Genomic DNA, 54,721 nt, shown 5'->3' on the forward strand with positions numbered 1-54,721 from the left:
TAACCGGTACTAATGGCCCGTGAGGCTTGACCATATAACACCCAAGGGGTCTGTGATGACCCACGACGCCGGGTACGCCTTGAAACTTCTCGGCTCAGCATGAATCACCCCTTTTCGCCTGACGACCATAGCGAGCGTGAACCACCTGATCCCATGCCGAACTCAGCAGTGAAACCGCTCTGCGCCGATGGTAGTGTGGGGCCTCCCCATGCGAGAGTAGGTCATCGTCAGGCACTTATACCGAGAAAACCCCGGGCATTCAGTTGCTCGGGGTTTTTTCATGTCGGGGCCTCCCCATGGAGAGTCCCTGAGCCCGGCGCCCGGAGCGCCGGCCGCCGGAGCCCGGCGCGACCACCCTCAGGCACTTATTGAAAAAAGCCCCGAGCTCATGATGAGCTCGAGGCTTTTTGCGTTTGGGCACCGAAGGAAAGAGAGGCTTCGGCGGGCAGGCGGGCATGAAAAAGCCCGGCCATATGGCCGGGCTCGGATGTCGCCAGGATGTGCCTAGAGAGCGGCAATCTTGTCGCGCTGCTCCGCCAGCAGACGACGAGAGGTCTGAAGGTCGGTCAGCTTGCCACGCTCCTTCTCCACTACAGCAGCAGGTGCCTTGGCCACGAAGCCCTCGTTGGAGAGTTTCTTCTCGATGCCGCCGATCAGCTTGTCCTGCTTGTCGATCTCCTTGTCGAGGCGGGCGAGTTCCGTCTCCTTGTCGATCAGGTCGGCCATGGGCACCAGGACTTCCATCTCGCCGACCAGCTGGGTGGCCGCGAGTGGCGCCTGCTGAGGGTCATCCAGCCAGCTGAGACTCTCCAGCTTGGCGAGCTTGGCCAGGAACAGACGGTTGGCCTCCAGGCGGTCGCGATCAGCAGTGCCGCCCTTGGTCAGCAGGACGTCGAGGGGCTTGCCCGGTGCGATATTCATCTCGGCACGGATGTTGCGCACCGCCACGATGACACCCTTGAGCCACTCGATATCGCGGGTGGCGCCTTCATCGAGCAGGGCCTCGTCGGCAGTCGGCCAGGGCTGAGCCATGATGGAGTCGTCGCCCTGGAAGGTGCCGGCGAGAGGCGCTACACGCTGCCAGATCTCCTCGGAGATATACGGCATCATCGGGTGGGCCAGGCGCAGGAGGGTTTCCAGTACGCGGACCAGGGTCCGGCGGGTGCCGCGCTTGGCATCGAGGCTGGCGTTGTCATCCCAGAGTACCGGTTTGGAGAGCTCCAGGTACCAGTCGCAGTACTCGTTCCAGACGAAGTCATAGAACGCCTGGGAGGCATGGTCGAAGCGGAACTCCTCCATGGCCCTGGTAACCTGGGTCACGGTCTGTTGCAGGCGTGAGAGGATCCAACGGTCGGCCAGGGAGAGGGTCACCGGCTCATCGCCAAGACCGGTATCCTCGCCTTCGGCATTCATCAGCACATAGCGAGAGGCGTTCCACAGCTTGTTGCAGAAGTTGCGGTAGCCATCCAGGCGACCCATGTCGAACTTGATGTCACGTCCGGTGGTGGCCTGGGAGAGGAAGGTGAAGCGCAGCGCATCGGTGCCGTGAGGCTCGACGCCTTCCGGGAACTCGCTTCGCGTGGCCTTGGCGATCGCCTTGGCTCTCTGCGGCTGCATCATGTTGCCGGTGCGCTTCTCCACCAGCGTATCCAGCTCGATGCCGTCGATCAGATCAATGGGGTCGAGTACATTGCCCTTGGATTTCGACATCTTCTGGCCCTGGCCGTCACGCACCAGGCCGTGCACGTAGACCTGCTTGAAGGGCACCTCGCCGGTGAACTTCAGGGTCAGCATGATCATCCGCGCGACCCAGAAGAAGATGATGTCGAAGCCGGTGACCAGCACGCTGGAGGGGTGGAAGGTCTTGAGCTCTTCGGTCTGCTCTGGCCAGCCCAGGGTACCGAAGGTCCACAGCCCAGAGCTGAACCAGGTGTCCAGCACGTCCTCGTCCTGAGTCAGCTCGAGGTCCGCAGACAGGCCGTGCCGCTCGCGGGCCTCGGCCTCGCTGCGAGCGACATAGACGTTGCCCTCGGCGTCGTACCAGGCAGGGATACGGTGGCCCCACCACAGTTGGCGAGAGATGCACCAGTCCTGGAGGTCGCGCATCCAGGCGAAGTACATGTTCTCGTAGTTCTTCGGCACGAACTGGATATCGCCCTTCTCCACGGCCTCTATGGCGGGCTTGGCCAGACTCTCCACGGCCACGAACCACTGGTCGGTCAGCAGCGGTTCGATGATATCCCCGGAGCGATCTCCGAAGGGCAGGGTGTTGTTGACCGTCTCGATCTGCTCGAGCAGGCCGGCGGACTCCATGTCGGCGACGATCCGCTGGCGTGCCTCGAAGCGATCCAGACCGGCATAGGTCTCGGGCAGGCTCGGGTCGATATCTGCCAGTGGACGGCCCTGAATGTCGAAGGCCTCGGCCTGCCCCAGGATGGCGGCGTCCTGGGTGAAGACGTTGATCAGCGGAAGGTTCTGGCGGCGGCCTACCTCGTAATCATTGAAGTCGTGGGCCGGGGTGATCTTCACGCAACCTGAACCCTTCTCCATGTCGGCGTGTTCATCAGCGACGATGGGGATGCGGCGACCCACCAGCGGCAGCGTGATGAACTTGCCCACCAGGGAGGCATAGCGGGGGTCCTCGGGGTTGACTGCAACCCCGGTGTCGCCGAGCAGGGTCTCCGGACGGGTGGTGGCAACGACCAGGTAATCCCTGCCGTCGTCGGTGGTGACGCCATCGGCCAGGGGGTAGCGGAAGTGCCAGAAGCTACCCTGCTGGTCGCGGTTTTCCACCTCGAGGTCGGAGATTGCGGTATGCAGGGTCGGGTCCCAGTTGACCAGCCGCTTGCCCCGGTAGATCAGGTCCTCTTCGTAGAGGCGGACGAAGACCTCCTGGACCGCCTTGTAGAAGCCGCTGTCCATGGTGAAGCGCTCACGGCTCCAGTCGACGCTGGCTCCCATGCGGCGTAGCTGGCGGGTGATATGGCCGCCAGACTCATGCTTCCACTCCCACACCTTGTCGATGAAGGCCTCGCGGCCAAGGTCGTGGCGACTCTTGCCTTCTTCCGCCGCCACCTTGCGCTCGACCAGCATCTGGGTGGCAATGCCGGCGTGGTCGGTGCCCACCTGCCACAGGGTGTTGCGACCCTGCATCCGCCGCCAGCGGGTCAGGGTGTCCATGATGGTGTCCTGGAAGGCGTGGCCCATGTGCAGGCTGCCGGTGACGTTGGGCGGCGGAATCATGATGGAGTAGGGCGCGCCCTCGCCCGAGGGGGCGAAGCGGCCGTCGGCCTCCCAGCGCTGATACCAGCGGGATTCGATCTGCTCGGGTTGGTAGGTCTTGTCCATGGGCGTTTCGGGTCCAGAATAAGCACCGCCGACCTGATGGCCGGACGGCAGGAATGGCGACGAAAATGGGGCCAATTATAGCCCGGCGGGGTAGTCGGCGTCAGCCTGACTGACTGCGCAGCTGATGTGCCTTGACCGGGTAGCCGCGTTGCTTGTAGGTCTGCCAGCACTTTCGTTTGGCGGTCAGCACCGTCTGGTGCTGGTTGATGATCTCGGCGACACGCTCGAAGCGCGAGAACCACTCGGGGATGCCGGGCGAGAGGTTGAGCAGCGCCTGAGCGGGGCGCTCGGGGGGTGGCGGTTCGGCCCAGCCGATGGTGACCGCCACCTGCTCGGCGAGGGCGTCATCGGCCAAGGCATGGGGCACATAGGCGTCGGCTCGGAAGGTCCAGAGCGCCTCGTCGAGCTCCCGGGCCATGGTTTCATCCTCGGCGTGCAGGTGCAGCCGGTAGCCCTTGCGCTGAATGGTCTCGGCCAGCCTGCAGGCGAAGTCGAGACGCGCCTCCAGGGTGGTGTCGGGGAGGACGTAGAAATCGATCTGGGTCATCTGAGTCTGCCCGGGGCTTCTCCTCGGGGCAGGCCTTTGCGGAGGCGCTGTGAATACTTCCCTGTACGCTACCGACGCCATCCCTGGCGCAGGACCTCCGCGTCGGCCTGCCCTTCGGCGCCCCTCGCCTCGGTGGTAAGAGCCGCGATAGCAGCGGAGCCGCTGAGCGGGTCCGTCGCGGCGACTTGGCTGTTACACCAGCCTGGTCAGCCAGCCGTGTGTATCCTCGGCACGACCATACTGCAGGTCGAGCAGCTTGGCGCGCAGGCGCTTGGCAATGGGGTTGCCGTTGTCGCCCGCCAGGCGGATGCGCTCCTGTTCGCTGACCAGCTCTCCTACTGGGGTGATCACCGCCGCGGTACCGCAGGCGAAGACCTCGGTGATCTCGCCGTTGGCCGCGCCTTCGCGCCACTCGTCGATGCTGATCGGGCGCTCCTCGGGCGTCAGCCCCTCGTCGCGCGCCAGGGTCAGCACCGAGTCGCGAGTCACTCCTTCGAGAATGGTGTCGGTCAGGCGCGGTGTCGCGATACGTCCGTCCTTGTAGACGAAAAACAGGTTCATGCCTCCCAGTTCCTCGATCCACTTGTTTTCGACGGCATCGAGGAAGGCGACCTGACCGCAGCCGTTGGCGCTGGCCTCCTTCTGGGCCGCCAGGGAGGAGGCGTAGTTGCCGCCGCACTTGGCGAACCCGGTCCCCCCCGGAGCGGCACGCTTGTAGTGCTCGGTGAGCCAGATCGAGACCGGCTCGATGCCACCCTTGAAGTAGGCGGCCGCCGGCGAGGCGATCACGTAGTAGTCGACCTCATGGGACGGGCGTACGCCGAGGAAGCTTTCGCTGGCGATCATGAAGGGGCGCAGGTAGAGGCTGCACTCGTCCGCCTCGTTCTTCGGCGTGGGCACCCAGGGATGATCCTGGGCCAGCAGTGCCTTGATCGAACCGATGAAATCCTCGTCGGAAAGCTCCGGCAGGGCCAAGCGGCGGGCGCTGCGGCGGAAGCGCTCGGCATTCTTCTCGGGGCGGAAGGTCCAGATGGAGCCATCGGCATGCCGGTAGGCCTTGATGCCTTCGAAGATTTCCTGAGCGTAGTGCAGCACGGCAGCGGCAGGGTCCAGGGTCAGGGGGCCATAGGGAAGCACTCTGTGGCCGTGCCACCCATCGTTCAAGGTCCAGCGCACATGGGCCATGTGATCGGTGAAGTACTGGCCGAAACCGGGGTTGGCGAGGATATCCTCGCGAATGGCATCGGTGGTGGGGGCAGCGTGGGGAAGCAGGTCGAAGGTGTCAGTCGGCACGGCAAGGGGTCTCCGCTACATCCGGGGCCGTGGGCCCCGGGTCGGTAAAGAAGGCTCGGGCCGGCAGTGGCCCGGGTCGTGAGGTCATCGTCTACCCCATGAAAAAGGGGGCGCGAAGAAAACGCAAGTCCTGAAAGGGCTCCCCGCGGCCTGAGCGCGGGACAACGGTGGCAGGGCGACGAGAAGAAACTATGCCAGGGGCACCGGCAGCGCACAGGGGAGGGGCTCAGCGCCCCCTCGGCGGGCCGGCCCTGCCGATGGTCAGCCCCGAGCGCTGCCAGTGGACGGATAGCGCCGGGGCCACTCTGCTCAATCCGCCCTGGTGTCTACGATGGTCTCGACCTCGGCATCGGCCTCGCGGTCCAGCAGGTACTGGGTCAGCAGGCCCACGGGGCGGCCGCTGGCTCCCTTCTGCTTACCGGATGCCCAGGCGGTGCCGGCAATGTCCAGGTGGGCCCAGGGAAAGCGGTCAGCGAAGCGCGACAGGAAACAGGCGGCGGTGATGGTGCCCGCCGGGCGGCCGCCGATATTGGCCAGGTCGGCGAAGTTGGAGTCGAGCTGCTCCTGGTACTCGTCCCACAGAGGCAGATGCCAGGCGCGGTCCCAGGCGGCCTCGCCGGCATCCAGCAGGTCCAGGGCCAGGTCGTCGTCGTTGGACAGCAGGCCCGTGGCGTGATGGCCAAGGGCGATAATGCAGGCGCCAGTCAGGGTCGCGATATCCACCACACTGGCGGGTTCGAAGCGCTCCGCATAGGTGAGGGCGTCGCACAGTACCAGGCGGCCTTCGGCGTCGGTGTTGAGTACCTCCACCGAGAGGCCCTTGAGGGTCTTGATGATATCACCAGGCTTGGTGGCCCGGCCGTCGGGCATGTTCTCGGCAGCGGCCACGACCGCCACCAGGTTGACCCTGGGACGGATGCCGAGGGTCGCCTTCAGCGTGCCGAACACGCTGGCCGCGCCGCACATGTCGAACTTCATCTCGTCCATGCCCTCGCCGGGCTTCAGCGAGATGCCGCCGGTGTCGAAGGTGATGCCCTTGCCGACCAGGACATGGGGGGCTTCGTCGGGGTCATCCGCTCCCTGGTAGCGCATGACAATCAGGCGTGAGGGCTGTTCGCTGCCACGACCCACGGAGAGCAGGCTATGGGCGCCCAGCGCCTCGAGGGCCTCCTCATCGAGAATCTCTACCTGCAGGGCGCCATCGGCGTCCTGGCCCAGCGCCTCGGCCTGCTCGGCCAGGTAACTCGGGGTGCAGACATTGCCGGGCAGGTTGCCCAGGGTACGGGCGTAGTTGATGCCCTGGCCCAGGGCATCGCCGATGCGGGCGCCTTCGGCAGCGGCCCTGGCATCGCTCTCCTCGTTGACCAGCAGCTCGACCCGCGTAAGTCGTGATGCGGGGGGCTTTTCGGACTTGAACTCCTCGAAACGATAGAGCGCGCGATGGGCGGCCTCGGCAACCATGCGTGCCTTCCAGTCGACACCGCGTTCCGTCAACGGGACCTCGGTGAAGGCCATGGTCACTTCGTCCAGCGACAGGCTCGCCAGGAAGGTGAAGGTGGCATCCAGTGCCTTGCGGAAGGCCGCTTCCCGACACGTCTCGCGCTTCCCCAGGCCCACCAGCAGCAGGCGGTCGGTGGAGAGACCCGGCGCGAAGGGAACCAGCTGCACGTTGCCCAGCCTGGCGTCGAAATCACCACGCTCGAGCAGCTGAGTGATCAAGCGCTCGCTGGCGTCGTTGAGGCGGGCGGCGGTGGGCAGCAGAGCCTCGTCCTTGAATACCGGGATGACGATACAGGCGCTTTCGACCTTGGCGGGGCTACCCGTCCTGACAGGGAATTCCATGGCGTCTCCACAAGACAAGCGTTGGGGGTTACAGGCAATTGGGGTTACAAGCGTAGGGGGATTCTGGATAATGCCGACACGTTGCCGTGTCGCCCAGTGTACCCAAGGCATGGCCCCATTGCATGGCAGACGCCGCATGATCATCTTTCGTTATCTGACCCGCGAGATCCTGCTGACCATGGCCGCCGTTGCCGGCGTGCTGCTGCTGGTCATCATGGGTAGCCGCTTCATTCGCTACTTCAGCAACGCCGCCGAGGGCGAGATCCCCGCCAGCATTCTTGGCACCCTGATGTTGCTGCATCTACCGGGGTTTCTGGAGCTAATTCTGCCCCTGGCATTCTTTCTGGGGATCCTGCTCGCCTATGGTCAGCTCTACCTCAACAGCGAGATCACCGTGCTGGTGGCCTGCGGCACCAGCCCCAACCGGCTGCTGCAGGTGAGCCTGGTGCCGGCGACCCTGGTGGCTGTGCTGGTGGGGCTGTGCAGTCTGTGGTTGACGCCGGCGGGTGCGCTGGAGACCGAGACGCTGCTCGAGGATCAGCGCAGCCGCGTTGACTTCTCCACCCTCGGTCCCGGGCGCTTCCAGGAGTTCGGTAGTGGGCGTACTGCCTACATCGAAGGGGTCAGCGAAGATGGCAGCGAGATGCGCGGCGTCTTTATCAGCGAGCGTCAGCGGCGCAGCGATGGCACTCCCGAGAGCGCGGTGACTCGCGCCGAGGGGGGGCATCAGGTGCTGGATGATGAGACCGGGAGTCGCTTCCTGGTGCTGAGCGATGGTGAGCGCTACAGCGTCGAGCCTGGCCGGCATCAGGCCGAGCGGCTCGAGTTCGACACCTATGCGGTGCGCCTGTCACGAACCGAGACGCTGCGCGAGCTTGACTCCCCGGAGCTTGCCACCACCCGGGAGCTGCTTGGTGATGCCTCGCCCGAAGCCAGCGCCCAGCTGCAGTGGCGGCTGAGCATGCCGCTGATGGTGTTTATCTTAACCCTGCTGGCGATGCCGCTCTCGCGAGTCAATCCGCGCCAGGGGCGTTTCGCCAAGCTGCTGCCGGCGATCTTCCTGCATGTGGCCTACCTGAGCCTGCTGCTGGCGGCACTGGATGCCATCGGGCGTGGCAATCTGCCGGCCGTGATAGGCATGTGGCCGATCCACGGTGCCTTCCTGGCGCTGGGCGGGTGGATGACGATACGCGCCCAGCGCAAGGGGATGAGTGGATGATTGCCGATCGCTTCGACCGCTACCTGGCACGCAACGTGCTGGGTGCCATTATCGTCGTCCAGGTGGTGCTGCTGGGGCTCGACCTGGTGATCACCTATATCAACGATCTGGGCGATGTGGAGGGGGACTATGGTGCCTTGCAGGTGCTGCTCTACCTGTTGATGCGCCTGCCCTGGCGGCTCTACCAGTATGCGCCGGTGGCGGTGCTGATCGGTGCGCTGATCGGCCTGGGGGGCATGGCCTCGAGCAATGAACTCACCGTGATGCGCGCCGCCGGCCGCTCCCTGGCGCGGATCCTCTGGGGCGCAATGAAGCCGATCATTCTGGTGGTGATTGTGGTGCTGTTTATCGCCGAATATGTCTCCCCGCGAACCGAGCAGTTTGCCAGCGCCTGGCGGGTCGAGAAGATCCAGGGGGCCGGTGCCCTGGTGACCGAACGCGGTGGCTGGCAGCGGGAGGGCGATAGCTTCTACCGCTTCGGCGCCATTCGTGCCGATGATACCGTGCTCGACCTCACCCGTTACCGCTTCGAGGGACAGCGCCTGGTCGAGGCGATGAGCGCCGCGCGGGCGGTCTGGCAGGAGGAGCGCTGGGTACTGGAAGACGTGGCGGTAACACGATTTACCGAGCAGGCGACCGAAGCCCTGCGCCTCGAGACCCGGGAGTGGGATACCCAGCTGACGCCGGAGCAGCTTTCGCGGCTGTTGCGCGACGTCCAGAGCCAGTCGCCGAGTGAGCTATGGGCCTATGCCAGCTACCTGCGCGACCAGGGACAACAGGCCACCCAGCCGCTGCTCTACTTCTGGCAGAAGATGCTCCTGCCGCTGACCATGGGGTCGCTGGTGCTGGTGGCCGCCTCCTTCGTGTTCGGTCCGTTGCGCAGCGTGGCCGCCGGTACGCGGGTGTTCTATGGCGTGGTCACCGGCCTGGCGTTCAAGTATCTGCAGGACCTGCTGGCGCCGGCCTCCACGGTGTTCGGTTTCTCGCCGGCCTGGGCGGTGCTGGCACCGACCCTTATCTGCGTCGTGGTAGGGGTTCTCCTGCTGCGCCGCAACGGCTAAGACAAGGAGAGCGTCATGCCACACCGCTTGCCCAATCTCGATGACGTCTGGCCCGCCGGGCTCGGCCGCCGGCTGGGTGCCATGCTCTACGACGCCTTCCTGGTGGCCGCCATCTGGCTGCTGGTGGCCGGACTGCACCTGCTGGTGGTGCGCCACCTGATCGGCCTGCCCGCCGAACAGGTCGGGGAGGGGGCCGCGCAGGTCGCTTCCCTGCGCTTTGGCATGTTGGCGTCGGCGTTCGCCTTCTTCGCCTTCTTCTGGTGTCGTGGTGGCATGACCCTGGGGATGCAGGCCTGGCGGCTGCGGGTGCAGACCCTGGATGGCTGCACCATCACCCTGCGCCAGGCCATGGTGCGCTATCTGGTAGCCTGGCTCTCCGTGGCCACACTGGGGCTGGGCTACCTGTGGGTGTTGTTCGATGCCGAGCGGCGCAGCTGGCCCGATATCGCCTCGGGGACCCGGGTGGTGGTACTCCCCAAGACATCCCGCTAGCCCTGATCCCGATCGTCGAGGCATTGACCGGCGTCAGTCATTGGCCCGTTGCGGTTGCAATACCTTATGCGAATCATTTACATTTATCTCGCTATCCAACGCGAGGAATTCGCATGTACGTCTGCATCTGCAAGGGAGTTTCCGATCGACGCATCCGCCAGGTGGTGGAAGAGGGGGCACGTAGCTGGCGCGAGGTTCAGGCCGAGACCGGCTGTGGCACCCAGTGTGGCAAGTGTGCCTGCGTCGGCAAGAGCCTGACCCGCGAGGCGGTCAAGGAGGAGCTAATGCAGGTCTCGACGGATCTTGCCTACGCGGTGTAACGGCACCGGTACCGGCACCTCCGCTTCCCCGCTGTCGAGGTTTGGCAATCGCCATCGCGGCGTGCCAAGCTTGGGATGACTCCCCCATGTCATGAGAGGCAGATCCATGAAAGGCGACAGCAAGGTTATCGAACACCTCAATCGCGCTCTGGGCAACGAATTGGTCGCGATCAACCAGTACTTCCTGCATGCCAAGATGTACAAGGACTGGGGCCTGAAGAGGCTGGCCAAATGGGAATATGACGAGTCCATCGAAGAGATGGTCCATGCTGACAAACTGATCGAACGCATCCTCTTTCTCGAGGGCATTCCCAACCTTCAGGACCTTGGCAAGCTGCATATCGGCGAGAACGTGCGTGAAATGCTCGAGTGTGACCTCAAGATCGAGCATGAGGGGCGCAACGACTATATCGCTGCCATTGAGTATTGCGAACAGGTCAAGGACTATGTGTCTCGCGACCTGTTCCGCGACCTGCTGGCCGACGAGGAAGAGCATATCGATCATATCGAGACCGAGCTGGGGCTGATCGACAAGGTCGGTATCGAGAACTATATGCTCAAGCAGATGCAGGAAGCCGGCGAAGAGTAATCACTCCCCCCTTTTTCTCGTCGGCCCTGTCCCGGGGTGCCTCCTTCAGGACCCATCGACCGTGACTCCCGGCGCCCAGGTTGCGCCGGTGTGCGTTTCTGCATCCCGACCCGAGCAGGTCCGTCTTAGAAGGCCTTCTCCAGCTCGAAGCGTGGGACCGGTTCGCCCTGCACCTTGACCAGTTCGTTGAACATCGCGAGGGGGCGCACCCAGAGGCCGTATTCGCCATAGAGGGCGCGATAGACCACCAGAGGCTCCTCGGTCTCGCTGTGATGGGCCATGCCGAGCACCTCGTAACGGTTGCCCTTGTAGTGGCAGTAGATTCCGGGAACCGGCAGTGGGCGGGTCATGACACTCTCCTGAAGTAAGAAAAGAACTCTGAAACGAACTCTGAAAAGGGCTGCTGTTGGTGGCGCGGTTATTCTATGAATCCAGGAGACTCAGGCGCCAGTCTGGTGGCTGCTGGCCCGCTTGGCCAGCCTTGCCAGGGTGCGTGATGCGGCCACGAAGCCGAAGCTGCCGGTGACGAAGGTGGCGGCGCCGAAGCCGGAGGCGCAGTCCAGGCGGGTGGCTTCGCCGCTGCCCGGTTTCTGAAAGCACACCTCGCCGTCGCTGCTCGGATAGACCAGTTGTTCGTCGGAGTAGACGCACTCCACCGAGAAGCGTCGCCGGGGGTTGCGCGAGAACCCGAAGTCGCGGCGCAGCCGAGAGCGCACCTTGGCCAGCAGGGGGTCATGTTCAGTGCGCGACAGGTCGGCCACCTTGATACGGGTGGGGTCGGTCTGGCCGCCGGCGGCACCGGTTACCGTGATCGGCAGCTTGCGCCGTCGACACCAGGCGATCAGCGCCGCCTTGGCCACCACGCTGTCGATGGCATCGATCACATGGTCGGCATCCTCGGGGATGCGCTCGGCCAGGTTGGTGGGGGTGACGAAGGCAGTATCGGCCACGATCTCGATGCCCGGCTGAATCGCCCGACAGCGCTCGGCCAGCACCTCCACCTTGGGACGGCCCACGGTACCGTCCAGGGCGTGGAGCTGGCGGTTGGTATTGGAGACGCAGACATCGTCCAGGTCGATCAGGGTCAGCTTGCCGATGCCGGAGCGGGCCAGGGCCTCCACGGCCCAGCTGCCGACGCCTCCCACACCGACGACCACGATATGGGCGCTGCGGAAGTATGCGAAGGCACGGGCGCCGTAGAGACGGCGGATGCCCCCGAAGCGCAGGTCGTGGTCATCCTCGGTGAGGCCGGCGGGAGAGGCGGTAATGGGATCGCTCATGGTCTCATGGAGTCGTGAGTGGGACGGTGGATGGTGCCGCGGTGGCGGGCCAGGGGGTCTCGGTAGGAGAGAGGGTCTCTACGTTATCCTGGGGCAGGTGGCCGCTCCAGCCGAACCGCTCGAACAGCGCGCGCATGGCGCCATCCGGAGCACACTCGATGCGCAGCCGCTGGCCCGTCTCAGGATGATGGAAGGCCAGCCCCACGGCGGCCAGCAGCAGACGGGGAGTGTCCAGCTGCTCGGCGAAGAAGCGATTATGCTTGCCCTTGCCATGCTTGGCGTCACCGATGATCGGATAGCCACGCCGGGAAAGGTGGCGGCGGATCTGGTGGCGGCGTCCGGTCAGGGGGTATGCCTCCATCAACGAGTAGCGGCTCTGGGGGTAGCGATCCACCTGTACCGGCAACTCCACGCTGTCCAGGCGGCGCACCACGGTGGTCGCCTCCTGGGCCGGCATCTCCGCCTTGGGGCGGCGACCATCCTCCTCGCGCAGCGCATAGTCGAGGTGCTCGGCCTCGGGGCCGATACCACGCACCACCGCCAGGTAGCGCTTGACGACATCGCGCTCGGCGAAGGCGTCGCCCAGGCGAGTGGCGATCTCCGAGGAGAGGGCAAATACCATGGCTCCCGAGGTGGGGCGGTCGAGGCGGTGGACCGGATATACCCGCTGGCCCAGCTGATCGCGCAGGCGCTGCAGCAGAAACTCGCGCTCACCCCGAGCCAGGGCCGTGCGGTGCACCAGCAGCCCGGCGGGCTTGTGCACGATCGCCAGGTGCTCGTCGCGATAGAGGATGCGCAGCTCGTCCGCCATGGCCCGGGTCCAATTCAGAAAGGGCGGCCATTGTCGCCTTCAGCCGTGGGGATGTCATCCCCGGTGGAGGGTTGCCTCATCGACGCCTGCTGCCAATCCATCGAGGCGCCTTCGAATTACTCGAGGGGTCAGTTGCCCACAGGCATGTAGGGAACGTCGGCCAGGCGACGCACCTCGACGTGGGAGAGCCAGTCGATATCCGCGGCGCGCTCCTTCAGGTCGCGTATCACCGTCTGACTCTTCCGGGGATAGTCTTCGTCCAGGCAGATGACCACCGTCACCGCATCCTCCAGATAGTGCAGCTCCAGCTCGCGGATCTCCGGCCACACCTCGAGAGAGGACCAGCGCCGGGCCAGGGCAGCCTCGACCTCGGGTCGTAATGGCAACCCCGGGAAGCGACTGGGGTCCCCCTCGCCGGCGTCATCCTCGGGGTCGATATGGAAGGTCAGGTCGGTCAGGGCGGGGAAGCCGTTACGCAGGCGACGACTCACCTCGTTGCCGATCTCGTGCCCCTCGGAGACGCTGATTCGCGGTGACACCACCACATGCAGGTCGAGCATGGTGCGGCCCGCCGACTGGCGGGTGCGCAGGTCGTGTATGCCGCGAACGCCAGGCACGCTCATCGCCATCTGGCGCATCTCTTCCTGGGTGGCCACGGGCAGGGCGGTGTCCACGAGCTCGCGGCCCGAGTCCCACAGCAGGTCCCAGCCAACCTTGCCGACCAGCAGACCAACGATGACCGCGGCCGCGGTGTCGATCCAGGTGGCACCGAACTGGCTACCGACCAGCGCCACCATGACCACGCCGGTAGAGAGCACGTCGCTACGGTGGTGCCAGGCATTGGCCTCGAGCATCTTCGATCCGATGCGCTTCGCCACCCGGCGGGTGACATGGAAGAGCCACTCCTTGGCGAGCAGCGCCAGGGCAGTAAGCAGGATCGCCCAGATGCCGGGGGGCGGGATCCGGGTGTCGGCGAGCAGCCGCTCCAGGCTCGACCAGGCGATCGCGCCGGCCACGAAGATCAGCACGCTACCTAAAAACAGGGTCGCCAGGGTCTCGATACGCCCGTGGCCGTAGTGATGGTCATGGTCGGGGCCCTGATGGCCGTAGTGGGAGGCAGCGATCACGAAGCCATCGGTCACCAGATCGGAGAAGGAGTGCACGCCATCCGCCACCATCGCGGCGGAGCCGACGATCCAGCCCACGATGACCTTGGCCACGCCCAGCACGCAGTTCGTGCCTATCGAGAGATAGGTGACGCGGCGGGTGGCCTGGTGTTTCTCGAGATGGGTCTGCATGGGCGGGTCCGGGAGGGGGTTCCAGATGGTAATCGTAGAGGCTGTGGCCAAAATAGTACCGAAAAGGTACTGATTGGTGCAAGGTGGAAAGCCGGCGTCGCTTGCCACCATGGTCGGCTCGCCGCGGCGACGGGATAGGGCCATGCTCTACACCTGCCTGATAGCGTCTGGAGACATGCATGCCGCTTTCCCCCTCCTATCGCCTCGCCGCCACCATCCTGCATGGCTTCGACGAGTACCGTTCACGCTTCAAGGCGATTACCACGGACGCCAGCCGACGCTTCGCCGCCGGAGCGTGGCGTGAGGCGCAGCAGGCCTCGGCGGAGCGTATCAATCTCTACGAGGAGAAGGTCCAGGCCACGCTGAAACGGCTGCGTCGCGGCTTCAGCGAGGAGCTGTTGACCGACTGCGAGTGCTGGCGCAAGGCGCGCACTCACTACGCAGAACTGATCGATCAGCGGCTGGATTACGAACTGGCCGAGACCTATTTCAACTCGATGTTCTGCTCGCTCTTCCATCACCGCCATATCCGCAATGAGTGGATGTTCGTCTACAGCTCGCGAGAGCGGGCGGCACGCCTCTCCGGGCTGACCCTGTGTCGTCGTGTTCGGGTCCAGGGGGACTGGACCGCCGGGTTGCGCTGGGCCCTGGGGGGTGCCCGTCTCGATCCCCCCTTCATCGATCTGGAACAGGATGCGGCCCAGGGCGGAGAGGTGCTCCGGGGGCTGCTGCCCGACACCATCCGCGATGACCCCGAGGCCGAGATCGAGCTGATCAAGAGTGTCTTCTATCGCAACAAGGGGGCGTATCTGGTCGGCCGGGTGCTGGGCGGTGGTGAACAGGTGCCGCTGGTACTGCCGGTGCTTCACGAAGTGGGGGCGGGGCTTTATCTGGATACCGTGCTGATCGAGCCCGATGAGGTCTCGATCATCTTCTCGTTCACACGTGCCTACTTCCAGGTCAAGGTCGTCGTGCCCAGCGAGTTCGTGCACTATCTTCAGGAGCTGATGCCCGACAAGCCGGAGGGTGAGCTCTACGCCGCCATCGGGTTCTTCAAGCATGGCAAGACCGAGTTCTTCCGTGGTCTCAATCGTCAGGTGGCACGCCGCGATGATCGCTTCATTATCGCACCGGGAGTCCGCGGCATGGTCATGGCGGTCTTCGTGCTGCCCTCGTATCGCACCGTCTTCAAGATCATCAAGGACCGCTTCGACCCCTCCAAGTCGATGAGCCGTGAGAACGTGCGCGAGAAGTATCGCCTGGTCAAGCTGCACGACCGGGTGGGGCGCATGGCGGATACCCAGGAGTTCTCGAACTTCATCGCCCGCCAGGACCACTTCGATCCCGAGTGCCTGGCGCACCTGCTGGAGGTCGCCCCCTCCACCGTCTATTTGCGAGGTGACAAGGTGGTCATCAGGCACTGCTATACCGAGCGCATGATGACCCCGCTCAACCTCTATCTCGGGCAGTGCGACGAGGCGGAGACCCGGGCGGTGCTCAAGGACTATGGCAATGCCATCAAGCAGATGGCCGCCGCCAATATCTTCCCGGGCGATATGCTACTCAAGAACTTCGGCGTGACCCGCCACGGCCGGGTGGTGTTCTACGACTATGATGAGGTGTGCTATCTCACCGAGTGCAACTTCCGGCATATCCCCGAACCGCTCTATCCCGAACAGGAGCTGGCCGATGAGCCCTGGTACTCGGTGGGACCCAACGATGTCTTCCCCGAGGAGTTCGGCCCCTTCCTGTTTGCCGATATTCGCCTGCGGCGGCTCTTCTACGGGCTCCACCCCGAGCTGCTCGATGCCGACTACTGGAAGGGATTGCAGCGGGCGGTCCTCGACGGCCGCGTCATCGACGTCTACCCCTATCGCAACAAGCAGCGCTTCAGCGGCGTCGAAAACGGGGGCCTGGTCCACTAGCCGAAGCGTGGCGCGCTATGCTGAAGGAGCGTGAAGCCCCCTGGTGGCAATCCGTGGGGCTCTCAACCCAAGGAGAACGTCATGCTGGATCTGATTACTCACTCGGCAGGGCATGTCGTGGCGATGAAGGCGGGAGGCGTCGTCACCGCAAGCGAGTTGCAGCGTGCCATCGATGCCATCGAGGCCGCCAAGCAGAACCATCCGCTGGTCAGCATGGTGGTCGAAATCGACAACCTGCGCTGGATGACCCTCGGTGCGCTGCTCAAGGATGTCGGTTATGGCCTGACCCAGCTCGGTGACCTGAAGCGTTACCACCGTGTGGCCGTGGTCACCGACCAGGCCTGGCTGAAACATGTCGCCCAACTGGAAGAGCGTCTCTTTCGCGCGTTGGAGATCCAAACCTTCGCCAAGCGCGACCATGCCGCCGCCATGGCCTGGGCGGCCGAGCTTCCCAGGGGAGCCCATGAGAGCCCGGAGGAGGATGGCTATCACGGCGCCTGAGCCGGATCACGGTCGCTGGTCGACACTTGGCCGAGATGGTAGTTTCGAGAGAGTCGGTGTCGAGAGGTGATGAATGGTAGAGCGGCGCGCACCCCATCTGGTGGTGCTGACAGGAGCAGGTATCAGTGCCGAGAGCGGCATCCAGACCTTTCGTGCATCGGATGGTCTGTGGGCCAATCACCCCGTCGAGGAGGTGGCCACCCCGGGTGGCTGGCGGCGCGACCCCGCCCGGGTGCTGGCCTTCTACAATGCGCGGCGAGAGCAGGTGCGTCGAGCGCGTCCCAATGCCGCCCACAAGGCTCTGGCGGCATTGGAACAGCAGGGTTTTCGGGTCAGCATCATTACCCAGAACATCGATGACCTGCATGAACGGGCCGGGTCCCGGCATGTCCTGCACCTGCATGGCGAGATTCTCAAGGCGCGATCCACGGTGGATCGCCGCATGCAATATCCGCTGCCGCGTGGCGGCATCGCCCTGGGGGATGTGTGTGACAAGGGCAGCCAGCTGCGCCCCGATGTGGTGTGGTTCGGCGAGGATGTGCCTCACTTCCCCGAGGCCTGCGATATCGTGGCCGAGGCCGACCTGGTGCTAGTGGTGGGTACCTCGCTCGAGGTGATGCCGGCCGCCTCACTGCTCCAGCATGCTCCCTTCGATGCCGGCTGCGTGCTGGTCGACCCCGAGGCCGAGGCGCTGGCGCCTCCCGGTGTTGCCCGCCTCAGCCAGCCTGCCGGCAAGGGGGTGCCGGCGCTTGTCCGGCACTGGCGGCGTGAGGGGCGGCTGTGGGTACCCGAGGCGCTGCTGGAGGAGTGATGCGCCAGGGGCATGCTAGAATGTGCCCCCGCTTTTTTCCCCGGACAGGCCATCATGCAGGACGACTTCCCTCACGAGTCCGAGACTTTTCAAGAGCCCGAGATCCCGCAGGCGCACGCTCCACGGGCTGGGCTTTCCCGCGACCCGGGAACCGGGCCTGCTCGCGACCCCGGAACTGGTCACCCACGCCCTCCGCGCCGAGAGTTCAAGGCCCGAGGCAGCTTCGTCGAGCGTTGTCCGGGGTGCAACCTGCCGATGCTCAATTGCCTGTGTCCCTATCGAGTGCAAGCCCGAAGTTACGCCCGGGTGTGGCTGTTGACCCACTCCATGGAGCATTTCAAGCCTACCAATACCGGACGGCTGATCCAGGATGTGCTGCCCGATACCGAGGTGTTCACCTGGTATCGCACCGCGCCGGACGAGCGCCTGCTGGCGCTGCTGAACGACAAGCGCTTCGCGCCCTTCGTGGTCTTTCCCGATGATCAGCCCGACTATGCCGAGCGCGTGGTCGACATCGACGCCGTGACCGAATCCCGGGCGGCGGGGCGCATTCCCGTCTATCTGCTGCTCGATGGTACCTGGCGGCAGGCGCGACGAATCTTCCGCAAGAGCCCCTATCTGGATGCCCTGCCGGTGTTGCCGTTGCTCACGGAGCGCTTGACGCGCTACCGGCTGCGCAAGCCCGCCTCCAGCTCACATCTGTGTACCGCCGAGGTGGCCGCCGAACTGCTGCGACAGGGGGGCGACGAGGATGCCGCCCTGGCCCTGGACGACTATTTCGACGCCTTCAATGAGTGCTATGCCGCCAGCCGGCGTTTCGAGAAGATCGAGGCGCCGACGGCGGCGATGCGGCGCCTGCTGGCAGCCAGTGGCGAGTCCTGACGCCTGGAAGTGACGTCCGACCAACTTCTCCTTGGCGCTGTCATGGCACGGAATGTTGGTCGATCGAGTATTGATCGAGAAGCAGTCCGATGTTGATCGGTAGGGTTCGGGTGAGCGCCACTGCCACGAGGTAAGCCCAGCCTACTCTCCCTTGTGCATGCCCAGAATCCAGTCGACCAGCCGCTCGGCTTCCTCCTCGCTGACCTCGGGACGCTCGTCGGCCTCCGGCATGGTTGCCGAACCCCAGTGATCCTCGCCTCCTGTCATCACCACATCTACCAGATACCCTCGCATCTCTCCTCCTGCGTATTTTGCGGCAATGCTGTTGAACCCCGGGGCCCTGGGCGTTTCATCTTCACTGGCGTGGCAGCTCATGCACTGCTTGTCAGTGGCCAGTTGCTGTGTGTCCTCGTGCATGTCGGCCAGGGAAGCGGCACTGCCCAGCCATAGGAGTCCAGATAGTGTTGTTGCGATCATGATCTTCATTTCTTCGCACCTCCTGTATAGGGCGAATGAAAATGGACGATTATCGTTATGTTTTCATCACATGATCCCTGCGCCTTAAATGAAGGTAGTGGTGGACCTGCCAGCCGTCCATGACGGAGGTCAAGCATCTCCCTGGCGGAGGCCAAACATAGTCGTCCGGCGAGCCGTGACCTGTAGGAAGGCCTTAGCCTGCCAGTGCTACTTACTTATCCGAGAACACCAATGGAGGAAGCGGCTTACGGTCCACCGAGAGTGAGAAGATATCCGGCCGAGCATAGTGGCCGCAGACGTCAAGGGTGCGCCTTGCACGCCGAGCCACCTCCACATCGATCTCGGCATAGAGGATGCCCTTTTCACGGTGTAGGGGGCCCGCCGTCACCTCACCCGAGGGGGCGATGACGGTGGCATTTCCCGGGTTGATCCATTCTTCCGGGCTGAAGAGCCTGTCTCGGTCGGGGAAGGTGGCGGGGAATCCTTGGCATGACGAAGCCACTATCGCCCAGGCGACCCTCGCCAGTCTCGGCGGACGGTATCGGGAGGAAGCCGCCAGCGGGGCGATCGAGCGACTAACTCGCCGGTCTGCTGAACTCGAGCGATGTAATGCCCGGGCGCGGGCGGCCATCGCTGAAGTGACGGTCATCACCCGCGCCGCCCCTGATGTGGTGCCGGCGCTGCCCATCAACGAGAAGCGCTAAACCGGGAGAAAGTCGATGCCACATATCATCGTCGAACGCAGCTTCGCCACGCCGCTGAGGGAAGAGGAGCTAAAGGCGGTCGAGGCGCGCATGATGCCGTGTCTCGAGCTCTATCGGGTGCGTTGGATTCGCAGTTACTGGTCGGCGGATCGGCGGCGGATGATCTGCGAATATGAGGCGCCAGACGCTGCCAGCGTGAAGTCGGTGCAACGCGAAGCCGAGGCCAGGTTCGACCAGGTGTGGGTGGCCGAGGTGCTGGGCGAACCATGACCTCTAGGGGGCGGGTGCGGCGGATCAGCCGTTGTCCGAGAAGATCTCCAGCGCCAGATCGTGGGAGCGGCCAAGCCATATGGCGCCCTGGGTATGATCGAACAGGTCGTCATCGCTGCCAAGGTGTACGAAGACATCCAGGTCACCGCGATTGAGGGCCAGCCAGGGTACCAGCTCACCGAACTGCTCCGGTGCGAAGGAGAGCTGGCAGCTCCCCACAGGGTGCGGCCCTACCGGCCGTTCATGAAAGCGGCCCACCTGAATATCGAAGCGCATGGCGCAGGCGCTGGCGAGGCGCCTGGCCTTGGCCAGGCCATCTGCATCCGAGTAGTAAAGATGCGCGTGGTAGTAGCGAATGACGCTTGTATCGATCAGGCCGTCGGCCGTCTGGTCAGACATATCACTCCCCTGTCGGGTGTCTCGTGGCGATCTCGGTCAGTCTGGGTGCCATTGTGATCAGGTTCGCTGGCTGGGGTCAGCCGCTGCCGAACAGGGTGCCTGCGATGCGGAAACCGGCGATCCAGGTACCGGCGGCGGAGCCCAGGGTGGCGGTCAGAAACACCAGCAGGGTGCGTGACACCCGGTTGTGCCACCAGCCCTTGAGGTGGGTGACATCGTGGCGCAGCGTGGAGAAGTCGCGCACCTTGGGCTTGCGCAGGTAGAGCTCCACCCCGGCCGCGACGAAGCCGGCACCGATGGTGGGGTTGAGCGAGGTGAGCGGTGCGGCGAAGAAGGTGGCAATGACCGTGAACGGGTGGGCCAGGGCCACCAGGGTAGCCCCCGCCGAGAGCACCCCGTTGATCAGGAACCACTCCGCCACCAGCTGCCAGCCGAGGCCGGTATTGCGCGAGAAGCCGATGGCGAAGCCGGTAAGCACCAGGGCGGTGATGACCCAGGGCAGTGCCTTCCAGATCTTCGACGGCGGCGGCGTGGCCTCGAGTCGCTGGCGCTCCTCGGCCGGCTGTGGCGGCAACTCGTCGGCGAAGTGATCGGCCATGCCCTTCATATGGCCGGCACCGATTACCACCAGCACACTACGATAGCGCCCCGGCGGCGCCTCCTCGGCCAGGCGTAGCACCATGTAACGGTCACGTTCGCTGATCAGCGGGGTATAGAGGCTCTCGGACTCTGCTGCGAATTCGCTGAAGGTGGACTCCAGCACGTCGCCCTCCTTGAGGCGCTCGACCTCCTCGGGGGAGACCTCCTGGCGCGACAGCACGCTACCCAGCAGCCCCGAAAACAGCGAGAAGCGCTGCCACCAGGGGACGTTGTGATAAATGCGCTTGAGGGTCACGCCGACATCGCGGTCGATCAGCAGCAGCGGTAGTGCCGCCCGCTGCGACTCCTCCAGAGCGGCGCGCATCTCGGCCCCGGGCTCGATACCGGACTGCTCGGCAAGGCGCTGCTGGAACGCGCCCAGCGCCAGGCTGGCGGCCACCATGCCGGCCTTGCCCTGGCGAAAGACCTGGAACAGGTCCTGTTCCGCCAGGGCGTCGGGGTTGGTCATGCTGTGATGGCGGGAGTCACACAGCTCGATGGCCACGGCGTCGAACTCACCCGAGCGAATCAGTCGGCGCACGTCCTCGGCGCTCTCGGCGGAGACATGGGCGGTGCCGAGCAGGGTATAGCGGGTCTCGCCGATCTGCAGGACCCGCTGCGGGCCGCTGGTGGTATCGTCCGGGAGTGTCGGCATGGGGGCCTGGGTCTCGGTCATGGGGGCTCGGCTCGAAGAAGTGAGAGCTCGATTATCCATGAACGCTCCCGCCGGGCCAAACCTCCTGCATATCGGCTCGGGGCGATCGCGGATGGCAGCGCCGCTCAAGGCGGTTCTGGCGACGGGCTGTCACCCTGTTGCTGACTGCGATAGCCCTGCGCCCCGGCTCGGCTAGCGGCGCCAGAAGGCGGGTGTGAACAGCACCAGCACGGTGAAGATCTCCAGGCGGCCCAGCAGCATGGCCAGCACCAGAATCCATTTGGCCAGATCGGGCAGATCGCCGTAATGGGCCGAGGCCTCGCCCAGGGCCGGCCCCAGGTTATTGAGCGCCGACCCCACCGTGGACCAGGCGGTCACCTGATCGACCCCGGTGGCCATCACCCCCACCAGCATCAGGAAGAACAGCATCACGTAGACGGAGAAGAACCCCCATACCGCCTGGGCGATGCCGTCGGGCACGCTCACCCTGCCGATCTTGACCGTGATCACCGCACTCGGGTGGATCAGGCGCATTACCTCGCGCATGCCTTGCTTGAGGATCAGGATGATGCGGATCACCTTCATGCCGCCTCCGGTTGAGCCCGAACAGCCCCCCACGAAGGCGGCCATGAACAGCAGGAAGGGCAGGGCGCCGGGCCACAACGAGAAGTCGGTGACGGCGAAGCCCGTGGTGGTGGCCACCGAGACCACCTGAAACAGGGCGTGGCGAAGACCGAGTTCGGTCCCGTAGGTGTCGGTCAGCCAAAGCGAGACGGTGGTGATGGTAGTCAGGCCGGCAAGGAAAAGCAGCAGGAAGCGTGCCTCGGGGTCATCGAAGTAGTGCAGCAGACTGCGCTCCCGCCAGGCGATGAAGTGCAGGCTGAAGCTGACCGCTGATACCAGCAGGAAGAACACGCAGATCAGCTCGATGGCGGCGCTGTCAAAGTAGCCGATGCTGGCGTCGTGAGTGGAGAAGCCGCCGATGGCAACGGTGGAGAAGCTGTGTCCCAGGGCGTCGAACCAGTCCATGCCGGCGGCCATGTAGGCGAGCATGCAGGCGATGGTCAGCGAGGCGTAGATGTACCACAGGGCCTTGGCGGTCTCGGTGATGCGCGGGGTCAGCTTGGAGTCCTTGAGCGGACCCGGGATCTCGGTGCGGTAGAGGGCCATGCCACCGACCCCCAGGGTCGGCAGGATCGCCACCGCCAGCACCACGATCCCCATGCCGCCCAGCCACTGCAGCTGCTGGCGATAGTAGAGGATCGACTCGGGCAAGTGGTCGATGCCGGTGATCACGGTGGCGCCGGTGGTGGTCAGCCCCGAGAAGGATTCGAACACCGCATCGGTCAGCGAGAGCGCCGACTCGCCGGTGAGCATCAGCGGCAGCGAGCCGAACAGCGCGAGCACGCTCCAGAACAGCGCCGCGATCAGGAAGCCATCGCGGGTGCGCAGCTCCTTGAGGGCGCGGCGGTTGGGCAGGAACATCAGGGCGCCGGTCGCCACGGTGATGCCGATGGCCACGGCGAAGGCATCCCACTGGCCGTCGGCGAACAGCAGCGAGACCAGGATAGGCGGCATCATGGTCAGGCTGAAGAGCATCAGCAGCAGCCCCAGGATACGCAGCGTCATGCGCAGGCTCATCGGACGGCTCTCCTTGCGTCGTGGGCTATCAGAAGAAGGTCAGCCCGACCTGAAACAGTCGCTCCACATCGCGGATGCGGCGCTTGTCGATCACGAACAGGATGACATGGTCGCCGGACTCCACCACCACATCATCATGGGCAATCATCACCTCCTTGCCACGCACGATGGCACCGATGGTGGAGCCCCGCGGAAGATCGATCTCGCCGATGGAGCGCCCCACCACCCGGGATGACTGGATATCGCCATGGGCGATGGCCTCGATGGCCTCGGCGGCGCCGCGGCGCAGCGAGTGGACGTTGACGATATCACCACGGCGTACATGGGTCAGCAGGCTGCCGATGGTGGCCTGCTGGGGCGAGATGGCGATGTCGATCTCGCCGCCCTGGACCAGGTCGACATAGGCGGCATTGTTGATCAGCGTCAGCACCTTCTTGGCCCCCATGCGCTTGGCCAGCATCGACGACATGATGTTGACCTCGTCGTCGTTGGTCAGGGCGCAGAAGATGTCGCACTCCTCGATATTTTCCTCCTCGAGCAGGCGCTTGCTGGTGGCGCTGCCGTGCAGGACAACGGTGCGGTCGAGGCGTTCGGAGAGTACCGTGCAGCGCTTCAGACTGTGTTCGATGATCTTCACCTGGTGGCTGTGCTCCAGGTGCTCGGCGAGGCGTTCGCCGATATTGCCGCCGCCGGCGATCATGATGCGCCGGAAGTCGCGGTCGAGGCGGCGCAGCTCGCTCATCACCGCGCGAATATCGCGCCGGGCGGCGATGAAGAAGACCTCGTCATCGGCCTCGATGACGGTATCGCCCCGCGGGATGATCGGACGGTTGCGCCGGTAGATGGCGGCCACCCGGGTGTCCACGCTGGGCATATGGCGGCGCAGGAAGGCCAGGTCCTGACCCACCAGGGGGCCGCCGTAGACCGCCTTGACCGCCACCAGCTGCACCAGGCCACCGGCGAACTCCAGTACCTGCAGGGCGCCGGGGTGTTCGATCAGGCGGCGGATATGGTCGGTGACCACCTGCTCGGGGCTGATCAGCACATCGATGGGCACCGCCTCGTGGGCAAACAGCCCGCGACGAGTGAGATAGGCCGTGGCTCGCACCCGGGCGATCTTGGTCGGGGTGCGAAAGAGGGTGTGCGCCACCTGGCAGGCGATCATGTTGACCTCGTCCTGGCTGGTCACCGCGATCAGCATGTCGGCGTCTTCGCAGCCGGCCTGACGCAACACCATGGGGTAGGAGCCGGGTCCCACCACGGTGCGAATGTCGAGCCTGGTATGCAGTTCGCGCAGCTTGTCGCCGTCGGTGTCGACGACGGTGATGTCGTTCTCCTCGCGGGCCAGGTGTTCGGCCAGGGTACCGCCGACCTGGCCGGCGCCGAGAATGATGATCTTCATCGCGTGAGGGTTCCGCTGGGTCGAGGGGCGGCGACAGCTGGTGCGCCGCAGCACGTGGCAGCTAGCCTAAACCAGCCGCCACGGGAAGGACAGGGGCCGGGATCAGTCCAGGGTGAAGCCGACCTTGATGGTGACCTGCCAGTGCTGCACCCGGCCATGCTCGATATGGCCGCGAGTATCGATGACCTCGAACCAGCGCATGCCGTGCAGGCTCTCGCTGGCCTTGCCGATGGCGCTTTCGATGGCCTGCTGAATGCCCTCCTCCGAGGAGCCGGTCAGCTCGACATGCTTGTAGATATGGTTGCTGCTCATGATTCCTCCTGCACGTGTCGATTGGTGATGCATGCGTGAGGCGGGCCCTTCTGTGAGCCTGACCCTAGCGTTTCCTTAGTCTGGCATAGAAGAAGCCATCGTGACTGTCGGCTTCCGGCAGCAGTTGCTGCCCGGCACCGGCGGGGCGGCCCCAGGCGATGTCGCGCGGAGTAGTAGCCTCGGCATCCGGGGTGCGCGCAAGGAAGGCGGCGACCTGCTCGCTGTTCTCCTCGGGCAGTACCGAACAGGTGGCATAAAGCAGGGTGCCACCGGGGCGCAGCAGGGGCCAGAGGTTGTCGAGCAGGCGGGCCTGGAGCTCGGCCAGTGCCTTGATATCCGAGGCGCGGCGCAGGCGCTTGATATCCGGATGACGCCGGATCACCCCGCTGCCCGAGCAGGGGGCGTCGAGCAGGATCGCCTCAAAGGGGGTGCCGTCCCACCAGTCGCGAGCGGTGGCATCACCGTGAGCCAGGCGGGCCTTCAGGCCGAGGCGCTGCAGGGCATCCTCGACCCGGGCCAGACGCTCGGCGTCGCTGTCCACGGCGTGCATGTCGATATCGAAGACCTCCAGCAGATGGCTGGTCTTGCCTCCCGGGGCGCAGCAGGCATCCAGCACCCGGGCGCCGGGCCGGGGGGCCAGGGTCGGTCCGAGCAGCACCGTGGCCAGCTGGGCGGCCTCATCCTGAACGCTGACGTGACCCGCGTCGAAGCCGGGTAGCTCGAAGACGTCGCAGGGAGTCTCCAGAGTGATGCCATCCGGCGCATGGGCGCACAGCCGCCCCTCTAGGCCCGCCGCGTCAAGACGCTCGAGATAGGCCTCGCGGTCGCCATGGCGGCGATTGACGCGCAGCGTCATGGGGCCGGGAACATTGTTGGCCTCGGCCACGGCGCGCCAGTCATCCGGCCAGGCCTGACGCAGGGACTTGAGCAGCCACTTGGGGTGCAGCAGCGCCACCGCAGGGTCGCGGTCCACGTCGGCCTGCAGGGCGGCGGATTCACGCTGCAGGCGGCGCAGGCAGCCGTTCAGCACCCGGGTGGCCCACTCCTTGCCGATCAGCCGAGCGGCGCCGGCGGTCTCACCGACGGCGGCGTGAGCGGGGATGCGCAGGTAGAGCAGCTGGTAGACGCCCACCAGCAGTAGCGCCTGAACATCGGCATCGCGCACCTTGAAGGGCTTGTTTAGCAGTTTTCCGGAGAGTGCCTCGAGGCGCGGCAGGGTGCGACAGACGCCGAAGCACAACGCCTTGAACAGGGCGCGGTCGCGGGCTACCACCTGATGGTCATCGAGGCCGGCAAGCGACCCCTTGCCGGTGATCACCGGTACAAGGGCGCGAGCGGCGGCGGCGCGGACCGCCAGGCCGCCGTCATTCTCCAGCCCACGTGAGGCGGTGCGGCGCGACTTGCCGTTGGAGGGGGGCTGACTCATGAGGAGGTCTCCTCGTGATGGTGGCCGAGGCGCAGGCCAGCAGGGAAACGATCGGCTCGGGCGTGGAGCAGGTCCTTGACCGGCAAAGCCTTGCCACCGGGTAGCTGGGCGCGGCTGACTCGCAGCACCTCATTGCCCTCGGGGCCACAGGCGATGCGCAGCGCGTCGCCGTCATGCTCGAGCAGGGTGCCGGGCGCGACGGGAGGCTCGTCAGCGGTGAGATCGCTCGCCTCGGCCATCAACAGGCGCAGGCGGTCGCCGTCGAAGGCGCACCAGGCCACCGGCCAGGGGTTGAAGGCGCGCACGCGAGCGGCCAGTGCCGCGGCAGGCTCGTGAAAGTCCAGCTCGGCCTCGGCCTTGGAGAGCTTGGCCGCATAGGTCACGCCGGCCTCGGGCTGCGGGGTGGCCGTGAGCCCCTCCTCGGCGAGGGCATCCAGCGCCTCGACGATCGCTTCACCACCGAGTGTCGCCAGGCTGTCATGAAGCTCGCCGCTGGTGGTCGTGGCGGTGATGGGGGTGCGTCGCACCAGCAGCATGTCGCCGGTATCGAGCCCGACATCCATCTGCATGATGGTGACACCGCTCTCGGCGTCGCCGGCCTCGATGGCGCGCTGGATGGGTGCCGCACCACGCCAGCGCGGCAGCAGCGAGGCGTGGATATTGAGACAGCCGAGCCGCGGCGTGTCGAGCACCGCTTTCGGCAGAATCAGGCCATAGGCCACCACTACCATGATATCGGCATCAATGGCGGCCAGTTCGGCCTGAGCCTCGGCGTGCTTGAGGCTCTCGGGCTGGTAGACCGGCAGTTCGTGTTCCAGGGCGAGCCGCTTGACGGGGCTCGGCGTCAGCCTGCGGCCGCGTCCGGCGGGGCGGTCGGGTTGGGTATAGACGGCGACGATGCGGTGGCGGCTGGCCAGCAGCGCCGCGAGGCTCTCGGCGGCGAAATCGGGGGTGCCGGCGAAGATGATATTGAGGGGTCGGGACATTGGGACAGCCTGGCCGTAAGTGGATACCTGCATGATAACGGAGCTTGCCGTAAACGACGAAGGCCGACGCGTTCGGCGTCGGCCTTCGTGAAGCTGGCGGAGGGGGCTCAGGCGTCCTGCATCAACTTCTGGCGCTTCTGCATCTTCTTGATCACCCGGTCGCGCTTGAGCGGCGAGAGGTAGTCGACGAACAGCACACCTTCGAGGTGATCCTGCTCGTGCTGGATACAGTGCGCAAGCAGGCCGTCGGCTTCCAGCTCATAGGGCTGGCCGTCGCGATCGAGTGCCTTGAGGTGAACACGCAGGGCGCGGGGCACATCGGCGTAATACTCGGGGATCGACAGACACCCCTCCTGCATCGGCTCGCGCTCTTCGCCGATGGGCGTGACCTCGGGGTTGATCAGCACCAGGGGGCTCGAGCGATCGTCGCTGACGTCCATGACGATAACGCGGCGGTGCACGTCCACCTGGGTGGCGGCCAGGCCGATGCCCCGGGCGTCGTACATGGTCTCCAGCATATCGTCGACCAGCTGGCGCACCTCGTCGTCGACCTCTTCCACCGGCGCCGCCTTGGTGCGCAGGCGCTCGTCGGGATATTCGAGGATAGGTAATTTGGCCATGGCGTTGGTTTCACCGTTATGCTGTCATTTACACAATGACACTAATTCCAGGTGTGATGCGTACGTCGGCGGCAGGGCCGGAGTCGCAGCACGTCGATATCATCAGACTATACCACGCCGGTAGCGTTCCATGGCATCGGTCGGTGGCACGCGGGGGAGAGCAGGGATGAGGCAAATGGTTGACGGCAAGATGCGACGCGCGTGGTTGGGCCTGGCGGCGGGGCTTGGCCTGGCCGTGGCCGCCGGTGTTCAGGCCCAGGGGTTGAGCTGGGAGGATGGCCTGCGCGGTGATGCCCCGGACCGCTATACCGTGGTGCGGGGTGACACCCTGTGGGATATATCGGGACGCTTCCTGCGCCACCCCTGGCAATGGCCCGAGGTGTGGCAGGTCAACCCCCAGATTCGTAATCCGCACCTGATTTACCCCGGGGACGTGGTCTACCTCTATGACTGCGATGGTCGCCCCTGCATCGGGCTCGAACGCGGCCAGGGTCAGGTGCGGCTTTCTCCGGAGATGCGCACCATCCCGCATCGCGAAGCCATTGCCCCGATCCCTCTGGAGGATATTCGACACTTCCTGCGTGAACACCGCATCGTCGATGACCCCGAGGCCCTCGAGGAGCTGGCCTATGTGGTAGGGGGTGATGACCGCCGATTGATGAGTGGCGTGGGGGATCGGCTCTATGCGCGGGGCGAGGTGCCTGCCATCGGTCGTGTAGGATTCTATCGCGTGGGGGAGCGCTTCCTGGACCCGGCCAGCGGTGAGCTGCTGGGCCTCGAGCTAGAGGGGGTCGGCCAGGCACGCCGCGAGCGTCAGGAGGCCGAGATGGCGGTGCTGGAGGTGACCTCGTCGCAGCAGGAGGTGCGCAACGGCGATATCGTGCTGCCCCTGGAGGATCGTGGTCTGGTGACCGAGTTTGTTCCCCGCGCGCCCGAGCGCGAGGTGGAAGGCACCATCCTGGCGGTGCCGGGTGGCGTGCAGTTCATCGGTCGCCTGCAGGTTGTGGCGCTGGATCGTGGCCGCCGTGACGGGCTCGAGCCCGGCCATGTGCTGAGAGTCGAGCAGCGTGGCGAACTGGTCAGCGACCCGCGTACCGGCGAGCAGCTGCGCCTGCCGGGGGAGGATGCCGGGCTGGTGATGGTCTTCAAGGCCTACCAGAAGATGAGCTACGGCCTGGTCATGGAAGCCAGTCGAACGCTGGCCGTGGGGGATCGCGTCCACAATCCGCGGCGGGCGGTCAGCGCCGCCCTGCGCTGAGGCCTGGCAATGGCGACGCCCGCCCTCGGCACCCGGGAGTGGCTGGCCCTGACGGGCCTGCCGGGGCTCGGTCCTGGGGCACTGGCCGAGCTGCTCGCCCGGCAGCCGCAGTGGCCCGACGGCTGGCTGGCGGTGTTGCCGCGGCGGGCCGCCACGGAATTGCGGCTATGGCTCGACCATCCCACGCGTAGCCCGCTTGAGGCCCGGGTGGACGCTGCCCTGGCCTGGGCAGCGGCCAGTGACGATCACCATCTGTTGCACGCCGGGCACCCCGCCTGGCCAGGCCTGCTCTCCGAGATTGCCGACCCGCCTCCGCTGTTGTGGGCCTGGGGTGACCTCGCCAGTCTGGCGCCTCCCAAGCTGGCCATGGTGGGGTCGCGTCGCGCCACCCGCGAGGGGTTGACCAATGCCGCCGGTTTCGCCCGTGAGCTCGCCACACGGGGCTGGTGCGTGGTCAGCGGCATGGCGCTGGGTATCGATGCCGCCGCCCATCAGGCCGCCCTGGATGCCGGTGGCACCAGCGTGGCGGTGCTCGGCTGTGGCGTCGATGTGATCTATCCCCCGCGCCACCATCGGCTGCATGTCCGTCTGCGTGATGCCGGGGGATTGCTGCTTTCCGAGCATGCCCCCGGTACCCCGGCCCGGGCCGGCTTCTTTCCGCGTCGCAACCGCATCGTGACCGGGCTCAGCTGTGGGGTGCTGGTGGTGGAGGCGGCCGAGCAGAGTGGTTCGCTGGTCAGCGCACGACTGGCCGGGGAACAGGGCCGTGAAGTGTTCGCCCTGCCGGGCTCGCTGCATAATCCTCAGGCGCGAGGCTGCCTGCGGCTGATCCGCGAAGGGGCGGTGCTGGTGCGTGAGGTCGATGATATTCTAGCCGAGCTTACCCAGTGGCAGGCTCCGGTAACGCCCGCCACGATGCGTGCCGAGGCCCCCGGTCGGGATGATGACCCACTGCTGCGCTGGCTGAGCGGGACCCCGACGCCGGCCGATGTGCTGGTGGGACTGACCGGGCTCGATATTGCCGAGTGCCAGCGGCGCCTGCTGACACTGGAGCTCGAAGGGCTTGCGGCACGGGTCGCCGGTGGCTGGGTGCGCCTCACGGCGGCGTGATAGAATCCTCGGCCATTCGCGCCCAGCCGAGTGAGGATAACCCATGAGCCAGGCCCATCAGATCGAGCAAGCCGCCGTTGCCCTGCGCCAGGGAGGGGTGATCGCCTATCCCACCGAGGCGGTCTGGGGGCTGGGTTGTGACCCCGACAACGAGGAGGCCCTGGCCAGGCTGCTGCGTCTCAAGCGGCGTGATCCCGCCAAGGGAGTGATCCTGGTTGCGGCGTGCATCGAGCAGTTCGATGAGTGGCTGGAAGGGCTGCCCGCCGAGCGGCAGGCACCGCTGGCGGCCAGCTGGCCTGGGCCCAACACCTGGCTGGTGCCCCACAATGGGCGCAGCCATCCTCTAGTGCATGGCGACCATGACCGAGTGGCCCTGCGCGTCAGCGCCCACCCCCTGGTGGCAGCGCTCTGCGAGGCCTTCGGTGGCCCCATCGTTTCCACCTCGGCCAACGTGGCCAGCGAGCCGCCGGCGATAAGCGCCGACGAGGTGCGCACCATCTTCGGCACCGGGCTCGATGCCATTGTCGAGGGGGAACTCGGTGGTCTCGCGCGTCCCAGCACCATTCGCGACCTGGTCAGTGGCCGAGTGCTGCGCTCCTGACCCATCCACTCTTCTTTCATCCTGCCTGGAGGCACCGTTGGCCCACCCGCAACTCGAAGACGTCAAGATCTATCTGCTCGACCTGCAGGAGCGCCTGTGCAGCGCCCTGGCTGCCGTGGATGGCGGCGCGGTGTTCCACGAGGATGCCTGGCAGCGCCCGGGGGGCGGCGGAGGCCGCTCCCGTGTGATCGAGAAGGGACGAGTGTTCGAGAAGGGGGGCGTCAATTTCTCGCACGTCTACGGCGAACAGCTGCCACCCTCGGCCACGGCGGCCCGGCCCGAACTGACGGGGCGCAGCTTCCATGCGGTGGGGGTCTCCTGGGTGCTGCATCCCGAGAATCCTCATGTGCCGACGAGCCATGGCAACGTCCGCTTCCTGATCGCCGAGAAGCCCGGCGAGACGCCGGTATGGTGGTTCGGCGGTGGCTTCGATCTGACCCCGTTCTACCCGGCTCACGAGGATGTGGTCCATTGGCATCGGGTTGCCCGGGATGCCTGCGCCCCCTTCGGCGAGGAGGTCTACCCGCGCTACAAGGCGTGGTGCGACGACTACTTCTATCTGAAGCATCGCGACGAGACCCGCGGCGTGGGTGGGCTCTTCTTCGATGACCTCAATGAATGGGGCTTCGAGCGCAGCTTCGCCTTCCAGCGTGCCGTGGGCGACGCCTTTCTCGAGGCCTACCTGCCAATCGTGAAGCGCCGGGTCGATACGCCCTGGAGCGAGCGCGAGCGCGACTTCCAGCTCTATCGCCGTGGGCGCTATGTGGAGTTCAATCTGGTGTGGGATCGCGGCACCCTGTTCGGGCTGCAGAGCGGTGGGCGCACCGAATCGATCCTTATGTCGATGCCACCGCTGGCGAGCTGGGAGTATGACTGGCACCCCACGCCCGGCAGTGCCGAGGAGTGTCTCTATCGCGACTATCTGCGACCCCGTGACTGGCTCGGCGAGCAGGCGGGGCGAAGCCAGGGCCAGGAGGAGGGCGGAGCATGACCGATCGCTACTGTGTCTTCGGCCACCCGGTGGCCCACTCGAGATCGCCGTTTATTCATGCCGCCTTCGCCGAGCAGACCGCCGGTACCATCGAGTACACCGCCATCGAGGCGCCGCGTGACGACTTCCCCGGCGCCTGGCGGCGCTTCACCGCCAGCGGTGGACGCGGGGCCAACGTCACCGTGCCCTTCAAGGAGGAGGCGTTTCGCCTCTGCGATACGCTCAGCGAGCGTGCCCGGCGTGCCGGAGCGGTCAACACCCTGATCCTGGGAGGGGACGGCCAGACCCATGGCGACACCACCGATGGCATCGGCCTGGTGCGCGATCTGGAGCGCCATGGCGTAAGGTTGGCCGGGGCGCGCATCCTGGTGCTCGGTGCCGGTGGCGCGGTGCGTGGCATTCTGGAGCCACTGCTGGCCGGACACCCGGCGAGCCTCCTGGTAGCCAACCGCACCGCCGCCAGGGCCGAGGCCTTGGCCACTGACTTCCAGGATTTGGGCGAGATCGCCGGGGGTGGCTTCGACAGGGTGGAGGGGCCGTTCGACCTGGTGATCAATGGCACCAGCGCGAGCCTGGCGGGCGACCTGCCGCCACTGCCCGATGGACTGTTCGCCGCCGGCGCTACCGCCCATGACATGATGTATGGCGCCGAGCCCACGGTGTTCCTGCGCTGGGCAGGTGAGCGCGGTGCCCGCACCGTGGATGGGCTCGGCATGCTGGTGGAGCAGGCGGCCGAGTCCTTCTTCCAGTGGCGCGGCGTGCGACCCGATACCGCCCCGGTGCTGGAGCAGCTTCGCCAGGGGCTGTAGAAAGGTGAGTGGGCCCTTGTCGGGGGCGACTCCAGCGCTGGCGCACCCCTTGGCATCCTTTTGGGGCAGGCCCCGGCCAAGCCGCCAGCTCTTCCTCGGCCGGGATCTTCTGACGAGATCTTGGTCCAAAGTGGTCACGGCGGAGCAGTATGCCTCGAAGAAGCAGGCACGGTTACCGCCGCTTGGTATACAGCCCCACCATGCACAACGCCAGACCGATCAGCGACAGCAGCATCCCGCCATTGACCAGCCAGGGGTAGCGCTGTAGCCAGGAGACGAAGGGCTGGGGGGTGTCGCTGCACACCCCTTCCAGATAGTCCCAGTGGCCCCCCGAGAGCGTGCACTCCCGCACGCTCGAATACTCCCAGAAGTAGACGCCCATCAGTGCCAGCATGGGGACGATCAGCAACAGCAGTCCGAGTCTTAGCATCTCAGGACCTCGAGCAGCTGGGCGTGCGGCCGGCCTGACGGGCGCGCTCGTAGCGGCTCAGGGCATCGCCCATGCGCGCCTGCAGGGCCTGGCTGCGCTGGCCGTGGCTGGGGTGGCTGGAGAGCCAGGCGGGAGGCTGGGCACCGCCCTGGGCGCTCATGTTGTCCCATAGCGCCAGGCTGGCACGAGGGTCGAAGCCGGCTTCGGCCATCAGGTAGAGACCGAGCTCGTCGGCCTCGCTCTCGTGACTCCGCGAGAAGGGCATCAGGATGCCGTACTGAGCGCCCATGCCGAGGGCCCCCATGATCTGCTCGCCACCCGCTCCCTCGAGGCCGGCGGCCGAGGAGAGCACCGATAGCCCGAGCTGGGTAGCGGTCTGGGTGGAGACACGCTCGTTGGCGTGACGGGCCAGCACGTGGGTGATCTCGTGACCGATCACCGCGGCCAGCTGGTCCTGGTTGCGGGCGACATCCAGCAGGCCGGTATTGACCCCCATATAGCCCCCGGGCAGGGCGAAGGCGTTGGCATCCTCGGCCTTGAAGACACGAATCTGCCAGTTCTGGGATTGACGCTGCTCGGGTGGCAGCGCACGCACCAGGGCATCGGCCACGCACTGTACATAGCGCTGGGTGGCGCCGCCCACCATGGGGCGCTCCTGCTGATATTGCTCGAAGGCCTGGGCGCCCATCTGGTCAAGCTGGGCATCGGACACCAGGGTCAGGCGCTGGCGCCCGGTGGGGGAGGTGGTGCAGGCGGTGACGGTCAGGCACAGCGCGCCGATGGCGAGGGGTTTGAGCCAGCGCATGGCGGGTCTCCTTGGTGGGCAATGACATCCAGCCTGTAAGACGCTGGACGAAGGTCCGAGTTCGCCACAAGATACTCGGAACGCTTGCGAGGTCAACCGTCGCTTACGGATTCAAACTGCCTCAGGGAGGCATGTCCCCAGCCAGCCCCGAAGGGGTAGCACTCCCTGGGACTTTACGAAGGAGAAGCCAATGGACGCTGAGCTGACGCGTCGCCTGCTGCACCTGCTGGATCGCGTAGAGCACTGGCTGCCGCCGGCTCCGGTGGAGGTGGACTGGTCGCGGGATGTGGCCGCCCTGTGGCAGCGTCATGCCCTGGGAGGGCGACTGCTGCCGGTGCCGCCCCGGGATGCGCTAGGCCTGGATGATCTGATGGGCATCGAGCGCCAGAAGCTGGCCCTGATCGATAACACCCGGGCCTTCCTGCAGGGGCTGCCCGCCAACCATGCCTTGCTGTGGGGCTCCCGGGGCAGCGGTAAGTCGTCGCTTATCCGAGCCCTGCTCAATAGCCTGGCCGACGAGGGCCTGCGCCTGGTACAGGTGGATCGCCACGACCTCTCCGGTCTGCCGACGCTGGTGGAGCAGCTGCGTCACCATGACCAGCGCTTCGTGGTCTACTGCGACGACCTCTCCTTCGAGGGGCACGACGATGCCTACAAGGCACTGAAGAGCGTGCTGGACGGTGCCCTGACCGGCCCTCCGCCCAATGTGCTGCTCTACGCCACCTCCAATCGCCGCCATCTCCTGCCCGAGTCGATGAGCGACAACGCCGGGTCGAGGCTGGTGGGCGACGAGCTGCACCACGGCGATGCGGTGGAGGAGAAGATCTCGCTCTCCGACCGCTTCGGGCTCTGGCTGGGCTTCCACCCCTTCAACCAGGATGTCTATCTGGAGGCGTGCTGTCACTGGGTCTCCCAGCTGGGCCACGCCGAGGACTGGGGCGCCGAGGCGCGGGCCGAGGCGATCCGTTTCGCCACCCTGCGGGGTGGGCGCAGCGGACGCACCGCCTGGCAGTTTGCCAACCACTGGGTGGGTCGCCGGCGGCTGCACGACAGGCAGTAAACACGAAACAGCAGACACGAAGGCGCCCGGCTCGTTCCAGGGATTTCCTGAAAGCGGGCCGGGCGTCTGTGGTCGAGGGGGCGGGGTCAGCGGCGGCTGTTGCGAGCTTCCTTGGTGCGCGAGAGCTCGCGCTTCTTGGCTTTCTCGCGGTCGCTGGCGCCTGCCATCTTGTCGTAGGGGTTCTTGCCGGAGCGAAACTCGAAGCGCATCGGTGTGCCGCGCACCTTGAGCACCTTGCGGAAGGTGTTGGTCAGGTAGCGGCGATAGGCCTCGGGCAGGGACTCGGTCTGGTTGCCATGAACCACGATGATCGGCGGGTTGCTGCCGCCCTGGTGGGCCATGCGCAGCTTGATCCGGCGCCCGCGAATCATGGGCGGCTGGTGCGACTCCACCGCGTCCTGCAGGATGCTGGTCAGGCGGTTGGTGGACCAGTGGGCGTTGGCCGAGGCGAAGGCGCGCTCCAGCGACGGATAGAGGTCGCCGACTCCGGTGCCGTGCAGTGCCGAGATGAAGTGCAGATCAGCATAGTCGGCGAACCCCAGTCGACGCTTGATCTCGGCGCGCATTTTCTCCTTGGCCTCGCTCTCCAGGCCATCCCACTTGTTGACCGCCAGTACCAGAGCGCGGCCGGTGGTCAGCACGTAGTCGAGCAGATGCAGATCCTGCTCCACCAGCCCCGAGCGGGCATCGAGCACCATGATGGCGACATGACACTCCTTGATCGCCTCCAGGGTCTTGATGATCGAGAACTTCTCGGCCACTTCACGAACATTCTTGCGGCGCCGTACGCCGGCGGTATCCACCAGCACATAGGGCTTGCCACGGCGCTCGAAGGGGATCTCGATGGCGTCTCGGGTGGTGCCGGCCTCGTCATAGACCACCACCCGCTCCTCGCCGAGCAGGCGGTTGACGAGGGTCGATTTGCCGACATTGGGGCGCCCGATGACACCGATGCGGATGCCCTTGGTGCCGGTGTCCGCCGGAATGCTCTCGTCGCGCTCCGGGAAGGGGGCGAGCACCTCGTCGATCAGCGTGGTGACATTGCGACCATGGGCGGCGGCGATGGGGCGAGGATCACCGAGGCCCAGCTCCCAGAACTCGGCGGTGGCACTGTCCTCGTCGAGGCCGTCGGTCTTGTTGACCACCAGCCAGATCTTCTTCTGGTTGACCCGCAGGTGGTTGGCGATGGCCTCGTCGGCGACATTGAGGCCGGCTCGGGCATCGACCAGGAACAGCACGATGTCCGCCTCGTCGATGGCGGCCAGCGACTGCTCGGCCATGGCGGCATCGATGCCCGCCTCGTCGCCGCTGATGCCTCCGGTGTCGATCACCGTGTAGGCCTTGCCGCCGAGCATGCCGTTACCGTACTTGCGGTCCCGGGTCAGGCCCGGGAAGTCGGCCACCAGGGCGTCGCGAGTACGGGTCAGGCGGTTGAACAGGGTCGACTTGCCCACATTGGGCCGGCCGACCAGGGCGATCACGGGTGTCATCGGATATCCAGGGTCTCGAGGGTGCCGTCATTGGCCAGCACATGAATGCGATTGCCGTCGGTGACCGGGCGCACGCCGATGCCGGAGCCGTCGATGCGCTCACGGCCAACCATCTCGCCGCTGCGTGCGTCGATCAGGTGCAGGTAACCGTCGAAGTCACCGAACACCAGCTTGCCGTCGGCAAAGGCCGGTGAGGTAGGCCGACGGCCTTCTAGCGCGGTGCTGCGCCAGACCTCCTCTCCGCTGTCGGCGGCCAGAGCCAGGATGCGTCCCGACTCCTCGACCACGAACAGGAAGTCACCCACCACCAGGGGAGTGTGGTAGCTGGAGAGCTCGCGGGCCCACAGGGGTTCGCCACGGGTTGCTTCCAGGGCCACCAGACGGCCGTTGAAACTGGTCACGAAGAGGCGACCGTCGGGGGTCAGCACCGGCTGGCCGGCGAGGTCCACCAGGCGCTCGATATCGCTGCGCCCCTGTGCCACGGCGATGCGCCGCTCCCACAGCGGCTGGCCGCTGCGGTTGTCCAGTGCCACCAGGCGGCCGTTGGCGAAGCCGGCGAAGGTCACCGGGTCGATGGTCGTGGGGGTGCCGGTGCCGCGCAGGGTCAGCGAGGGCAGATTGGCCTGATAGCGCCAGCGCTCATTGCCGCTGTCGCGATCCAGGGCGGTGATGGAGCCGTCGACGCTCTGCACGATCAGCAGCTGCTGATTGGGCTGGGGGGCGGCCAGCACCTCGCTGGGCACGCGGGCACGCCAGCGCACGCTGCCATCACGCTGGCTTACCGCCAGCACCTGGCCGTCGCGGGTGCCCAGGTAGATATCCCCAGCCACTGCGGTAAGGCCGCTGGAGATCGGCACCTCGAGCGCCGTCTCCCAGCGAGTGTCACCGGTAATGGCATCGAAGGCGAACAGCTCTCCCTGGTAATCGGCAGCGAACAGGGCGTCGCCCTCGCGAGCCGGTGCGATGGGATAGGCGGCACGCCCACGGCCCTCACCGGCGCCCTCGCGCCAGGCAGTGTCGAGCTCTGCGCTCGCCGCGAAATCCCGGAGTTCGGTCGGCGGGTACTGTGGTTCCACCTGGCTGCCGGCACAGCCGGCGAGCAGTGTCAGGCCCGCAAGGGCGGCGATCAGGAAGGTCGGTTTCATGCGTCCAGCCCCTGGTTGTCATGGCTTGTGGTATCGAGGCTCGATGTTTCCAGAGCCGAGCCTTCGAGATCCGGCGACTCAAGCCCCAGATTGTCGAGCTTGAGTTGCACGCCATAGAGCGGCTGCTCGTTGGTCGCGGCGAGACGCAGTGCCTCACGCCAGGCCGTGGCGGCCTCTTCGCGACGCTCGAGGGCGTGATAGGCATCACCGCGCACCTCGGCCCGCTGGGCGGCCAGCGACTCGGGGACACCACTCTGTAGGACGTTCAGTGCCTGGTCGGCGTCGCCCTCGGCGACCAGCAGTCGTGCCAGGCGCAGCCGCGCCAGGCCGGCCACGTAGTCGTCCGAGCCGGCATCCGCGAGGGACTGCAGGCGCTCCCGCGCGCCGGCCAGATCACCCTGGGCGACCGCCAGGCGGGCATCCATCAGGCGCGCCAGATCGGCATACAGTGTCTTGCCATGCTCATCGACGATCTCCTCCACCAGGGCGCGTGCCTCGGGGAGCTGCGCCTCATCGAGGTCGTTGCCGGCGGTCAGGTTGACCAGTTGCTGGTAGCGCATCGAGGCGGCGGTGGCCTGGTTCTCCTGATAGCCCTGCCAGGTATTCCAGCCCAGCACGCCCGCGGCGGCCAGGGCCACGCCGGCCACCAGCGAGAGGCCATTCTCCTTCCACCAGCGCTTGAGCGCCTCGACCTGTTCTTCCTCGGTTCTCAGCTCCGCCACGGGCGGTCTCCTTGTGTGTCTGGTGTGGGCCTTCAGGCCAGCAGATCGCGCAGCTCGTCGACCAGGGCGTCCCGGGCCAGGCTGCGCTGGTCACGCTCCTCGCGCAGGAACTTCAGGGTCGCGGTACCGCGGGCAAGTTCGTCCTCGCCGAGCAGCAGAGCCAGGCGAGCGCCGCTGCGGTCGGCCTTCTTGATTCGACTCTTGAAGCTGCCACCACCACAGTGCAGCTGGGCGCGCAGGGTCGGCATCTCGCCACGCAGCTGCTCGACCAGCTGCAGGGCGGCGCCGGCCGCGGCATCGTCCATGGGCAGCACAAAGAGATCGATTTCGCCGCGGGCGGCATCGGGAATCAGTTCAAGGGTCTCGAGCAGCAGCACCAGGCGTTCGATGCCCATGGCGAAACCTACCGCCGGGGTTGGCTTGCCCCCCAGCTGTTCCACCAGGCCGTCGTAGCGGCCGCCGGCACATACCGTGCCCTGGCTGCCGAGCGCGCGGGTGGTCCACTCGAAGACGGTGCGACTGTAGTAGTCGAGACCGCGCACCAGGCGCGGGTTGATCACGTAGTCGATGCCGGCGGCATCGAGCAGGGCGCGGAGCGACGCGAAGTGCTCGCGGGACTCGGCGTCCAGATGATCGAGCAGCTGGGGAGCACCCGCCAGCATCTCGGCCATCTCAGGGTTCTTGGAGTCGAGAATGCGCAGCGGGTTGCTGGCGAGTCGGCGCCGGGAGTCTTCATCCAGCAGCTCGTGATGCTGCTCGAAGTAGGCCACCAGGGTATCGCGGTAGGCGGCGCGAGCCTCGGAGGAGCCCAGGGAGTTGAGCTCCAGGGTGACATGCTCCATCAGCCCCAGTTCGCGCCACAGGCGTGCCGAGAGCAGGATCAGCTCGGCGTCGATATCCGGCCCCTCGAGACCGAAGCTCTCCACGCCGACCTGGTGGAACTGGCGGTAGCGCCCCTTCTGGGGGCGCTCGTGGCGGAACATCGGTCCCTGGTACCACAGGCGCTGGGTCTGGTTGTGCAGCAGGCCATGCTCCATGGCGGCGCGCACGCAGCTCGCCGTGCCCTCGGGGCGGAGGGTCAGGCTGTCTCCGTTGCGATCCGCGAAGGTATACATCTCCTTCTCGACGATATCGGTCACTTCGCCGATGGAGCGGGAGAACAGTGCGGTCTGCTCGACGATAGGGGTGCGGATCTCGGCATAGCCGTAACGGGCCATGAGATTGCGAACCTTGCCTTCGAAGTACTGCCACAGAGCGGACTGCTCCGGCAGCAGGTCGTTCATGCCACGAATGGCCTGAATCTTCTTGGCTGGCGCCTTGGGACTTGCTTGGGACTTGCTCAACGGTGGCTCCTTGATGGATGCCGGCGACTCAGACGTCGCGGGCGATCACGTCCTGTTCGGTCTGCTCTTTCTCGCGCACCTTGTCGCGGATCAGTCGTTCGAGGTCATCGACCAGGTGGTCGTTACGCAGCTTGGAGGCCGGCTTGCCATCGATATACACGAGGTTGGCCGGGGAGCCACCGGTGAGGCCGATATCGGTCTCCTTGGCCTCGCCCGGGCCGTTGACCACGCAGCCGATCACCGAGACATCGAGCGGCGTCATGATGTCCTCGAGACGCTCCTCCAGGGCATTCATGGTGCCGATAACATCGAAGTTCTGGCGTGAGCAGCTGGGGCACGCGATGAAGTTGATGCCCTTGGAACGCAGGCGAAGGCTCTTGAGCATGTCGAAGCCGACCTTGATCTCCTCTACCGGGTCGGCGGCGAGTGATACGCGGATGGTATCGCCGATGCCATCCATCAGCAGCATGCCAAGGCCAATCGATGACTTGACGGTACCCGAGCGCAGCCCACCTGCCTCGGTGATGCCGAGGTGCAGGGGCTGCTCGATGCGCGTGGCCAGGTCACGGTAGGCGGCCACCGCCATGAAGACGTCGGAGGCCTTGACGCTGACCTTGAAGTCCGGGAAGTCGAGGCGCTCGAGGTGATCGATATGACGCATGGCTGACTCGACCAGGGCCGCCGGCGTGGGCTCGCCATACTTCTTCTGCAGATCCTTCTCCAGCGAGCCGGCATTGACGCCGATGCGGATTGGAATGCCGTTATCGCGGGCCGCCGAGACAACCGCGCGTACGCGATCCTCGCGGCCGATATTGCCGGGGTTGATACGCAGGCAATCGACACCCAGCTCGGCGACGCGCAGGGCGATCTTGTAGTCGAAGTGGATGTCGGCGACCAGCGGTACCTCGACCTCGCGCTTGATGCGACCGAAGGCCTCGGCGGCCTCCATGTCGGGTACCGAGACGCGCACGATATCGGCACCGGCGGTCTCGAGCTGGCGGATCTGCGCCACGGTGGCGGCCACGTCCAGGGTGTCGGTATTGGTCATGCTCTGCACCGAGATGGGGGCATCGCCCCCGACGGCTACCCTGCCGACGTGGATCTGGCGTGACTTGCGACGGACGATAGGGGATTGTGCGTGCATGGTGACGGAATCATTCTCCCAGGGTGAAGCGGGCGACATTGCTGGCACCGGCGCGCTCGGCGAGGTCTACGCTTTCGCCCTGCCAGACCAGCTCGACACCGGAAGCGTTGCCCACGGTAAGGCGGAAGGGCGGCTCGCCTTCGACGGTGGCCGTGGTGCCGGGTTCCTGCAGGCCAACGAAGACGCGCTGATTGGTGGCGTCGAAGACCTCGGTCCATGACTGCTCGTTGAAGGTGAACGCCAGGCGGCCGGCATCGGCCGGCGTAGCACTCGGCTCGCTGCCGGCCGCGGACTCGGCGACTGCCTCGGGCTCGACAGCGGCTTCGGCGCTGGTCGGCTCCTGTGTCTCGGCGTCGGCGAGTTCCTCGATATTCGGATCCGGCATGACCAAGGAAGCGCTGCTCTCCTGCAAGGCGTCTTCGGCGGCCTCGGCGGGGCTCTTGGCAGAGGCCTGCCCCTCCGGCGTAGTCTCGTCAGGCAGCGGCGGCAGGCTGTCCGGTTCGGCAGTGACCGAAGTCTCGGTTTCGGTCACGCTGGCGGTGCCATCGAGCCGGTCAACGGCAACCGGGTCGCTCTTGCCGATGCTCGGCGGCTCGCCCCCACCGCGGCTCTGCCACCACATCAGGGTCAGGCCGATCAGACCGGCTAGAACCAGCAGGGAGACCAGGCGGAACAGCCAGGCGCCTAGACGTGAGGGGGGCTTGCTGATCTGAACCGGTGTGACCTGACGCTGGGCGGCGTCATGTCTGCCGAAGCGGGCGCGATAGGCCTCCAGCACCGGGGTGTCGTCGATACCGAGCAGGTGCGCATAGGCGCGCAGGTAGCCGCGCCGATAGGTGGCGATCGGCACCTCCTCGTAGCTGTCCTCCTCGAGGCCACGGATCACCGCCGGCCTCAGGTTGAGCGCACCGGCCACCTCGGAGAGGGAAAGGCCCTGACTCTCGCGTTCACGCCGCAGCTGCTCGCCGGGCGAGGCCGTGGCATCAGCATGCAGGTCCTGTTCGTGGGGGTCGCTCATGGCGGCGCATCCTTGGTGGCGTTCTCGGGTCAGGGCGTGGTGCCACGCCCCTCCAGCTGTTGGGTATAGAAGGCGGCAGTGGTGCCGTCGCCCTGGGCCCTGGCGATGTCGCCGGCCAGCCTCAGCGCTTCAGGGCGCGGACCGGCCAGACGCATGAAGGCCTCGATCTGTGCTCGTGCCTGGGGCAGTTGGTTCTCGGCATACTCCAGTTCGGCCAGGGTGAAGTAGCTGCGCGGAGCGCGTGGGTCGATCTCCTGGGCGCGGAGCAGGTTCTGCCGCGCCTCCAGCACCTCGCCGAGCTCACGATGACACTGCCCGAGGTTGGCGAACAGCTGGGCTCGGTTGGGATACTGGGCATCCTTCGAGGCTCGCTCGAGCTGGTCGCAGGCCTCACGCACGCGACCGCGCGCGTAGAGGAACGCCGCATAGTTGTTGCGGGCCCGGGTGAAGTCGGCATCGGCCGTCAGCGCCCGGCGGAAGGTCTCGTCGGCCAGCGTCTCTTCGCCCTGGCGCTGGTAGACCATGGCCATGGCCTGCAGCGCCTCGGGGTCATCGGGAGCGATCTCCAGCGCCCGGTCCAGCGCCCCCATGGCGCGCCGCAGGTTGTTGCGCTCCAGATAGGCGACGCCGAGCTGGGTGTAGGCGTCGGCCGGACTGGTCTCGCTCTCGGCGGAGCCGATCCCCTGTGATTGAGTGGCGCAGCCGGCCAGCCAAAGGCTGCCCAGTAGAGCAGCCAGAGGCAGCAGCGAGCTTCCGGTGAGGCGTGAGCGGCGAATCATGAACTCCTCCCGAGGATCGACAGGCCCCCACCGGCGGTGTGCCGCGGACTGACGGAAGCCGGAGGGAGGCAGGGACCCATCAAAGCGTTGTGCCCGGTTGAAGTCAAGGTGGCCCCTTCAGTCGGCGTCGAGCTGGATCGACTTGATATAGCGCTCGTGCCGACGGGTACGGTCCTTCACCCGACCCACCAGCTGGCCGCAGGCCGCATCGATATCGTCGCCCCGCGGAGAGCGGATCGGTGCGGTGTAGCCAAGCTCATAGAGCCACTGCTGGAAACGCACCACCTGGTTGCGTGACGGTGTCTCGTAGCCCGAATGGGGGAAGGGGTTGAAGGGGATCAGATTGATCTTGCATGGCAGCTCGCGCAGCAGCTCGGCGAGCTGGCGGGCGTGCTCCTGCTGGTCGTTGACCCCCTTGATCACCGTATACTCGATGGTGACCACGCGGGTGTCGTCGCACTTGGCCAGATAACGCTGGCAGGCATCCAGCAGGGTGCGAATGTTATACTTGCGGTTGAGCGGCACCAGTTCGTTGCGTAGCTCATCGTTGGCAGCGTGCAGCGAGATGGCCAGGCTCACGTCGAGCTCGTCGCCAAGCTTGTCGAGCATCGGCACCACGCCGGAGGTGGAGAGCGTGACACGGCGCTTGGAGAGGCCGTAGCCGTCATCGTCGAGCATCAGCTTCATGGCCGGCACGACGTTGTCGTAGTTCAGCAGGGGTTCGCCCATGCCCATCATCACCACGTTGGTGACCGGGCGGTTGGCAGTATCCTTGCGTGGGCCCACGCTGCGCTGGGCCACCCAGACTTGGCCGATGATCTCGGCGGCGCTGAGATTGCGCTGGAAGCCCTGCTTGCCGGTGGAGCAGAAGCTGCAGTCCAGCGAGCAGCCCACCTGGGAAGAGACACACAGGGTGCGACGCTTGCCATTGTCGGCAGGGATCAGCACCGTTTCCACGTAGCTGCCGTCCTCGACCTCCAGTACCCACTTGCGGGTTCCATCGTTGGAGGTGCCCTCGTAGACCACGCCGGGGCCGCGAATTTCGGCCACCTCGGCGAGCCTTTCACGCAGCGCCTTGGAAAGATTGGTCATGGCCGCGAAGTCATCACAGCCCTCGTGGTGGATCCACTTCATTACCTGGGCGGCGCGAAATTTCTTCTCGCCGATGGAGAGGAAGAAGGTCTCCATCTCCTGGCGGGACATGCCGAGCAGGTTGGTCTTCTGGGGTGCGGTTTCAGCGGTCATGGCGTTCAGCGGGTCGGGGAAGGGGGGAGCGCAGGGGGGCGGGGACAGGGCCCCGCCCGGAGTCTCGATCAGCGCGGGCAGATCTCGTCGGCGCCGAAGAAGTAGGCGATCTCGCGCTCGGCGGACTCGGGGGAGTCGGAGCCGTGCACGGCATTGGCGTCGATGGTCTCGGCGAAGTCGGCGCGGATGGTGCCCGGCGCGGCTTCCTTGGGGTTGGTGGCACCCATCAGCTCACGGTTCTTGGCGATGGCGTCGTCGCCCTCGAGCACCTGCACGACCACCGGACCGGAGGTCATGAAGCCGACCAGATCCTTGAAGAACGGGCGCTCCTTGTGCTCGGCGTAGAAGCCGCCGGCCTTGTCGTCGTCCAGCTTGAGCATCTTGGCGGCCACGACCTGAAGGCCAGCCTTCTCGAAGCGGGAGATGATCTCGCCGATGGCGTTCTTGGCGACGGCGTCGGGCTTGATGATGGACAGGGTGCGCTGGGTAGCCATGGGCTTGTCTCCAGTAAGGGTGATGGATATCGATGGATAGCGCCACGCCGCCCTCTGGCTTGCGGCAAGCAGGGCGGCGCGGTGAATCGGGTGATGCGGCTCGGCGTCCGATGGTTCGGCGGTGCGCCGACTGGGCGGGGATTATAGCGTCCCGGGGCGGCGTTGAACAATCGTCGCCGCCTCTGGGTGGTCAGCGCCGGCCGAGCCGTTCGAGGTCGTATCGGTGACAGGTCTAGACGGTGAAGCTCTCACCGCAGCCGCATTCATCCTTGACGTTGGGGTTGTTGAAGCGGAAATAGCGGTTGAGCCCCTCGTTGACGTAGTCGACCTCGCTGCCATCGAGCATCTCCAGGGCGTCAGGCGCGACAAAGACCTTGACCCCATGCTCCTCGAAGCAGGTGTCATCATTGGCCGCCTCGTCGGCGAAGTCGAGCACGTAGCTGTAGCCGGAACAGCCACTGGGCTTGACCGACACACGCAGTCCAAGGCCCTGGCCGCGCTCGTCGAGTACCCGACGAATCTGCTCGGCGGCGGCGTCGGTGATAGTGAGATGCGACATGGGTCTCTCTCCTGTTGTGAATGCTGTTGCAGGGGGTGCGCCAGTCATGAGCGCGTCATCTGGCCTGGCGGCGCAAGCCGACCAGGGCGTGGCGCAAGGCCTCCAGGGCTCGATCGATGTCGGCCTCGGTAGTGAAGCGTCCGAAGCTGAAGCGCAGCGAGGCGAGCGCCAGCGCCCGCGGTAGACCGATGCCCTTCAGTACATAGGATGGCTCCACGCTCGCCGAGTTGCATGCCGAGCCGGTGGAGAGGGCGATATCGCGCAGTGCCATCAATAGCGATTCGCCCTCCACGCCCGCGAAGGCCAGATTGAGAATATTGGGCACGGAGGCATCCACTGCAGTGTTGCAGTGGATGCCGTCGAGGTCGGCGAGCCCCTCGAGCAGGCGGTCGCGCAGTGCCTCGATGCGCGCCTGGTCGGCAGCACCCTCGGTGCCGGCGAGGGCGAAGGCCTCGCCCATCCCGACGATCTGATGGGTCGGCAGGGTGCCGGAGCGCATGCCCCGCTCGTGGCCGCCGCCGTGAATCAATGCCTCCAGTCGAATATCGGGGTGGCGCCGCACATAGAGGGCGCCGACGCCCTTGGGCCCGTAGGCCTTGTGCCCCGAGAGCGACATCAGGTCGATGCCGAGACGCTGTACATCGAGGTCCAGGCGGCCTACCGCCTGGGCGGCATCGACGTGGAAGGCGGCGCCACCGGCGTGGGCCACCTCGGCCAGGGCCGCCAGGTCGTGGATCACTCCCAGCTCGTTGTTCACCGCCATCAACGATACCAGCACGGTGTCCTCGCGCATCGCTTCGCGCAGCTGTGCCGGGCTGATCCGGCCGTCGTGGGCCGGCGTCAACCAGGTGACGTCGAAGCCCTCGGCCTCCAGGGCGTGGGCGGTATCCACCACCGCCTTGTGTTCGATCACCGAGGTGATCAGGTGGCGGCCGCGGTGGCGGTTGGCACGCAGGAAGCCGGTCAGGGCCAGGTTGTCGGCCTCGGTGGCGCCGCTGGTCCAGACGATCTCGCGAGGGTCGGCGCCGATCAAGTCGGCCACCTGACGACGGGCATTCTCCACCGCCTGCTCGGCCTGCCAGCCCAGCATATGGCTGCGCGAGGCGGGGTTGGCGAAGATGCCATCGAAGGTCAGGTGGCGCGCCATCAGCTCGGCGACTCGGGGGTCGACGGGGGTGGTGGCGGCGTAGTCGAGATAGACGGGTGTGGTCATGGCCTCGGATAGTCTCGAGTTCGGCCTGGCGATCACGTCGCCGAGGCGAGGATGCCGTCACCATCGAGGCGACGACGTTGACGGCCGGCGATCCGCTGGATCTCCTGGCGATCGGCCAGTTGGCCGAGGGTGACGCCGTCCAGGAAACCGTGGATATGTTCCGACAGCTCGCACCACAAATGGTGAGTAAGGCAGGTATCCCCCTGCTGGCAGTCGGAAAGGCCTCCGCATCTGGTAGCATCCACCGACTCATCCACGGCGTCGATCACCCGGGCCACGGAGATCGCTTCCGGCTCCTGGGCCAGCAGATAGCCGCCGCCAGGGCCGCGCACGCTCTTCACCAGTCCGCCACGGCGCAGGCGGGCGAACAGTTGCTCGAGGTAGGAGAGCGAGATCTCCTGGCGCCGTGAGATATCGGCCAGACAGATGGGCCCGCTATGGGCATTCATGGCCAGGTCGAGCATGGCGGTGACGGCGTAGCGTCCCTTGGTGGTCAGGCGCATGGCGTCCTCGGCACCGCCGGAGCGGCGTTGGGTCATCATCGGCTCGCTGGGGAGCGCGCGGGTCGAAACGGCATTATGGGAAAGACCGAGTGACAAGGTCAACCATTCGTGCCGGACCCCTCGTCGGCCCGATCGCGCCTGTCTTCGGAAGCAGGGGTTTTCTCGGGCTCCTTCTCGGGGGTCTTGCAGGGATCATCGAGTACCTCGGCGAAGTCCTCGTCGCGCAGCTCGGGCATCTCCCCGGCACGGTAGCTGGCGTCGACCTTGCGCAGGGTCTGGCACATGCGCTCGAGACGCTCATCCACGGCGTGCATATGATCGAGCATCGCCTGAATGGAACGCGCCACCGGGTCGGGCATATCCTCGCTGACCCCGTAGGCGTCGAAGCCGAACTTGCGACGAATTGCCTCGCGGCGACCAGGATCGACGTCCAGGGTGTCGGCGGTATCCGGCTCCTCGCGCTTGACGATCTTGCCGGGTATGCCCACCACGGTGGCGCCGGCCGGTACCTCCTTGGTGATCACGGCGTTGGAGCCGATCTTGGCGCCGGTGCCGACGCTGAAGGGACCGAGGATCTTGGCGCCCGCACCGACGATCACGCCATCCTCCAGGGTGGGGTGGCGTTTGCCCTTGTTCCAGCTGGTGCCGCCCAGGGTTACTCCCTGGTAGAGGGTGACGTCGTCGCCCACCCTGGCGGTCTCGCCGATCACCACGCCCATGCCGTGGTCGATGAAGAAGCGCCGGCCGATGGTGGCACCCGGGTGGATCTCGATGCCGGTGAGCCAGCGCGAGAAGGTGGAGAGGCTGCGGGCCAGCCAGCGCAGGTTGGCGCGCCACAGGCGATGGCTCAGGCGGTGGAGCAGCAGGGCGTGCAGGCCCGGGTAGTTGGTCAGCACTTCGAGGAAGTTGCGCGCCGCCGGGTCACGGTCGAAAACGCTGTTGATGTCCTCACGCAGGCGTTGAAACATGCAGCGGTCCTTGGGCTTGGATGGGCAGGGCGGCAGCCGCCGCGGATGGTCATTTTAGTGTGGGGGCGCCGGTGAAGGCCTTCAAGGCGAATCGGGGCTTTTCACCGGTGCTTTGCCTCTTCAGTCATCGCGTGGCGGGGCGAGCTTCTCGGTCTCCGTGAGGATGCCGCGCAGGATATTGAGCTCCATGCGCTCGGGGCGGGCCCGCAGGGTAAAGCGGCGCAGCCGGGCCATCAGCTGGCGAGGCTTGGCCGGGTCATGGAAACCGATGGCGACGAGAGTGCGCTCCAGGTGGGCGAAGTAGTGCTCGAGCTCGGCATGACTGGCCAGGACCTGGTCGGGATTCGTGGGCTCATCGGTATCGGCAGGCTCACTTGTCAGCCAGGCCTGGCGGCATTCATAGGCGAGCACCTGCACCGCCGCGGCCAGGTTCAGCGAGCTGAAGTCGGGGTTGGTGGGGATGTGCACATGAGCATGACAGCGCTGCAGCTCGGCATTGGTCAGGCCGCTGTCCTCGCGACCGAATACCAGCGCCACCCGGGCATCAGGCTCGACCAGCTCCGCGGGCAGGCGGTCACCCACCTCACGTGGCGAGAGCATCGGCCAGGGGAGGGTGCGCGAACGGGCGCTGGCGCCCACCGTCAGGGTGCAGTCGGCGACGGCCTCCTCCAGAGTGCCGACCACTCGGGCGGCGTGTACCAGGTGGTCGGCACCCGAGGCGCGCGATACGCTCTCGGCGGTGATCGGCTCACAACGTGGTGCCACCAGGCTCAGGTCGGCCAGGCCCATATTGTGCATGGCGCGGGCGGTGGCGCCGATATTGCCGGGGTGGCTGGTGCCGATCAGGACGATTCGGATGCGCTCGAGCATGGGTCAGGGTCCGGTGCTACTGGAAGTTTAGGGGCGCAGTCTAGCATGCGAGCGTCCAGGGCTATCGCAGTTCCCGACAAGGTGATCGTGAAAGGCGCCGGGGACAGGTCGGAGAGGGGGTCCGAGGACCAGGGATGGCCGAGGTAGCCTACAGGGAAGTACTCGTAGCGCCCCCTCGAAGGCCTGTCGCCGGAACAGCCTTGAGCGGTACTGCCATCTGCGATAGCCCTTGTGAGGGCCGCCGTGGATGGCGCGTCCCGAGCGCTTCTGCTAGGATTCGCGACATCGTTTCGAGTGAACGTCCCGTTCTTTAACACCACCGACTCCCCAAGGCCCGATCATGCATCCGATGGTCCAATACGCGCTGCGCGCCGCTCGCAGTGCCGGAGAACAGTTCCTGCGCATCCGTGAGCGTATCGAGAACTCCCACCAAGAGCACAACCTCGAGCGTCTGCTGCAAGATGCCGCGCGCAACGCCGAGACGTTGATCGTGCGTCAGCTCTCCCGCGGTTATCCCCAGCACGGCGTCGTCGGTCGATTCACGCCTCACCGTGAAGGTGAAGGCGAGGGGCGCGATGTGCTGTGGCGCATCGAACCCTTCCATGGCTACTCCAACCTCGAGGTGGCTGCCCCCGGCTTCGCGCTGTCGCTGGTCTGCCTGATCAAGGGTCGTGCGGAGCATGCGGTGGTGATCTGTCCCTTCAGCGACGACGAGTACCTGGCCAGCCGGGGTCGTGGTGCCCAGCACAACGGCAAGCGTATCCGTGTGCCTGGCCGCCATGCCGTGACCGGCACGCGCATTGCCATGGGACTGCCCGACGCCACCCTGCGTAGCCGCCATCTGCCCGCCTATCTGACCCTGGTGCAGCAGTTGGGCCCGCTTATCGAGATGCAGCGTGCCACCGGCAGCGGCCTGCTCGACCTCGCCGAGCTCGCTTCCGGTCGTGCCGATGCCGCCTTCGTGCTGGGGCTGGAGGAGCAGGAGCTGCATGTCGGCAGCCTGCTGCTCAAGGAGTCCGGCGCACTGATGGGGACCCCGGATGGTCAGCCCCTGGTGGAAGCGGATGGTCGGCTGATGGCCGCCGGTCCGCGCCTCTACAAGGCGCTGGTACAGCAGCTCAAGCCGCACTTCTAGGCGGATGAGCTCATGAAAAGCCCCATGGTGCCTGAGCACCATGGGGCTTTCGTGTTTCTGGCATCCGGCTTTCGGCCTCAGGCGGGTGCCTGACAGAGGGTTTCCAGGGTCTCGGTGAGGCTGGTCATCTCATCCTCGGTGCCGATGCTGATGCGCAGATGGTCGCGCAGCGCCTCGGTATTGAAGTGGCGAACCAGGATGCCGCGCTTGCGCAGTCCCACGAACAGCTGGGCGGCGTCCTGCTCGGGGTGGTGTACCAGCAGGAAGTTGGCCTGGGAGGGCAGCACCTCGAAGCCGAGCCGTTCGAGACGGTCGCGGGTGCGCTCACGGGTGGTGATCACTCGCCCTCGGCATGCCGCGAAGTGCTCGCGGTCGGCCAGGGAGGCGATGGCCACGGCGCTGGCCAGGCTGTCGATCGGATAGGAGTTGAAGGAGTCCTTGACTCGCTCCAGCCCCTCGATCAGCTCCCGGGAGCCTACCGCATAGCCCAGACGCAGGCCGGCCAGGCTGCGGGACTTGGAGAAGGTGCCGGTGACCAGCAGGTTGGGGAAACGCTCCACCAGCGGCACCGCACTCTCGCCCCCGAAGTCCACGTAGGCCTCATCGACCAGCACCACCGACTCGGTGATGCGCTCGAGCAGGGTGGCGAGGGCCTCGCGGGTATGACCGTGGCCGGTGGGGGCGTTGGGATTGGCGAATATGGTGCCGCCGGCCGTGGCCGAGAAGGCCTCGAGGTCCACCGACCAGTCGGCGGCCAGCGGCAGGGCCTGGCGCTCGATGCCGTAGAGGCGGCAGTAGACCGGATAGAAGCTGTAGCTGATCTCCGGCATCTCAAGCGGCCGTCCCTGGCGGAAGAAGGCCTGGAAGGCCAGCGCCAGCACCTCGTCGGAGCCGTTGCCCACAAACACCTGCTGTGGCTCGACGCCGAGCTCCTCGGCCAGTGCCTCGCGCAGGGCACGGGATTCGGGGTCCGGGTAGCGGCGCAGGTGGTCGCTGGGGAAGTCACGCAGCACGGCGCCGACCCCGGGGGCCGGCGGATAGGGATTCTCGTTGGTGTTCAGCTTGATCAGCTGCTCGCGTGGCTGCTCACCCGGAATATAGGGGGTCAGCTCGCGCACCTCGGGGCTCCAGAACTTGCTCATCGCTCTCGCTCGGGTCATGGAGGGAATACCAGCATGGTGACCCGCCCGGCCGGGCCGCGCAAGCCGTGCTAGGCTGGGGCTCCTGTTCCCTGATGACAATGACGTCGCGATGACCGCCCAGATCCTTGCCACCCTGCTGCCGGTATTTCTGATCGCCGGATGCGGCACCCTCTACGGGCGCCTGCGCAACCCTGATATCGCTACTCTCAATACGCTCAACATGGAGCTGTTCGTGCCCATGCTGGTGTTTGCCGTGCTGGCCGATGGCCAGGCGCCGCTGGAGGAGTACCTGGGGCTGGCGCTGGGCGGAACCGTGGTGGTGCTGGGCTCCGGGCTGCTGCTGTGGCCGCTGGCCAGACATCTTGGCCTGGAGGTGAAGACCTTCCTGCCGCCGATGATGTTCAACAACTCCGGCAACATGGGCATCCCTCTGCTGCTGCTGGCCTTCGGAGAGGCGGCGTTGCCCGCGGCGGTGGTGCTGTTTATCGTCGAGATGCTGCTGCATTTCACGGTGGGGTTGTGGATGTTGCGCCCTGGCTCATCGCTGCTGCGGATTCTGCGCCTGCCCATCGTGCTGGCCACCCTTGCCGGCCTTGCGGTCAATCTGTTCGGCGTGGCGCTGCCCGGCTGGCTGCTGGAGGCGTTGCATATGCTCGGTGGGGTGTGCATTCCGCTGCTGCTCTTCGCACTCGGCGTGCGCATGCTCGATATCGACTTCTCGGACTGGAAGACCGGCCTGCTGGGCGCCGTGCTATGCCCCCTTTCGGGGCTGGTGCTCACCGCGCCGCTGATCTGGCTGCTGGGGTTGACCGGTCTACAAGCCGCGGCACTCTGGGTGTTTGGCGCCCTGCCGCCGGCGGTGCTCAACTATCTGGTGGCCGAGCAGTATCGCCAGGAGCCCCACAAGGTCGCCTCGCTGGTGCTGATCGGTAACCTCGGTTCGCTGGTGGTGATGCCAATGGTGCTGGCGCTGGTCTTTGCCTACGTGCATGCTGGTATCGGCGGCTGAGGTGCTGCGAAACTGTGCGCCGGCCTTATCAGCGGTTATGCTGTGAGTCAGGCCGCCGTGCCAAACGAAGCAACGATCACTGCCCAGGAGGACGTATATGCAAATCAGGACCTTGCTCGCCGGATCGGCCCTGCTCGCGCTGCTGGCCGGGTGTGCCGCCGGTCCCGGCGGTGGCCCGGGTGGCGCCGCCGTGGAGCCCGATGAAGAGCGCTATCAGGGAACTCTGCCGTGTCGCAACTGTGACGGCATCGACCTCGATGTGCTGATGCGTGGCGATGAGCAGGCCGCTGCCGCGGAGCGCACTTTCGAGCTCAATGCCTCCTATCGTGGCCACCCCCAGAGCCCCCCGGACGAGACCTACGCCGGCAACTGGGAGGTGCTCTCCGGCACCGCCAACGAGCCCGATGCCACTGTGTACGAGCTCACTCCTGACGGCGAGGGGCAGATCTACTACTTCCTGCGCCTCGACCCCCAGACCCTGGAGCTGATCGACCCCGAGCGTCGCCGCTTCCAGAACAGCGAAATGCTCCAGCTCAAGCGTCAGTAATCGCCGGCGAATGATGTTGATCCAGTGGGGGCGGCCTTTTGGCCGCCCCCCTGTCGTTGAGGCCGATGCCGCACCTTCCCTGCGGGGGGCGGGGCCTCGCCCAAGCGGTTTTCTACGATCAAACCACCGATGAGACATGCCATGGCCAAGGCAAAGAGCGCCTTCGTCTGTACCGAATGCGGCGCCGAGTATCGCAAGTGGCAGGGACAGTGTGGAAGCTGTCGCGAATGGAACACCCTCAGCGAGGTGCGCCTCGCTCCGGCACGGCCCGGCGGAGGGAGCGCCGCGGCAGCGGGGAGCGGCGGTCGTGGCGGCTATGCCGGCGCCCTGACTCGCGAAGTGGTCGACCTGGGCAATGTCGATCTCAGCGAGGTGCCGCGCCTCTCCTCCACCTTCGCCGAGTTTGACCGGGTACTGGGCGGGGGCCTGGTGCCCGGCTCGGCGGTGCTGCTGGGTGGCCACCCCGGGGCGGGCAAGTCGACCCTGCTGCTGCAGACCGCCTGCAAGCTGGCCCAGCAGCAGGGGGTGCTCTACGTTACCGGCGAGGAGTCGCTCTCCCAGGTGGCGATGCGCGCCCACCGACTGCAACTGCCCACCCAGGGGCTGAAGATGCTGGCCGAGACCAGTGTCGAGACCGTGTTGGCGGTGGCCGAGCGCGAGCGGCCCGACATTTTGATCATCGACTCCATCCAGACCATGCATCTGGAGGATATCGCCTCGGCCCCGGGCGGCGTGGCCCAGGTGCGCGAATCCGCGGCGGCGCTGACGCGCTTCGCCAAGCAGAGCAACACCGTGCTGCTGCTGGTGGGGCATGTGACCAAGGATGGCAGCCTGGCCGGCCCCAAGGTGCTGGAGCACATGATCGATGCCTCGCTGTTGCTGGAAGGGGGCGCCGACTCGCGTTTTCGTACCCTGCGCGGTCAGAAGAACCGCTTCGGCGCGGTCAACGAACTGGGGGTCTTCGCCATGCTCGAGCACGGTCTCAAGGAGGTGAAGAACCCCAGTGCCATCTTCCTGTCGCGCACCGAGGAGCAGGCGCCGGGCAGCCTGGTGATGGTGGTATGGGAGGGCACCCGGCCGATCCTGGTGGAGGTGCAGGCACTGCTCGATGATTCGCCACTGGGCAATCCACGTCGGGTCGCCGTGGGTCTCGACGCCAACCGCCTGGCGATGCTGCTTGCCGTGTTGCACCGCCACGGTGGCCTGTTCACCGGTGACCAGGATGTCTTCCTCAACGTGGTTGGCGGGGTCAAGGTGCTGGAGACCAGCGCCGATCTGGCGGTGCTGCTGGCGGTGGTCTCCAGCCTGCAGAGCCGTCCGCTGCCGCGCGAGCTGGTGGTGTTCGGCGAGGTGGGGCTGTCCGGCGAGATCCGTCCGGTGCCGAGCGGCCAGGAGCGTATCGTCGAGGCCGCCAAGCATGGCTTCACCCGTGCGATCGTACCGCGTGCCAACGCCCCCAAGCATGCCCCGGAGGGCATGGAGGTCGTCGCGGTGGACAAGCTTGCCGATGCCCTCGAGGCCCTGTGAGCGGGGTCCTTGGTGTTAGAATGCCCATCACCGATTGCGAGGAGAATCCGATGAGCGCCATCCGCCTGACACAGTACAGCCACGGCGCCGGCTGCGGCTGCAAGATCGCCCCCGACGTACTCGACGGTATCCTGGCCAAGGCCGGACCCGGCGCGAGCCACTCGCGCCTGATCGTCGGCAACCAGGGCCGCGAGGACGCCGCCGTCTACGATCTGGGCGATGGCCGCGGCATGATCGCGACCACCGATTTCTTCATGCCCATCGTCGACGACCCCTTCGACTTCGGGCGCATCGCCGCCACCAATGCGATCAGCGATATCTACGCCATGGGCGGCACCCCGGTCATGGCGCTCGGCATCCTCGGTTGGCCGCTGGACAAGCTGCCCGCCGAGGTGGCCGGAGACGTGATGGCCGGTGCCCAGGCGGTGTGTCGCGAGCTGGGGCTGGCCTTGGCCGGTGGCCACTCCATCGACGCCCCTGAGCCGATCTTCGGCCTGGCGGTGAACGGGCTCGTCGAGATCGAACATCTCAAACTCAACAAGGGCGCCAGGCCAGGTGATCTGCTGTTCCTGACCAAACCGCTGGGGGTCGGCATGCTGACCACGGCGGAGAAGAAGGGGCTGATCGAACCCGGCCACCAGGGCCTGGCCCGGGAGACCATGCTGCGCTCCAACCGCATCGGCGTGGACCTGGCCCGGATAGCGGGAGTGCATGCCATGACCGATGTCACCGGCTTCGGGCTCGGTGGACATCTGGCCGAGGTGTGTGCCGCCAGCGAGGTGGCGGCGCGTATCGACTTCCGTCGCCTGCCGCGGCTGGCCGAGGCCGAGGCCTACCGCCGCCGGGGCGCGGTGCCGGGGGGCACCCTGCGCAACCGGGAGGCGCTGGGCGAGAGCCTGCCTGAGATGGATGAGGCCCACTGGCAGTGGCTGTGCGATCCCCAGACCTCCGGCGGCCTGTTGTTGGCCGTGGATCCGGCCTGGGAAGATGACGTCGAGCGCATCGGCCGTGAGCATGGCCTGACCCTCCAGCCCTTCGGCGAGATCGTCGAGGC

56 protein-coding genes and 1 rRNA gene (1 of these 57 cut by a window edge) are annotated in these 54,721 nt (G+C 66.1%); 23 read left to right on the forward strand and 34 right to left on the reverse strand.

The genetic code is table 11. From position 1 onward, the window contains the following. Nucleotides 1-117 precede the first annotated feature (117 nt). Nucleotides 118-233 (forward strand): 5S ribosomal RNA (gene rrf, locus Q0894_RS04500). Between the two features lie 271 nt (nucleotides 234-504). Here rrf and Q0894_RS04505 read toward each other — a convergent pair. From Q0894_RS04505 to Q0894_RS04520, 4 genes are all read right to left on the reverse strand, one after another. Further along, nucleotides 505-3,348 carry a valine--tRNA ligase gene (locus tag Q0894_RS04505; protein ID WP_299231894.1) on the reverse strand — a complete coding sequence of 948 codons (2,844 nt, stop codon included), beginning with the start codon at nucleotides 3,346-3,348 and terminating at the stop codon, nucleotides 505-507. Nucleotides 3,349-3,448: 100 nt separating this feature from the next. After that, complete coding sequence (locus Q0894_RS04510) at nucleotides 3,449-3,895, reverse strand: DNA polymerase III subunit chi (RefSeq protein ID WP_299231896.1); 447 nt, start codon at nucleotides 3,893-3,895, stop codon at nucleotides 3,449-3,451. A gap of 192 nt (nucleotides 3,896-4,087) precedes the next feature. Then, nucleotides 4,088-5,188, reverse strand: a complete 1,101-nt coding sequence (locus tag Q0894_RS04515; protein WP_299231898.1) for a branched-chain amino acid aminotransferase — start codon at nucleotides 5,186-5,188, stop codon at nucleotides 4,088-4,090. Nucleotides 5,189-5,497: 309 nt separating this feature from the next. Then, nucleotides 5,498-7,030: a leucyl aminopeptidase gene (locus Q0894_RS04520; protein WP_299231900.1), complete on the reverse strand. Its 1,533-nt coding sequence runs from the start codon at nucleotides 7,028-7,030 to the stop codon at nucleotides 5,498-5,500. 136 nt (nucleotides 7,031-7,166) lie between these two features. Here Q0894_RS04520 and lptF point away from each other — a divergent pair, with 136 nt between their 5' ends. The 5 genes from lptF (at nucleotide 7,167) to bfr (ending at nucleotide 10,711) form a co-directional block, all read left to right on the forward strand. Next, nucleotides 7,167-8,249, forward strand: coding sequence for an LPS export ABC transporter permease LptF (gene lptF / locus Q0894_RS04525; protein WP_299231902.1), 1,083 nt, complete (start codon nucleotides 7,167-7,169; stop codon nucleotides 8,247-8,249). Further along, nucleotides 8,246-9,310 (forward strand): LPS export ABC transporter permease LptG, encoded by a 1,065-nt coding sequence (lptG, locus tag Q0894_RS04530; RefSeq protein ID WP_299231904.1) that lies wholly within the window; start codon nucleotides 8,246-8,248, stop codon nucleotides 9,308-9,310. The genes lptF and lptG overlap by 4 nt, the downstream gene beginning before the upstream one ends. Nucleotides 9,311-9,325: 15 nt before the next feature. Next, on the forward strand, nucleotides 9,326-9,802 hold the full coding sequence (locus tag Q0894_RS04535) for an RDD family protein (protein ID WP_299231906.1): 477 nt from the start codon (nucleotides 9,326-9,328) through the stop codon (nucleotides 9,800-9,802). 113 nt (nucleotides 9,803-9,915) lie between these two features. Next, nucleotides 9,916-10,122: a (2Fe-2S)-binding protein gene (locus tag Q0894_RS04540; RefSeq protein ID WP_299231908.1), complete on the forward strand. Its 207-nt coding sequence runs from the start codon at nucleotides 9,916-9,918 to the stop codon at nucleotides 10,120-10,122. A 106-nt stretch (nucleotides 10,123-10,228) separates the two neighbouring features. Continuing rightward, complete coding sequence (gene bfr, locus Q0894_RS04545; protein ID WP_299231909.1) at nucleotides 10,229-10,711, forward strand: bacterioferritin; 483 nt, start codon at nucleotides 10,229-10,231, stop codon at nucleotides 10,709-10,711. Nucleotides 10,712-10,836: 125 nt separating this feature from the next. Here the strand turns inward: bfr and Q0894_RS04550 are convergent, their stop codons facing one another. The 4 genes from Q0894_RS04550 to Q0894_RS04565 all read right to left on the reverse strand — a co-directional run bounded on the left by Q0894_RS04550 (nucleotide 10,837) and on the right by Q0894_RS04565 (nucleotide 14,100). Next, nucleotides 10,837-11,061 carry a DUF1653 domain-containing protein gene (locus Q0894_RS04550; RefSeq protein ID WP_132043571.1) on the reverse strand — a complete coding sequence of 75 codons (225 nt, stop codon included), beginning with the start codon at nucleotides 11,059-11,061 and terminating at the stop codon, nucleotides 10,837-10,839. Between the two features lie 90 nt (nucleotides 11,062-11,151). Beyond that, entirely contained in the window at nucleotides 11,152-11,991 is an 840-nt protein-coding gene (gene tcdA, locus Q0894_RS04555) for a tRNA cyclic N6-threonylcarbamoyladenosine(37) synthase TcdA (RefSeq protein ID WP_299231912.1), read from the reverse strand. A 4-nt stretch (nucleotides 11,992-11,995) separates the two neighbouring features. Next, nucleotides 11,996-12,802, reverse strand: a complete 807-nt coding sequence (locus tag Q0894_RS04560) for a pseudouridine synthase (RefSeq protein WP_299231914.1) — start codon at nucleotides 12,800-12,802, stop codon at nucleotides 11,996-11,998. Nucleotides 12,803-12,930: 128 nt separating this feature from the next. After that, nucleotides 12,931-14,100, reverse strand: coding sequence for a cation diffusion facilitator family transporter (locus tag Q0894_RS04565; RefSeq protein ID WP_299231916.1), 1,170 nt, complete (start codon nucleotides 14,098-14,100; stop codon nucleotides 12,931-12,933). 179 nt (nucleotides 14,101-14,279) lie between these two features. On the opposite strand from Q0894_RS04565, the gene aceK reads away from it, so the two are divergent. The 4 genes from aceK to Q0894_RS04585 all read left to right on the forward strand — a co-directional run bounded on the left by aceK (nucleotide 14,280) and on the right by Q0894_RS04585 (nucleotide 18,219). After that, on the forward strand, nucleotides 14,280-16,025 hold the full coding sequence (aceK, locus tag Q0894_RS04570; RefSeq protein WP_299231918.1) for a bifunctional isocitrate dehydrogenase kinase/phosphatase: 1,746 nt from the start codon (nucleotides 14,280-14,282) through the stop codon (nucleotides 16,023-16,025). An 81-nt stretch (nucleotides 16,026-16,106) separates the two neighbouring features. Continuing rightward, nucleotides 16,107-16,526, forward strand: coding sequence for an STAS/SEC14 domain-containing protein (locus Q0894_RS04575; protein ID WP_299231920.1), 420 nt, complete (start codon nucleotides 16,107-16,109; stop codon nucleotides 16,524-16,526). A 73-nt stretch (nucleotides 16,527-16,599) separates the two neighbouring features. Next, nucleotides 16,600-17,337: an NAD-dependent deacylase gene (locus Q0894_RS04580; protein WP_299231922.1), complete on the forward strand. Its 738-nt coding sequence runs from the start codon at nucleotides 16,600-16,602 to the stop codon at nucleotides 17,335-17,337. Between the two features lie 102 nt (nucleotides 17,338-17,439). Next, nucleotides 17,440-18,219: a DTW domain-containing protein gene (locus tag Q0894_RS04585; RefSeq protein WP_299232333.1), complete on the forward strand. Its 780-nt coding sequence runs from the start codon at nucleotides 17,440-17,442 to the stop codon at nucleotides 18,217-18,219. 141 nt (nucleotides 18,220-18,360) lie between these two features. Here the strand turns inward: Q0894_RS04585 and Q0894_RS04590 are convergent, their stop codons facing one another. Further along, nucleotides 18,361-18,705, reverse strand: a complete 345-nt coding sequence (locus Q0894_RS04590; protein ID WP_299231924.1) for a c-type cytochrome — start codon at nucleotides 18,703-18,705, stop codon at nucleotides 18,361-18,363. Between the two features lie 395 nt (nucleotides 18,706-19,100). Here Q0894_RS04590 and Q0894_RS04595 point away from each other — a divergent pair, with 395 nt between their 5' ends. Both Q0894_RS04595 and Q0894_RS04600 read left to right on the forward strand, forming a co-directional pair. Beyond that, nucleotides 19,101-19,400 carry a hypothetical protein gene (locus Q0894_RS04595; protein ID WP_299231926.1) on the forward strand — a complete coding sequence of 100 codons (300 nt, stop codon included), beginning with the start codon at nucleotides 19,101-19,103 and terminating at the stop codon, nucleotides 19,398-19,400. A gap of 15 nt (nucleotides 19,401-19,415) precedes the next feature. Further along, entirely contained in the window at nucleotides 19,416-19,670 is a 255-nt protein-coding gene (locus Q0894_RS04600; protein WP_299231927.1) for a nickel-binding protein, read from the forward strand. Nucleotides 19,671-19,694: 24 nt separating this feature from the next. Here Q0894_RS04600 and Q0894_RS04605 read toward each other — a convergent pair whose 3' ends face one another. From Q0894_RS04605 to def, 8 genes are all read right to left on the reverse strand, one after another. Further along, entirely contained in the window at nucleotides 19,695-20,069 is a 375-nt protein-coding gene (locus Q0894_RS04605; protein ID WP_299231929.1) for a DOPA 4,5-dioxygenase family protein, read from the reverse strand. A 76-nt stretch (nucleotides 20,070-20,145) separates the two neighbouring features. After that, nucleotides 20,146-21,384 (reverse strand): TraB/GumN family protein, encoded by a 1,239-nt coding sequence (locus tag Q0894_RS04610; protein WP_299231931.1) that lies wholly within the window; start codon nucleotides 21,382-21,384, stop codon nucleotides 20,146-20,148. 171 nt (nucleotides 21,385-21,555) lie between these two features. Next, a complete protein-coding gene (locus Q0894_RS04615; protein ID WP_299231933.1) occupies nucleotides 21,556-23,004 on the reverse strand; it encodes a TrkH family potassium uptake protein in 1,449 nt (482 codons plus the stop codon). 28 nt (nucleotides 23,005-23,032) lie between these two features. After that, on the reverse strand, nucleotides 23,033-24,406 hold the full coding sequence (gene trkA / locus Q0894_RS04620; protein WP_299231935.1) for a Trk system potassium transporter TrkA: 1,374 nt from the start codon (nucleotides 24,404-24,406) through the stop codon (nucleotides 23,033-23,035). 102 nt (nucleotides 24,407-24,508) lie between these two features. Further along, entirely contained in the window at nucleotides 24,509-24,718 is a 210-nt protein-coding gene (locus tag Q0894_RS04625; protein WP_195689170.1) for a dodecin, read from the reverse strand. A gap of 64 nt (nucleotides 24,719-24,782) precedes the next feature. Beyond that, a complete protein-coding gene (rsmB, locus tag Q0894_RS04630) occupies nucleotides 24,783-26,144 on the reverse strand; it encodes a 16S rRNA (cytosine(967)-C(5))-methyltransferase RsmB (RefSeq protein WP_299231939.1) in 1,362 nt (453 codons plus the stop codon). Further along, nucleotides 26,141-27,130, reverse strand: a complete 990-nt coding sequence (gene fmt / locus Q0894_RS04635) for a methionyl-tRNA formyltransferase (protein ID WP_299231941.1) — start codon at nucleotides 27,128-27,130, stop codon at nucleotides 26,141-26,143. The genes rsmB and fmt overlap by 4 nt, the downstream gene beginning before the upstream one ends. 107 nt (nucleotides 27,131-27,237) lie before the next feature. Next, nucleotides 27,238-27,750: a peptide deformylase gene (gene def / locus Q0894_RS04640; RefSeq protein WP_299231943.1), complete on the reverse strand. Its 513-nt coding sequence runs from the start codon at nucleotides 27,748-27,750 to the stop codon at nucleotides 27,238-27,240. Between the two features lie 166 nt (nucleotides 27,751-27,916). Between def and Q0894_RS04645 the strand changes: the two genes are divergently transcribed. The 5 genes from Q0894_RS04645 to aroE are packed head-to-tail and all read left to right on the forward strand — an operon-like array spanning nucleotide 27,917 to nucleotide 32,519. Then, nucleotides 27,917-29,008 (forward strand): LysM domain-containing protein, encoded by a 1,092-nt coding sequence (locus tag Q0894_RS04645; RefSeq protein WP_299231945.1) that lies wholly within the window; start codon nucleotides 27,917-27,919, stop codon nucleotides 29,006-29,008. Nucleotides 29,009-29,017: 9 nt separating this feature from the next. Then, complete coding sequence (gene dprA / locus Q0894_RS04650) at nucleotides 29,018-30,118, forward strand: DNA-processing protein DprA (protein ID WP_299231947.1); 1,101 nt, start codon at nucleotides 29,018-29,020, stop codon at nucleotides 30,116-30,118. Between the two features lie 43 nt (nucleotides 30,119-30,161). Next, nucleotides 30,162-30,719, forward strand: a complete 558-nt coding sequence (locus Q0894_RS04655) for an L-threonylcarbamoyladenylate synthase (RefSeq protein WP_299231949.1) — start codon at nucleotides 30,162-30,164, stop codon at nucleotides 30,717-30,719. A 37-nt stretch (nucleotides 30,720-30,756) separates the two neighbouring features. Then, nucleotides 30,757-31,710 carry an oxygen-dependent coproporphyrinogen oxidase gene (gene hemF / locus Q0894_RS04660; protein WP_299231950.1) on the forward strand — a complete coding sequence of 318 codons (954 nt, stop codon included), beginning with the start codon at nucleotides 30,757-30,759 and terminating at the stop codon, nucleotides 31,708-31,710. Continuing rightward, nucleotides 31,707-32,519, forward strand: a complete 813-nt coding sequence (gene aroE, locus Q0894_RS04665; RefSeq protein WP_299231952.1) for a shikimate dehydrogenase — start codon at nucleotides 31,707-31,709, stop codon at nucleotides 32,517-32,519. The genes hemF and aroE overlap by 4 nt, the downstream gene beginning before the upstream one ends. 172 nt (nucleotides 32,520-32,691) lie before the next feature. Here the strand turns inward: aroE and Q0894_RS04670 are convergent, their stop codons facing one another. Continuing rightward, nucleotides 32,692-32,949 (reverse strand): hypothetical protein, encoded by a 258-nt coding sequence (locus Q0894_RS04670; RefSeq protein WP_299231954.1) that lies wholly within the window; start codon nucleotides 32,947-32,949, stop codon nucleotides 32,692-32,694. 1 nt (nucleotide 32,950) lies between these two features. Further along, nucleotides 32,951-33,754, reverse strand: coding sequence for a M48 family metallopeptidase (locus Q0894_RS04675; RefSeq protein ID WP_299231956.1), 804 nt, complete (start codon nucleotides 33,752-33,754; stop codon nucleotides 32,951-32,953). 190 nt (nucleotides 33,755-33,944) lie between these two features. On the opposite strand from Q0894_RS04675, the gene Q0894_RS04680 reads away from it, so the two are divergent. Further along, nucleotides 33,945-34,814 (forward strand): ATP-binding protein, encoded by an 870-nt coding sequence (locus Q0894_RS04680; RefSeq protein WP_299231958.1) that lies wholly within the window; start codon nucleotides 33,945-33,947, stop codon nucleotides 34,812-34,814. An 86-nt stretch (nucleotides 34,815-34,900) separates the two neighbouring features. Here Q0894_RS04680 and der read toward each other — a convergent pair whose 3' ends face one another. From der to trmJ, 14 genes are all read right to left on the reverse strand, one after another. Further along, nucleotides 34,901-36,304 (reverse strand): ribosome biogenesis GTPase Der, encoded by a 1,404-nt coding sequence (der, locus tag Q0894_RS04685; protein WP_299231960.1) that lies wholly within the window; start codon nucleotides 36,302-36,304, stop codon nucleotides 34,901-34,903. Next, entirely contained in the window at nucleotides 36,301-37,449 is a 1,149-nt protein-coding gene (gene bamB / locus Q0894_RS04690) for an outer membrane protein assembly factor BamB (protein ID WP_299231962.1), read from the reverse strand. Before bamB ends, der begins: the two co-directional genes overlap by 4 nt. Beyond that, on the reverse strand, nucleotides 37,446-38,171 hold the full coding sequence (locus Q0894_RS04695) for a tetratricopeptide repeat protein (RefSeq protein WP_299231964.1): 726 nt from the start codon (nucleotides 38,169-38,171) through the stop codon (nucleotides 37,446-37,448). The genes bamB and Q0894_RS04695 overlap by 4 nt, the downstream gene beginning before the upstream one ends. A 32-nt stretch (nucleotides 38,172-38,203) precedes the next feature. Beyond that, complete coding sequence (gene hisS / locus Q0894_RS04700) at nucleotides 38,204-39,514, reverse strand: histidine--tRNA ligase (RefSeq protein WP_299231966.1); 1,311 nt, start codon at nucleotides 39,512-39,514, stop codon at nucleotides 38,204-38,206. 28 nt (nucleotides 39,515-39,542) lie between these two features. After that, on the reverse strand, nucleotides 39,543-40,658 hold the full coding sequence (gene ispG, locus Q0894_RS04705; RefSeq protein WP_299231968.1) for a flavodoxin-dependent (E)-4-hydroxy-3-methylbut-2-enyl-diphosphate synthase: 1,116 nt from the start codon (nucleotides 40,656-40,658) through the stop codon (nucleotides 39,543-39,545). 10 nt (nucleotides 40,659-40,668) lie between these two features. Beyond that, complete coding sequence (locus Q0894_RS04710) at nucleotides 40,669-41,676, reverse strand: RodZ family helix-turn-helix domain-containing protein (protein ID WP_299231970.1); 1,008 nt, start codon at nucleotides 41,674-41,676, stop codon at nucleotides 40,669-40,671. Between the two features lie 29 nt (nucleotides 41,677-41,705). Beyond that, nucleotides 41,706-42,455 (reverse strand): type IV pilus biogenesis/stability protein PilW, encoded by a 750-nt coding sequence (gene pilW / locus Q0894_RS04715; RefSeq protein WP_299231972.1) that lies wholly within the window; start codon nucleotides 42,453-42,455, stop codon nucleotides 41,706-41,708. A 117-nt stretch (nucleotides 42,456-42,572) separates the two neighbouring features. Further along, nucleotides 42,573-43,700 carry a 23S rRNA (adenine(2503)-C(2))-methyltransferase RlmN gene (gene rlmN, locus Q0894_RS04720; RefSeq protein ID WP_299231973.1) on the reverse strand — a complete coding sequence of 376 codons (1,128 nt, stop codon included), beginning with the start codon at nucleotides 43,698-43,700 and terminating at the stop codon, nucleotides 42,573-42,575. A 68-nt stretch (nucleotides 43,701-43,768) separates the two neighbouring features. Next, nucleotides 43,769-44,194, reverse strand: a complete 426-nt coding sequence (ndk, locus tag Q0894_RS04725) for a nucleoside-diphosphate kinase (RefSeq protein ID WP_132043633.1) — start codon at nucleotides 44,192-44,194, stop codon at nucleotides 43,769-43,771. Nucleotides 44,195-44,426: 232 nt separating this feature from the next. Further along, nucleotides 44,427-44,753, reverse strand: coding sequence for an iron-sulfur cluster assembly accessory protein (locus Q0894_RS04730; RefSeq protein ID WP_195689186.1), 327 nt, complete (start codon nucleotides 44,751-44,753; stop codon nucleotides 44,427-44,429). Nucleotides 44,754-44,808: 55 nt separating this feature from the next. Continuing rightward, complete coding sequence (locus Q0894_RS04735) at nucleotides 44,809-45,966, reverse strand: IscS subfamily cysteine desulfurase (protein WP_299231977.1); 1,158 nt, start codon at nucleotides 45,964-45,966, stop codon at nucleotides 44,809-44,811. A 32-nt stretch (nucleotides 45,967-45,998) separates the two neighbouring features. After that, nucleotides 45,999-46,469, reverse strand: a complete 471-nt coding sequence (gene iscR, locus Q0894_RS04740; protein ID WP_195689321.1) for a Fe-S cluster assembly transcriptional regulator IscR — start codon at nucleotides 46,467-46,469, stop codon at nucleotides 45,999-46,001. 98 nt (nucleotides 46,470-46,567) lie between these two features. Next, nucleotides 46,568-47,437, reverse strand: a complete 870-nt coding sequence (gene cysE, locus Q0894_RS04745; RefSeq protein WP_299231979.1) for a serine O-acetyltransferase — start codon at nucleotides 47,435-47,437, stop codon at nucleotides 46,568-46,570. A 120-nt stretch (nucleotides 47,438-47,557) separates the two neighbouring features. Continuing rightward, on the reverse strand, nucleotides 47,558-48,307 hold the full coding sequence (gene trmJ, locus Q0894_RS04750) for a tRNA (cytosine(32)/uridine(32)-2'-O)-methyltransferase TrmJ (protein ID WP_132043641.1): 750 nt from the start codon (nucleotides 48,305-48,307) through the stop codon (nucleotides 47,558-47,560). Between the two features lie 340 nt (nucleotides 48,308-48,647). Between trmJ and Q0894_RS04755 the strand changes: the two genes are divergently transcribed. Beyond that, nucleotides 48,648-49,442, forward strand: a complete 795-nt coding sequence (locus Q0894_RS04755) for an inositol monophosphatase family protein (protein ID WP_132043643.1) — start codon at nucleotides 48,648-48,650, stop codon at nucleotides 49,440-49,442. 77 nt (nucleotides 49,443-49,519) lie between these two features. On the opposite strand, the gene hisC is transcribed toward Q0894_RS04755, so the two are convergent. Further along, nucleotides 49,520-50,584 (reverse strand): histidinol-phosphate transaminase, encoded by a 1,065-nt coding sequence (gene hisC, locus Q0894_RS04760; protein WP_299231983.1) that lies wholly within the window; start codon nucleotides 50,582-50,584, stop codon nucleotides 49,520-49,522. A gap of 109 nt (nucleotides 50,585-50,693) precedes the next feature. Here hisC and Q0894_RS04765 point away from each other — a divergent pair, with 109 nt between their 5' ends. The 4 genes from Q0894_RS04765 to selD all read left to right on the forward strand — a co-directional run. After that, nucleotides 50,694-51,593: an AEC family transporter gene (locus Q0894_RS04765; RefSeq protein WP_299231985.1), complete on the forward strand. Its 900-nt coding sequence runs from the start codon at nucleotides 50,694-50,696 to the stop codon at nucleotides 51,591-51,593. A 97-nt stretch (nucleotides 51,594-51,690) separates the two neighbouring features. Further along, the gene (locus Q0894_RS04770; protein WP_299231987.1) at nucleotides 51,691-52,140 is read left to right on the forward strand and encodes a copper resistance protein NlpE N-terminal domain-containing protein; all 450 of its coding nucleotides are present in this window, start codon (nucleotides 51,691-51,693) and stop codon (nucleotides 52,138-52,140) included. A gap of 141 nt (nucleotides 52,141-52,281) precedes the next feature. After that, nucleotides 52,282-53,667, forward strand: a complete 1,386-nt coding sequence (gene radA, locus Q0894_RS04775; protein ID WP_299231989.1) for a DNA repair protein RadA — start codon at nucleotides 52,282-52,284, stop codon at nucleotides 53,665-53,667. Between the two features lie 50 nt (nucleotides 53,668-53,717). Next, nucleotides 53,718-54,721 carry the 5' portion of a selenide, water dikinase SelD gene (gene selD / locus Q0894_RS04780; protein ID WP_299231992.1) on the forward strand. It continues 34 nt past the right edge of the window, so only the first 1,004 of its 1,038 coding nucleotides appear in the window; the start codon lies at nucleotides 53,718-53,720; the stop codon falls past the right edge of the window.

The organism is uncultured Halomonas sp. (assembly GCF_947501415.1).
Lineage (GTDB): Bacteria > Pseudomonadota > Gammaproteobacteria > Pseudomonadales > Halomonadaceae > Halomonas.

Excerpts from the sequence above, each read along its gene's own strand:
- Q0894_RS04535 (WP_299231906.1), top strand. The coding sequence starts at position 9,326 with ATGCCACACCGCTTGCCCAATCTCGATGACGTCTGGCCCGCCGGGCTC.
- Q0894_RS04600 (WP_299231927.1), top strand. The coding sequence starts at position 19,416 with ATGCCACATATCATCGTCGAACGCAGCTTCGCCACGCCGCTGAGGGAA.
- Q0894_RS04560 (WP_299231914.1), bottom strand. The coding sequence starts at position 12,802 with ATGGCGGACGAGCTGCGCATCCTCTATCGCGACGAGCACCTGGCGATC.
- Q0894_RS04575 (WP_299231920.1), top strand. The coding sequence starts at position 16,107 with ATGCTGGATCTGATTACTCACTCGGCAGGGCATGTCGTGGCGATGAAG.
- Q0894_RS04580 (WP_299231922.1), top strand. The coding sequence starts at position 16,600 with ATGGTAGAGCGGCGCGCACCCCATCTGGTGGTGCTGACAGGAGCAGGT.
- Q0894_RS04675 (WP_299231956.1), bottom strand. The coding sequence starts at position 33,754 with ATGCGCTGGCTCAAACCCCTCGCCATCGGCGCGCTGTGCCTGACCGTC.
- rsmB (WP_299231939.1), bottom strand. The coding sequence starts at position 26,144 with ATGAGTCAGCCCCCCTCCAACGGCAAGTCGCGCCGCACCGCCTCACGT.
- aceK (WP_299231918.1), top strand. The coding sequence starts at position 14,280 with ATGCCGCTTTCCCCCTCCTATCGCCTCGCCGCCACCATCCTGCATGGC.
- Q0894_RS04505 (WP_299231894.1), bottom strand. The coding sequence starts at position 3,348 with ATGGACAAGACCTACCAACCCGAGCAGATCGAATCCCGCTGGTATCAG.
- def (WP_299231943.1), bottom strand. The coding sequence starts at position 27,750 with ATGGCCAAATTACCTATCCTCGAATATCCCGACGAGCGCCTGCGCACC.
- Q0894_RS04590 (WP_299231924.1), bottom strand. The coding sequence starts at position 18,705 with ATGAAGATCATGATCGCAACAACACTATCTGGACTCCTATGGCTGGGC.
- fmt (WP_299231941.1), bottom strand. The coding sequence starts at position 27,130 with ATGTCCCGACCCCTCAATATCATCTTCGCCGGCACCCCCGATTTCGCC.
- ispG (WP_299231968.1), bottom strand. The coding sequence starts at position 40,658 with ATGCACGCACAATCCCCTATCGTCCGTCGCAAGTCACGCCAGATCCAC.
- Q0894_RS04710 (WP_299231970.1), bottom strand. The coding sequence starts at position 41,676 with ATGAGCGACCCCCACGAACAGGACCTGCATGCTGATGCCACGGCCTCG.
- radA (WP_299231989.1), top strand. The coding sequence starts at position 52,282 with ATGGCCAAGGCAAAGAGCGCCTTCGTCTGTACCGAATGCGGCGCCGAG.
- Q0894_RS04625 (WP_195689170.1), bottom strand. The coding sequence starts at position 24,718 with ATGAGCAGCAACCATATCTACAAGCATGTCGAGCTGACCGGCTCCTCG.
- tcdA (WP_299231912.1), bottom strand. The coding sequence starts at position 11,991 with ATGAGCGATCCCATTACCGCCTCTCCCGCCGGCCTCACCGAGGATGAC.
- bamB (WP_299231962.1), bottom strand. The coding sequence starts at position 37,449 with ATGAAACCGACCTTCCTGATCGCCGCCCTTGCGGGCCTGACACTGCTC.
- Q0894_RS04680 (WP_299231958.1), top strand. The coding sequence starts at position 33,945 with ATGGACGCTGAGCTGACGCGTCGCCTGCTGCACCTGCTGGATCGCGTA.
- Q0894_RS04730 (WP_195689186.1), bottom strand. The coding sequence starts at position 44,753 with ATGTCGCATCTCACTATCACCGACGCCGCCGCCGAGCAGATTCGTCGG.
- Q0894_RS04735 (WP_299231977.1), bottom strand. The coding sequence starts at position 45,966 with ATGACCACACCCGTCTATCTCGACTACGCCGCCACCACCCCCGTCGAC.
- aroE (WP_299231952.1), top strand. The coding sequence starts at position 31,707 with ATGACCGATCGCTACTGTGTCTTCGGCCACCCGGTGGCCCACTCGAGA.
- Q0894_RS04765 (WP_299231985.1), top strand. The coding sequence starts at position 50,694 with ATGACCGCCCAGATCCTTGCCACCCTGCTGCCGGTATTTCTGATCGCC.
- dprA (WP_299231947.1), top strand. The coding sequence starts at position 29,018 with ATGGCGACGCCCGCCCTCGGCACCCGGGAGTGGCTGGCCCTGACGGGC.
- rlmN (WP_299231973.1), bottom strand. The coding sequence starts at position 43,700 with ATGACCGCTGAAACCGCACCCCAGAAGACCAACCTGCTCGGCATGTCC.
- Q0894_RS04540 (WP_299231908.1), top strand. The coding sequence starts at position 9,916 with ATGTACGTCTGCATCTGCAAGGGAGTTTCCGATCGACGCATCCGCCAG.
- Q0894_RS04550 (WP_132043571.1), bottom strand. The coding sequence starts at position 11,061 with ATGACCCGCCCACTGCCGGTTCCCGGAATCTACTGCCACTACAAGGGC.
- Q0894_RS04510 (WP_299231896.1), bottom strand. The coding sequence starts at position 3,895 with ATGACCCAGATCGATTTCTACGTCCTCCCCGACACCACCCTGGAGGCG.
- der (WP_299231960.1), bottom strand. The coding sequence starts at position 36,304 with ATGACACCCGTGATCGCCCTGGTCGGCCGGCCCAATGTGGGCAAGTCG.
- Q0894_RS04770 (WP_299231987.1), top strand. The coding sequence starts at position 51,691 with ATGCAAATCAGGACCTTGCTCGCCGGATCGGCCCTGCTCGCGCTGCTG.
- Q0894_RS04645 (WP_299231945.1), top strand. The coding sequence starts at position 27,917 with ATGAGGCAAATGGTTGACGGCAAGATGCGACGCGCGTGGTTGGGCCTG.
- Q0894_RS04520 (WP_299231900.1), bottom strand. The coding sequence starts at position 7,030 with ATGGAATTCCCTGTCAGGACGGGTAGCCCCGCCAAGGTCGAAAGCGCC.
- bfr (WP_299231909.1), top strand. The coding sequence starts at position 10,229 with ATGAAAGGCGACAGCAAGGTTATCGAACACCTCAATCGCGCTCTGGGC.
- lptF (WP_299231902.1), top strand. The coding sequence starts at position 7,167 with ATGATCATCTTTCGTTATCTGACCCGCGAGATCCTGCTGACCATGGCC.
- cysE (WP_299231979.1), bottom strand. The coding sequence starts at position 47,437 with ATGTTTCAACGCCTGCGTGAGGACATCAACAGCGTTTTCGACCGTGAC.
- hisC (WP_299231983.1), bottom strand. The coding sequence starts at position 50,584 with ATGAGCAAGTTCTGGAGCCCCGAGGTGCGCGAGCTGACCCCCTATATT.
- iscR (WP_195689321.1), bottom strand. The coding sequence starts at position 46,469 with ATGCGCCTGACCACCAAGGGACGCTACGCCGTCACCGCCATGCTCGAC.
- trmJ (WP_132043641.1), bottom strand. The coding sequence starts at position 48,307 with ATGCTCGAGCGCATCCGAATCGTCCTGATCGGCACCAGCCACCCCGGC.
- Q0894_RS04605 (WP_299231929.1), bottom strand. The coding sequence starts at position 20,069 with ATGTCTGACCAGACGGCCGACGGCCTGATCGATACAAGCGTCATTCGC.
- Q0894_RS04610 (WP_299231931.1), bottom strand. The coding sequence starts at position 21,384 with ATGACCGAGACCCAGGCCCCCATGCCGACACTCCCGGACGATACCACC.
- Q0894_RS04565 (WP_299231916.1), bottom strand. The coding sequence starts at position 14,100 with ATGCAGACCCATCTCGAGAAACACCAGGCCACCCGCCGCGTCACCTAT.
- trkA (WP_299231935.1), bottom strand. The coding sequence starts at position 24,406 with ATGAAGATCATCATTCTCGGCGCCGGCCAGGTCGGCGGTACCCTGGCC.
- Q0894_RS04755 (WP_132043643.1), top strand. The coding sequence starts at position 48,648 with ATGCATCCGATGGTCCAATACGCGCTGCGCGCCGCTCGCAGTGCCGGA.
- lptG (WP_299231904.1), top strand. The coding sequence starts at position 8,246 with ATGATTGCCGATCGCTTCGACCGCTACCTGGCACGCAACGTGCTGGGT.
- Q0894_RS04655 (WP_299231949.1), top strand. The coding sequence starts at position 30,162 with ATGAGCCAGGCCCATCAGATCGAGCAAGCCGCCGTTGCCCTGCGCCAG.
- Q0894_RS04615 (WP_299231933.1), bottom strand. The coding sequence starts at position 23,004 with ATGAGCCTGCGCATGACGCTGCGTATCCTGGGGCTGCTGCTGATGCTC.
- ndk (WP_132043633.1), bottom strand. The coding sequence starts at position 44,194 with ATGGCTACCCAGCGCACCCTGTCCATCATCAAGCCCGACGCCGTCGCC.
- pilW (WP_299231972.1), bottom strand. The coding sequence starts at position 42,455 with ATGATTCGCCGCTCACGCCTCACCGGAAGCTCGCTGCTGCCTCTGGCT.
- Q0894_RS04595 (WP_299231926.1), top strand. The coding sequence starts at position 19,101 with ATGACGGTGGCATTTCCCGGGTTGATCCATTCTTCCGGGCTGAAGAGC.
- Q0894_RS04670 (WP_299231954.1), bottom strand. The coding sequence starts at position 32,949 with ATGCTAAGACTCGGACTGCTGTTGCTGATCGTCCCCATGCTGGCACTG.